Origin of the sequence: Streptomyces dangxiongensis, from assembly GCF_003675325.1 — a bacterium.
GTDB classification, from domain to species: domain Bacteria; phylum Actinomycetota; class Actinomycetes; order Streptomycetales; family Streptomycetaceae; genus Streptomyces; species Streptomyces dangxiongensis.
The window spans coordinates 283,807-340,508 of sequence record NZ_CP033073.1 but is presented as its reverse complement, the minus strand read 5'-3'; the positions used below and the strand labels follow the sequence as shown (position 1 = coordinate 340,508).

52 protein-coding genes and 4 pseudogenes (2 of these 56 only partly in view) are annotated in these 56,702 nt (G+C 73.6%); 29 read left to right on the top strand and 27 right to left on the bottom strand.

What is annotated here, in order from left to right; translation table 11 throughout:
* The 6 genes from D9753_RS01960 to D9753_RS01935 all read right to left on the bottom strand — a co-directional run.
* A protein-coding gene (locus tag D9753_RS01960) for an ornithine cyclodeaminase family protein (protein ID WP_121785431.1) crosses the window boundary here: on the bottom strand, positions 1-11 show its 5' end (the start). 1,072 nt of this gene lie to the left of the window's left edge; 11 of the gene's 1,083 nt are visible here — the first part of the coding sequence; its start codon is at positions 9-11; its stop codon lies beyond the left edge, outside the window.
* Between the two features lie 51 nt (positions 12-62).
* On the bottom strand, positions 63-1,817 hold the full coding sequence (locus D9753_RS01955; RefSeq protein ID WP_121785430.1) for an ABC transporter ATP-binding protein: 1,755 nt from the start codon (positions 1,815-1,817) through the stop codon (positions 63-65).
* 49 nt (positions 1,818-1,866) lie between these two features.
* Positions 1,867-3,561 carry an ABC transporter transmembrane domain-containing protein gene (locus tag D9753_RS01950; protein WP_240467999.1) on the bottom strand — a complete coding sequence of 565 codons (1,695 nt, stop codon included), beginning with the start codon at positions 3,559-3,561 and terminating at the stop codon, positions 1,867-1,869.
* A gap of 84 nt (positions 3,562-3,645) precedes the next feature.
* The gene (locus D9753_RS01945; RefSeq protein ID WP_163010590.1) at positions 3,646-4,416 is read right to left on the bottom strand and encodes a thioesterase II family protein; all 771 of its coding nucleotides are present in this window, start codon (positions 4,414-4,416) and stop codon (positions 3,646-3,648) included.
* On the bottom strand, positions 4,413-5,210 hold the full coding sequence (locus tag D9753_RS01940) for a thioesterase II family protein (protein ID WP_121785428.1): 798 nt from the start codon (positions 5,208-5,210) through the stop codon (positions 4,413-4,415). Before D9753_RS01940 ends, D9753_RS01945 begins: the two co-directional genes overlap by 4 nt.
* Before the next feature lie 21 nt (positions 5,211-5,231).
* Entirely contained in the window at positions 5,232-6,845 is a 1,614-nt protein-coding gene (locus D9753_RS01935) for an MBL fold metallo-hydrolase (RefSeq protein WP_240467998.1), read from the bottom strand.
* 537 nt (positions 6,846-7,382) lie between these two features.
* Between D9753_RS01935 and D9753_RS01930 the strand changes: the two genes are divergently transcribed.
* From D9753_RS01930 to D9753_RS01910, 5 genes are all read left to right on the top strand, one after another.
* The gene (locus D9753_RS01930) at positions 7,383-8,192 is read left to right on the top strand and encodes an SDR family NAD(P)-dependent oxidoreductase (protein WP_121785427.1); all 810 of its coding nucleotides are present in this window, start codon (positions 7,383-7,385) and stop codon (positions 8,190-8,192) included.
* A gap of 106 nt (positions 8,193-8,298) precedes the next feature.
* Entirely contained in the window at positions 8,299-8,772 is a 474-nt protein-coding gene (locus D9753_RS01925) for a GNAT family N-acetyltransferase (RefSeq protein WP_121785426.1), read from the top strand.
* 40 nt (positions 8,773-8,812) lie between these two features.
* The gene (locus D9753_RS01920; RefSeq protein WP_121785425.1) at positions 8,813-10,519 is read left to right on the top strand and encodes a carbamoyltransferase N-terminal domain-containing protein; all 1,707 of its coding nucleotides are present in this window, start codon (positions 8,813-8,815) and stop codon (positions 10,517-10,519) included.
* Positions 10,520-10,533: 14 nt separating this feature from the next.
* Entirely contained in the window at positions 10,534-11,328 is a 795-nt protein-coding gene (locus tag D9753_RS01915; protein WP_121785424.1) for an amino acid kinase family protein, read from the top strand.
* Between the two features lie 585 nt (positions 11,329-11,913).
* A complete protein-coding gene (locus D9753_RS01910; protein WP_121785423.1) occupies positions 11,914-13,989 on the top strand; it encodes a SpoIIE family protein phosphatase in 2,076 nt (691 codons plus the stop codon).
* A 51-nt stretch (positions 13,990-14,040) separates the two neighbouring features.
* Here D9753_RS01910 and D9753_RS01905 read toward each other — a convergent pair whose 3' ends face one another.
* Genes D9753_RS01905 through D9753_RS01890 form a run of 4 tightly spaced genes read right to left on the bottom strand, consistent with a single transcriptional unit; the run spans position 14,041 to position 19,116 of the window.
* Entirely contained in the window at positions 14,041-15,051 is a 1,011-nt protein-coding gene (locus D9753_RS01905) for a DUF5914 domain-containing protein (RefSeq protein WP_121785422.1), read from the bottom strand.
* Complete coding sequence (locus D9753_RS01900; protein ID WP_121785421.1) at positions 15,048-16,070, bottom strand: phytoene/squalene synthase family protein; 1,023 nt, start codon at positions 16,068-16,070, stop codon at positions 15,048-15,050. Before D9753_RS01900 ends, D9753_RS01905 begins: the two co-directional genes overlap by 4 nt.
* The gene (crtI, locus tag D9753_RS01895; RefSeq protein WP_121785420.1) at positions 16,067-17,608 is read right to left on the bottom strand and encodes a phytoene desaturase family protein; all 1,542 of its coding nucleotides are present in this window, start codon (positions 17,606-17,608) and stop codon (positions 16,067-16,069) included. Before crtI ends, D9753_RS01900 begins: the two co-directional genes overlap by 4 nt.
* Positions 17,605-19,116: a polyprenyl synthetase family protein gene (locus D9753_RS01890; RefSeq protein WP_163010589.1), complete on the bottom strand. Its 1,512-nt coding sequence runs from the start codon at positions 19,114-19,116 to the stop codon at positions 17,605-17,607. Before D9753_RS01890 ends, crtI begins: the two co-directional genes overlap by 4 nt.
* A 243-nt stretch (positions 19,117-19,359) precedes the next feature.
* On the opposite strand from D9753_RS01890, the pseudogene D9753_RS01885 reads away from it, so the two are divergent.
* The 8 genes and pseudogenes from D9753_RS01885 to D9753_RS01850 all read left to right on the top strand — a co-directional run bounded on the left by D9753_RS01885 (position 19,360) and on the right by D9753_RS01850 (position 28,180).
* Positions 19,360-20,548, top strand: a pseudogene (locus tag D9753_RS01885) (lycopene cyclase family protein).
* 108 nt (positions 20,549-20,656) lie between these two features.
* Complete coding sequence (locus tag D9753_RS01880) at positions 20,657-21,502, top strand: class I SAM-dependent methyltransferase (RefSeq protein WP_121785418.1); 846 nt, start codon at positions 20,657-20,659, stop codon at positions 21,500-21,502.
* A 68-nt stretch (positions 21,503-21,570) separates the two neighbouring features.
* Positions 21,571-23,205 carry an FAD-dependent oxidoreductase gene (locus D9753_RS01875; RefSeq protein ID WP_394346672.1) on the top strand — a complete coding sequence of 545 codons (1,635 nt, stop codon included), beginning with the start codon at positions 21,571-21,573 and terminating at the stop codon, positions 23,203-23,205.
* Between the two features lie 12 nt (positions 23,206-23,217).
* On the top strand, positions 23,218-23,577 hold the full coding sequence (locus tag D9753_RS01870; protein ID WP_205614028.1) for an STAS domain-containing protein: 360 nt from the start codon (positions 23,218-23,220) through the stop codon (positions 23,575-23,577).
* Between the two features lie 145 nt (positions 23,578-23,722).
* Positions 23,723-24,563: pseudogene (locus D9753_RS01865) on the top strand (RNA polymerase sigma factor SigF).
* Between the two features lie 24 nt (positions 24,564-24,587).
* On the top strand, positions 24,588-25,115 hold the full coding sequence (locus D9753_RS01860; RefSeq protein WP_394346671.1) for an ATP-binding protein: 528 nt from the start codon (positions 24,588-24,590) through the stop codon (positions 25,113-25,115).
* A 296-nt stretch (positions 25,116-25,411) separates the two neighbouring features.
* On the top strand, positions 25,412-27,094 hold the full coding sequence (locus tag D9753_RS01855) for a SpoIIE family protein phosphatase (RefSeq protein WP_394346670.1): 1,683 nt from the start codon (positions 25,412-25,414) through the stop codon (positions 27,092-27,094).
* Positions 27,091-28,180 (top strand): annotated as a pseudogene (locus D9753_RS01850) (cobalamin B12-binding domain-containing protein). Before D9753_RS01855 ends, D9753_RS01850 begins: the two are co-directional and overlap by 4 nt.
* A 571-nt stretch (positions 28,181-28,751) precedes the next feature.
* On the opposite strand, the gene D9753_RS01845 reads toward D9753_RS01850, so the two are convergent.
* A complete protein-coding gene (locus tag D9753_RS01845) occupies positions 28,752-29,237 on the bottom strand; it encodes a MarR family winged helix-turn-helix transcriptional regulator (RefSeq protein ID WP_240467997.1) in 486 nt (161 codons plus the stop codon).
* Positions 29,238-29,385: 148 nt separating this feature from the next.
* Here D9753_RS01845 and D9753_RS01840 point away from each other — a divergent pair, with 148 nt between their 5' ends.
* Positions 29,386-30,558: a PP2C family protein-serine/threonine phosphatase gene (locus D9753_RS01840; protein WP_121785414.1), complete on the top strand. Its 1,173-nt coding sequence runs from the start codon at positions 29,386-29,388 to the stop codon at positions 30,556-30,558.
* 154 nt (positions 30,559-30,712) lie between these two features.
* Here the strand turns inward: D9753_RS01840 and D9753_RS01835 are convergent, their stop codons facing one another.
* The 4 genes from D9753_RS01835 to D9753_RS36295 form a co-directional block, all read right to left on the bottom strand.
* Positions 30,713-31,225, bottom strand: coding sequence for a MarR family winged helix-turn-helix transcriptional regulator (locus D9753_RS01835; protein WP_121790836.1), 513 nt, complete (start codon positions 31,223-31,225; stop codon positions 30,713-30,715).
* A gap of 275 nt (positions 31,226-31,500) precedes the next feature.
* Positions 31,501-31,932 carry a PRC-barrel domain-containing protein gene (locus tag D9753_RS01830; RefSeq protein WP_121785413.1) on the bottom strand — a complete coding sequence of 144 codons (432 nt, stop codon included), beginning with the start codon at positions 31,930-31,932 and terminating at the stop codon, positions 31,501-31,503.
* A complete protein-coding gene (locus tag D9753_RS01825; protein ID WP_121785412.1) occupies positions 31,929-32,540 on the bottom strand; it encodes a PRC-barrel domain-containing protein in 612 nt (203 codons plus the stop codon). The genes D9753_RS01830 and D9753_RS01825 overlap by 4 nt, the downstream gene beginning before the upstream one ends.
* Positions 32,537-32,683 (bottom strand): hypothetical protein, encoded by a 147-nt coding sequence (locus tag D9753_RS36295; RefSeq protein ID WP_163010588.1) that lies wholly within the window; start codon positions 32,681-32,683, stop codon positions 32,537-32,539. The genes D9753_RS01825 and D9753_RS36295 overlap by 4 nt, the downstream gene beginning before the upstream one ends.
* 267 nt (positions 32,684-32,950) lie before the next feature.
* Here D9753_RS36295 and D9753_RS01820 point away from each other — a divergent pair, with 267 nt between their 5' ends.
* The 7 genes from D9753_RS01820 (at position 32,951) to D9753_RS01790 (ending at position 38,129) form a co-directional block, all read left to right on the top strand.
* Entirely contained in the window at positions 32,951-33,445 is a 495-nt protein-coding gene (locus D9753_RS01820; RefSeq protein WP_121785411.1) for an SRPBCC family protein, read from the top strand.
* Entirely contained in the window at positions 33,438-35,057 is a 1,620-nt protein-coding gene (locus tag D9753_RS01815) for a phytoene desaturase family protein (protein ID WP_121785410.1), read from the top strand. Before D9753_RS01820 ends, D9753_RS01815 begins: the two co-directional genes overlap by 8 nt.
* A gap of 83 nt (positions 35,058-35,140) precedes the next feature.
* Entirely contained in the window at positions 35,141-35,593 is a 453-nt protein-coding gene (locus tag D9753_RS01810; protein ID WP_121785409.1) for a hypothetical protein, read from the top strand.
* Between the two features lie 57 nt (positions 35,594-35,650).
* Positions 35,651-36,532: an SDR family oxidoreductase gene (locus tag D9753_RS01805; protein WP_121785408.1), complete on the top strand. Its 882-nt coding sequence runs from the start codon at positions 35,651-35,653 to the stop codon at positions 36,530-36,532.
* Positions 36,533-36,605: 73 nt separating this feature from the next.
* Positions 36,606-37,094: an MSMEG_6728 family protein gene (locus tag D9753_RS01800; RefSeq protein WP_121785407.1), complete on the top strand. Its 489-nt coding sequence runs from the start codon at positions 36,606-36,608 to the stop codon at positions 37,092-37,094.
* 78 nt (positions 37,095-37,172) lie between these two features.
* The gene (locus tag D9753_RS01795; RefSeq protein WP_163010587.1) at positions 37,173-37,523 is read left to right on the top strand and encodes an STAS domain-containing protein; all 351 of its coding nucleotides are present in this window, start codon (positions 37,173-37,175) and stop codon (positions 37,521-37,523) included.
* Positions 37,524-37,679: 156 nt separating this feature from the next.
* The gene (locus tag D9753_RS01790) at positions 37,680-38,129 is read left to right on the top strand and encodes a helix-turn-helix domain-containing protein (protein WP_163010586.1); all 450 of its coding nucleotides are present in this window, start codon (positions 37,680-37,682) and stop codon (positions 38,127-38,129) included.
* Between the two features lie 78 nt (positions 38,130-38,207).
* Here D9753_RS01790 and D9753_RS01785 read toward each other — a convergent pair whose 3' ends face one another.
* Positions 38,208-38,381, bottom strand: a complete 174-nt coding sequence (locus D9753_RS01785) for a CsbD family protein (protein ID WP_121785404.1) — start codon at positions 38,379-38,381, stop codon at positions 38,208-38,210.
* 138 nt (positions 38,382-38,519) lie between these two features.
* Between D9753_RS01785 and D9753_RS01780 the strand changes: the two genes are divergently transcribed.
* Complete coding sequence (locus D9753_RS01780; RefSeq protein ID WP_121785403.1) at positions 38,520-38,690, top strand: hydrophobic protein; 171 nt, start codon at positions 38,520-38,522, stop codon at positions 38,688-38,690.
* A 178-nt stretch (positions 38,691-38,868) separates the two neighbouring features.
* Here D9753_RS01780 and D9753_RS01775 read toward each other — a convergent pair.
* Positions 38,869-39,078, bottom strand: a pseudogene (locus D9753_RS01775) (DMT family transporter); the annotation flags it as partial.
* A gap of 221 nt (positions 39,079-39,299) precedes the next feature.
* On the opposite strand from D9753_RS01775, the gene D9753_RS01770 reads away from it, so the two are divergent.
* Complete coding sequence (locus D9753_RS01770; protein WP_121785402.1) at positions 39,300-39,719, top strand: CBS domain-containing protein; 420 nt, start codon at positions 39,300-39,302, stop codon at positions 39,717-39,719.
* 22 nt (positions 39,720-39,741) lie between these two features.
* On the opposite strand, the gene D9753_RS01765 is transcribed toward D9753_RS01770, so the two are convergent.
* The 5 genes from D9753_RS01765 to D9753_RS01745 form a co-directional block, all read right to left on the bottom strand.
* Entirely contained in the window at positions 39,742-40,017 is a 276-nt protein-coding gene (locus tag D9753_RS01765) for a DUF4190 domain-containing protein (protein ID WP_121785401.1), read from the bottom strand.
* Between the two features lie 2 nt (positions 40,018-40,019).
* Positions 40,020-40,184 (bottom strand): hypothetical protein, encoded by a 165-nt coding sequence (locus D9753_RS36290; RefSeq protein ID WP_163010585.1) that lies wholly within the window; start codon positions 40,182-40,184, stop codon positions 40,020-40,022.
* A 295-nt stretch (positions 40,185-40,479) separates the two neighbouring features.
* On the bottom strand, positions 40,480-40,761 hold the full coding sequence (locus D9753_RS01760) for a hypothetical protein (protein WP_121785400.1): 282 nt from the start codon (positions 40,759-40,761) through the stop codon (positions 40,480-40,482).
* 381 nt (positions 40,762-41,142) lie between these two features.
* A complete protein-coding gene (locus D9753_RS01750) occupies positions 41,143-41,751 on the bottom strand; it encodes a flavin reductase family protein (protein WP_121785398.1) in 609 nt (202 codons plus the stop codon).
* 250 nt (positions 41,752-42,001) lie between these two features.
* Entirely contained in the window at positions 42,002-42,652 is a 651-nt protein-coding gene (locus D9753_RS01745; RefSeq protein WP_121785397.1) for an FMN-dependent NADH-azoreductase, read from the bottom strand.
* Between the two features lie 151 nt (positions 42,653-42,803).
* Here D9753_RS01745 and D9753_RS01740 point away from each other — a divergent pair, with 151 nt between their 5' ends.
* Positions 42,804-43,193, top strand: a complete 390-nt coding sequence (locus D9753_RS01740; RefSeq protein WP_121785396.1) for a winged helix-turn-helix transcriptional regulator — start codon at positions 42,804-42,806, stop codon at positions 43,191-43,193.
* Between the two features lie 80 nt (positions 43,194-43,273).
* Here D9753_RS01740 and D9753_RS01735 read toward each other — a convergent pair whose 3' ends face one another.
* Entirely contained in the window at positions 43,274-44,752 is a 1,479-nt protein-coding gene (locus D9753_RS01735; protein WP_121790835.1) for a glutamate-cysteine ligase family protein, read from the bottom strand.
* A 542-nt stretch (positions 44,753-45,294) separates the two neighbouring features.
* Between D9753_RS01735 and D9753_RS01725 the strand changes: the two genes are divergently transcribed.
* Positions 45,295-46,746 (top strand): WGR domain-containing protein, encoded by a 1,452-nt coding sequence (locus D9753_RS01725; protein WP_121785394.1) that lies wholly within the window; start codon positions 45,295-45,297, stop codon positions 46,744-46,746.
* Positions 46,747-46,820: 74 nt separating this feature from the next.
* Here the strand turns inward: D9753_RS01725 and D9753_RS01720 are convergent, their stop codons facing one another.
* Both D9753_RS01720 and D9753_RS01715 read right to left on the bottom strand, forming a co-directional pair.
* Entirely contained in the window at positions 46,821-48,404 is a 1,584-nt protein-coding gene (locus D9753_RS01720) for a glycerol-3-phosphate dehydrogenase/oxidase (protein ID WP_121785393.1), read from the bottom strand.
* Entirely contained in the window at positions 48,401-49,000 is a 600-nt protein-coding gene (locus D9753_RS01715; protein WP_121785392.1) for a TetR/AcrR family transcriptional regulator, read from the bottom strand. Before D9753_RS01715 ends, D9753_RS01720 begins: the two co-directional genes overlap by 4 nt.
* 118 nt (positions 49,001-49,118) lie before the next feature.
* On the opposite strand from D9753_RS01715, the gene D9753_RS01710 reads away from it, so the two are divergent.
* On the top strand, positions 49,119-50,711 hold the full coding sequence (locus tag D9753_RS01710) for an FAD-binding oxidoreductase (RefSeq protein WP_121785391.1): 1,593 nt from the start codon (positions 49,119-49,121) through the stop codon (positions 50,709-50,711).
* Positions 50,712-50,749: 38 nt separating this feature from the next.
* Positions 50,750-51,631: a YegS/Rv2252/BmrU family lipid kinase gene (locus tag D9753_RS01705; protein WP_121785390.1), complete on the top strand. Its 882-nt coding sequence runs from the start codon at positions 50,750-50,752 to the stop codon at positions 51,629-51,631.
* 115 nt (positions 51,632-51,746) lie between these two features.
* Here D9753_RS01705 and D9753_RS01700 read toward each other — a convergent pair whose 3' ends face one another.
* The gene (locus D9753_RS01700; protein WP_240467996.1) at positions 51,747-52,124 is read right to left on the bottom strand and encodes an STAS domain-containing protein; all 378 of its coding nucleotides are present in this window, start codon (positions 52,122-52,124) and stop codon (positions 51,747-51,749) included.
* 200 nt (positions 52,125-52,324) lie between these two features.
* Here D9753_RS01700 and D9753_RS01695 point away from each other — a divergent pair, with 200 nt between their 5' ends.
* Positions 52,325-53,593 carry an LPXTG cell wall anchor domain-containing protein gene (locus tag D9753_RS01695; RefSeq protein WP_240467995.1) on the top strand — a complete coding sequence of 423 codons (1,269 nt, stop codon included), beginning with the start codon at positions 52,325-52,327 and terminating at the stop codon, positions 53,591-53,593.
* Positions 53,594-54,180: 587 nt separating this feature from the next.
* Positions 54,181-55,875 (top strand): LCP family protein, encoded by a 1,695-nt coding sequence (locus tag D9753_RS01690; RefSeq protein ID WP_240467994.1) that lies wholly within the window; start codon positions 54,181-54,183, stop codon positions 55,873-55,875.
* 81 nt (positions 55,876-55,956) lie between these two features.
* Here D9753_RS01690 and D9753_RS01685 read toward each other — a convergent pair whose 3' ends face one another.
* Positions 55,957-56,702: the 3' portion of a DUF1206 domain-containing protein gene (locus D9753_RS01685; RefSeq protein ID WP_394346669.1), read on the bottom strand. The gene runs 100 nt beyond the window's last position; 746 of the gene's 846 nt are visible here — the last part of the coding sequence; its start codon lies off the right edge, out of view; its stop codon occupies positions 55,957-55,959.

Below are 56,702 nucleotides of genomic sequence, written 5' to 3'. Positions count from 1 at the left end.
TCCGGTTTCACGTCACTCTCCTGATCCGGTTCGTGTTCCGCTGCCGGAGGGTCCGGGTGCGCTCAGGTACGGGGGGTGTCGGGGGTTCGGCCGTGCCAGGAGTCCCACAGGGCCGCGTAGGCCCCGCCGGCGGCGACCAGTTCGTCGTGGGCGCCCCGCTCCGTGACGCGGCCGTCCTCCATGACGAGGACGGTGTCGGCGTCGTGCGCGGTGTGCAGCCGGTGGGCGATGGCGATGACGGTACGGCCGCGCAGCACGGCCGCCAGGGAACGTTCCAGGTGTCTGGCCGCGCGCGGATCGAGCAGCGAGGTGGCCTCGTCCAGCACCAGCGTGTGCGGATCGGCGAGGACCAGCCGGGCGAGTGCGAGCTGCTGGGCCTGGGCGGGGGAGATCTCATGGCCGCCGGGGCCGATCCCGGTGTCGAGCCCCTCGGGCAGCCCGCGCACCCAGTCGCCGGCGTCGACCGCGTCCAGCGCGGCCGTCACCTGCTCGTCCGTGGCGTCCGGCACCGGCAGCGTGACGTTGTCGCGGACCGTCCCGAGGAACACGTGGTGCTCCTGGGTGACCAGCGCGACATGCCGCCGCAGCTCCTCCAGGGGGAGTTCGGTCACCGGCACGTCGCCGATGGTGACCGTCCCGCCGCGCGGCGGGTGGATGCCCGCGAGGATACGGCCGAGTGTCGACTTGCCCGCCCCGGAGGGGCCGACGACGGCGACCCGCTCACCGGGCCGCACCCGCAGGGTCACGTCGCGTACGACGTCGTGGCCCTCGCGGTAGGCGTAACTGACCTCGTGCGCCGCCAGGTGACGGCCCTGCGGACGGCGGCCGGTGCCGGTGTCCCCGGTCGCGGTGGTGCCCACCCCGACGAGGCGGGCCAGCGAGGCGTCGCCCACTTGCAGCTCGTCCAGCCAGCCGAGCAGTTCGTCCAGCGGATCGATCACCGCGCGGGTGTACAGCGTCGCCGCGGTGACCTCCCCGAGACTCACCCATCCGTGGATGTGGAAGAGACCGCCGCACAGCAGGGTGGCCGCCACCGGCAGGACGTAACCGAAGTCCATCAGCGGGAACCACACGCTGCGCAGGAAGAGCGTGCGGTGCTCGGCGGCTTCGGAGCGCAGGACGTCCTCGTCCGTACGGCGGATCCGCCGCTCGGCGAGGCCCAGCGCCTCCACCGTGCGGGCACCCGCCACGGTCTCGGCCAGCCCCTGCGTCAGGTCCGAGTAGCCGGCCGCCTCCGCCAGATACGCCGCCCGCGCACGCCTCAGGTACCAGCGCGTCGATCCCGCGATCAGGGGCACGGCCACCAGGCACGGCAGCGCCATGAGCGGGCTGGTCACCAGCAGCGCCACGAAGGTGAGCAGCACGGACAGGCCCGCGACGAGGATCGACGGGGCGCCCATGCGCACGGCTCTGGACAGCGAGTCCACGTCCCGGGTGCCGCGGGTGAGCAGGTCACCGGTGCCCGCCTTCTCCACGGCGGACAGGGGCAGCGCCAGCACCCGCTGGACGAAGCCCTCGCGGATGTCCGCCAGCACCTGCTCGCCGAGCCGGGCGCCGAGCAGCCGGGCCGTCCTCGTGAACACGCCCTGGAGCAGCAGCAGTCCGGCGATCACCGCGACGATGACGTCCACCCGGGTGGTGGAGACGTCCCGCTGCACCTGTTCCACGAGACGGCCGAGCAGCGCGGGGACGACCAGCCCGCACGCGGTGGCGAGGACGAACCAGGTCACCGTCCGGCCGAGCAGGCCGGCGCGGCCCCTGACCAGTTCTCGGACGTGACGGCGTACCGCCGGGGCGTCGGCGACCGGAAGACTCACTGCGCACTCCTTCGCGGGAAGCCGGACGAGCGGCGCGGGGCGCGGCCGGTCATGTGCCGTCCCGCAGGACGGTGGCGGCGTACTGGGGGTTGCGGGCCACGAGGTCGCGGTGCGCGCCGGTGCCGACCACCTTGCCGTCGACGACGAACGCCACCTCGTCGGCCTGGTCCAGGAGCAGCGGGCTGGAACTCATCACCACGGTGGTCCGCCCGGCGCGGGCCTGCCGAAGCCGCCGGGCGACGCCCGCCTCGGTGAGCGCGTCCACCGCGCTGGTCGGGTCGACCAGGATCAGCACGGGCGCCTCGGACGCGACGGCCCGGGCCAGCCGCAGCCGTTGCCGCTGTCCGCCCGAGAGGGTGCTCCCCTGCTCCGTGAGGACGCTGCCGAGGCCGTCGGGCAGCGCGTCCACGACGTCCTCGGCGCCGGCGGTGTGCAGCGCGGCGGCCAGTTCCTCGTCCGTGCGGCCCGCGGCGAGCTCGTCACGGAGCACTCCCGAGAAGAGCGTGTCGCTGTTGCGCACCACCAGGATGTGCCGGCGCACCTGTTCCACCGGCAGGGTGTCCAGCGGCACCCCGCCGTACGTCACCACGCCCTCGCGGTAGCGGCCGAGCCGCTCCGCGATCTCGGCGTTCTGCTCCGGGGTGGCGGACACGACGGCGGTGAGCCTGCCGTGGCGCGCCGTCAGCCCGGTGGCGGTGTCGAGGAGGTCGGGCGCGTCCGGCAGGCCGGCCGGTGCGGTGCCCGCGGTGGGGTCGGGTTCGACGGCGAGCACCCGGACCACGCGCCCGGCGGCCACGTTCGCGCCGACGATCACCTGCACGGCCGAGGTCACGGTCCGCATGGGCAGCACCAGGAACGCCGCGTAGCCGTAGGCGGCCACCAGGTCGCCGGGGGAGATGTCACCGGCGAGGGCGAGCCGGGCGCCGGCCCAGACCACGGCCACCACCAGCACGCCGGGCAGCAGGACCTCGGCGGCCGGGAGCACCGACTCCACCTCGGCGACCTCGACGCCGGCCTGCCGCAGCCGCTGGGAGTCCGTGCGGTAGCGCCCCCGGAAGGCCTGTTCGCCGCCGATGCCGCGCAGTACCCGCAGGCCCGTCACGATGTCCGAGGCCCGCCGGGTCAGTTCGCCCTCCAGCTCGCGGTACCGCCCGACGCGCCGGTGCAGGGGGCGCAGCAGCGGGCCCGTGCCGGCCAGGAGGACGGGCACCCCGAGCAGCACCAGCCGCCCCAGGGGCAGCGAGGTGGACAGCAGGACGACGGCCACCACGACGATCGTGACCGCGCTGCCGGCGCCGCGGGCCACCGCGCCGGGCAGCGCCCCGATCCGCGTGATGTCGGCGGTGCCGACGGTCACCATGTCGCCGTCGGCGACGCGGTCGCGCAGCCTGCCGCCCAGGGTGACCGCCTGCCGTACCACGAGACGGACCGTCAGGTAGTTCGCCTTCAGCCGCCCGACGGTGTCGCACCGGTGCCGCAGCACGCTGCCCGCGGTGGTCAGCAGAGCGAGCCCGAGGACCACCCCGGTCCAGGCGAGGAGGCCCCCGGTGTCCTTGTCGCTGATCGCGTCGACGGCCCCGCCGACGGCCAGCGGGGTGAGTCCCATGCCGGCCATCCACAGGCAGCCCCAGAACACCCCGAGCGTCGCCGTACCGGCCTGCCGGCGCAGCAGCCAGAGCAGATAGCTCCGGGGCGACCGGAGATCGGGTTCTCCGGTGTCGGGCAGTGGATCGTTCCTCGGCAACGCACTTCCTTCTGACGTGTCTCGGTGGATTCGGGGACCAGGGCGCGAGCCGGCCGGGTGGCCGGCGGGAGACGGGCCGCGGGGCTACTCGCTCACGCCCGCGAGGGCCCTCTCACCGAGGCGGCGGAGCGCGTCCACGACCTCGTCGGGACGGTCGAGGTGGTAGAGGTGCCCGCCGTCGAAGCGGCGCACGCCGGCCGGCGCGGCCGACCAGGCGCGCCACTGCCCGGCGTGCTCGTCCGTGACGCCGAGGTCGTCCCTGCCCCGCCAGGCGTGGACCGGGCAGGGCAGCACGGCGTCCGCGGCCGGCGGGCGGTAGTGGTCGCACAGGGTGAGGTCGGCGCGCAGGGGGCGGGCGACGATGGGGACCAGCTTCTCGCTGGCGGCCACGTAGTCCGGTACGGCACCGTGTTCGGCCAGCTCGGCCACCAGCTCGCCGTCGCTCATCGCCGCCGCCCCGGTCGGCGCCCCCTGGGCGTCCGGCGCACGGCAGGCGGAGGCCACGAGCCCGACGGGCCACGACCCGTACCCGGTACCGAGGGCACGCGCCAGCTCGTAGCCGAGCAGGGCGCCCATGCTGTGCCCGAACACGAGATAGGGCAGGTCGAGCCGGGCGGCCAGTACCGGGACCAGTTCCCGGACGACCTCCTCGGTACGCGTCGCCGGCTCCTCGCGCCACCGGTTCTCCCGCCCGGGTAGCTGTACGGCGACCACGGCGATCCCGGGGCCGGCCAGCTCCTGCCACTGACGGAACTGGAAGGCCCCAGAACCCGCGTGCGGCAGGCACACCAGGAGCAGCCGGGCCGTGGCCGGCGGCTGCCACTCGACGAGCCCGCGCCGGTCGCCCGCGCTCACCGGACCGCCCCGCGCCCGTCCAGGGCGTCGGTGAGGTCGTCCGCCAGGTCCCGGCAGACCAGCCGCAGTTGTTCCGCCGCGTAGAAGTGGCCGCTGGGGTAGCGGCGTACGGTGGCGGTCTCCCGCGTCTCGCCGGCCCAGGCCCTGAGCCCCGCCAGCGCGACCCGGTCGTCCCGCTCACCCGCGAAGACGGAGAGGGGACACGCCAGCCGGGGCGCAGGCCGCGGGACGTATCCCTCCAGCCAGGCGAGGTCGGCCCGCAGTACGGGGAGCAGGATCTCCAGGAGCTGCGGGTCGGCGAGCGCCTGGGCCGGTGATCCGCCCAGGCCCGACACCCAGGCGAGCAGCTCCGCCTCGGGCAGCCCGGACAGCGCGGGCCGGGGCCGCCCGGAGGCGGGGTGCTCCATCCCCGACACGGCCAGCAGCGCGGGGCCCGGCAGCCGGTCACCGGCGGACAGCGTGCGTGCCACCTCGAAGGCGAGGAGGGCGCCCATGCTGTGCCCGAACAGGGCGTAGGGCCGCGAGCCGTGCGCCGCGACATCGGCGCCGATGGCGTCGGCGATCAGGGCGGGGTCCACGCACGGCGGTTCGGTGATGCGGTGCTCGCGCCCCGGGAGCTGGACGGCCACCACCTCGATCCCGTCCGGCAGGGCCGCGGGCCAGGGCCGGTAGGCCGAGGCCGCGCCGCCGGCGTGCGGGAAGCAGTACAGGACGGCGGGTGCCTCGGGCCGTGGCCGGGGGCGCACCAGTTCCCGCGCGGGCAGCGGGCGTGCGGTGGGGGGAGAGGGCATCATCGCGGCGCGTTCCCGGCGGGCTCAGGAGCGCGGCTCAGCGGCCGGCCACATGCGTTCGGCCTGCCGGTACAGCAGCTCCGAGCCGACCGAGCGCCGTCGGCACAGTTCCTCCAGCAGGCCGCTCTGGCGCACCGGTTCGGAGTCGGCGTCGAACTCGGAGCCGGTGAGGTGCTTCAGCCAGGGTTCGAGGCCCATGGCGTACGCGTACACGTGCCGGGCGCCCACCTGCTGGGCCAGCCGGTCCGCCATGGCGGCGTCCGAGCCCTTCAGCCGCCGCGACTGGTTCTGTTCGCGCGTCAGCTTGGCCTCCATCAGCGGGCCGTAGAGCCAGCTCAGGGAGGCGCCGACGCACTCGAGCCCGACGAACAGCGCGTCGACCTCGCCGACGATGTCGCGCACCCGGTCGTAGAGGGCGGGCTCGATCGGCGTGATGTCGGTGGCGAACATGAAGGAACGGCCGAGCGCGCGGACCAGCGGCACCATCTTGGTGCGGATGTCGAGGTCGGCGTGCTCCCCGATGAAGGGCAGGCCCATGACGTCCAGTCCCTCGGCGGCCCGGTGGATGTCCAGCTCGCCCAGCTCCACCACCCGGCGGAAGCCCAGGGCCTCCAGCATCACCTTCAGGCTGGGGTCCTGGAGCGTGCCGCCGGAGGCGCGCGGGACCACGATCGTGCCGATGCGGGTGCGCAGTTGGAGGAGCGTCTCCAGCGAGAAGTGGTCCGAGTGGAAGTGGCTGATCACCACGGCGTCGATGTGGTGGGGCAGGTCCGCGAGGGCGAAGTGCTCGTGCCCGTCGTCGGAGTAGCCGACCAGCGGGTCGAGCAGGACGCAGCCCGCCGAGGTCTCCACCAGGACCGTCGCGTGCCCGAAGTAGCGCATGCGGACCTGGCCGTCGGGGACCGGGTCCGGGGTGCGGGGGGTCTCGTCGTGGAAGAGCGCGTCGAAGCCGGCCGTCGCGGCGGCGTCCAGGCCCAGCCGCTCGGCCAGTTCCCGGGTGTCCACGGGCTGGAGACGGGCGGCGAACACGTCGTCCCACACGGCGGCGGAGAACGGTACGCCGATGTCGAGGCGCTCGGGCGAGGGCAGCACGGGGCTGCCGTACACGAAGGGCTGGTCGCGCGGCGGGGCAGCGGTCAGCGACAGGGTCTGGCCGTGCTCCTCGAACGCGGGGGAGCGGTACAGCAGCGACTCGAAGAAGCGGAAGGAGGGGTGGTTGGCCGTGTCGTACACCAACTCCACGCAGCCGCGCAGCGATTCGGGGACCTCGGGGTACAGGGACTCCAGGGGGCCGCCGGTGGCCCGTTCGGCCAGCAGGGCCCGCAGGCGGTCGATGTCGTCCGCGAGGGTGAGTCGCGCCTGCGCGTCCCGCAGGGTGGCGTCGAGCAGTGCCTGCACGTCGGCGGTGCCCGCGCTGCCCGGGTTGAGGAACGGTCCGCCGTAACGGGCCGGGTCCGCCAGGGCGTTGCGGTGCAGCGCCGGGGACATGACGTAGTTGCGGAGGATGGGAAGCAGCCTCTCGCGCAGGTTCAGTGCTCCGGTGTGCGGTGCCAGGAGGTAGGGCCAGGCGTACCAGCGGTGCAGCAACGGCTGCGCGACGACGGAGGCACGAAGATGGCGTTTCTGGATGACGGGCACGCTGCGTTCCCTTGCGAGTCGAGGCCGGTGGTCAACGGGGGTCGGCTCTTGTGGTGTCTTCGAAATCCGGATCCGGCCCCGTGGTGAATGGGCGGCACAGGCCTGGGACGAGAGATTCGTACCGCGCCACCGAACAAATGGGCCGGCATACTCCCCCGTTCCCCCGCGAGGCTCTCGATCCGGGCGTTCGAGGCTGGATTTCCGCCCTTTATCGCCGCAGGATTTCGTGCTGTAGTGCTGAGGCTTAGCTTTCGACTGTAGTCATGATCCTCAAGGGCCTGCCACCGATTGCTCATGTGACGTGCGTCACATGGCGACGTCGTGTGTGTGCGTGATTGACTGGCAAGAAGTTACGGGTGGTCATGCGGTGAAGCTCTCTTCACTACTTCCTTTCCTGGAGAGCGCGTGACCCGAAATCCTCTTCTTGAGGCCGGCGCGCGGGGAACCCGCTGCATGACCGGTCATGAAGTGCACCTTGACACGGGGTGCAGGCCTACGTGAAACTCTGCGACCTGTTGCAGGGGGAACGAGAGGGATATGTCGGACGGTACGGAGCGTCGTGGCACTGCGTTGGTTTCTGGCGCCTCGTCCGGATTCGGTGCGCGCATCGCGCAGGTGTTGTCTGCGAGAGGATACGCAGTCATTGCCCTCGCCCGCCGCGCCGAACGGCTCAAAACGCTTGCCGAAGAGGATCCATATCGAGCCATTCTCCCTGTGGTCGCCGACGTGCGGGACCCGGACTCCCTGGCCAGAGCCCTCGCGGAGCTACCGGTCGAATACCGCGACATTTCGGTGCTTGTGAACAACGCGGGCCTGTCGAAGGGCTTCGGCCCGCTCCAAGAGGGCGGCTCGCCGGAGTGGCGTGAAATGATCGACACAAACGTCACAGGTGTGCTGAATCTGACCGAAATCGTGCTGCCCCGGCTCGTCGCGCGTGGCGACGGACACGTGGTCAACGTCGGATCGATCGCCGCCGAGTACCCCTACCTGGGCGGCAACGTCTACGCCGCCACGAAGGCGTTCGTCCACCAGCTCTCCCTCAACATGCGCGTCGACCTCCAGGGCACCGGGGTGCGGGTCAGTTGCGTCGCGCCCGGCATGGCGAGGACGGAGTTCGCCCAGGTCCGCTACGAGGGGGACGAGACGCGCGCGGCGGCCCTCTACGCCGGCGTCACCCCTCTCACGGCCGACGACGTGGCCCAGGGCATCGCCTGGTGCCTGGACCGGCCGCCGCACGTCAACGTCAACATGATCGAGCTGATGCCCGTCGACCAGCCCTTCGGACTGGGCTTCGCGGGAAACCGGAACGGCGGCCCGGGCGCCTGCGGCGAACCCGATGCTTCGTGATCCGCAGGCCGGTGACCGGCCCGGCCCCGGCGGAACCGGGGTCGACGCCCGGCCCCGGCCGGCCGGCCAGGAGGTCTCGGTACGGCGGGCGCATCCCGGGGACGCCGTGGAGCTGGCCCGGATCTCCGCGCCTTTCGCGGCCGCGGACCGGCTGCTCAGACGCTCGCCGGACACCTTCGCGCGGCACATCGACGAATTCCTTGTGGCGGTCCACGAAAAGACGGATCACGAAAAGGCGCTCCGCGAAACGGCGGCCCATGAAACGGTGGCGCACAGGACCACCCTCGCAGGCTGCATGGGACTGCTTCCGGTGCCGCACTGCCTGGTCATATACAACCTCTGCGTCTCGCCGGAGTTCCAGGGCAGAGGAATCGGCCGGGCCCTGCTGCGTCACGCCGCCCGGCGGGCGGCCGACAGCGGACGTGCCCGCATTCTCGCGGCCTCGAAACACGGGGGCGCCTGGTTCACGCGGCATGGCTTTCAGGAGATCGACCCGGACTCCGCCCCAGAAGAATGGCGGCGCCTGTCCCCCTCCGGCCGCAAGTCGTCTCTCTATTGTCTGCGACTCGATGACCGGTAACACTGGGGCCATTGCTTCAGGATGATCAGGGAGTGGAAAATTGATTATCTGCGGACTCAAGCTCACGCACGACGGAGCGGTGGCCCTGATCGACGACGATCGCCTCGTTTTCAGCGTCGAGATGGAAAAGATAGGAAACGGTCTGCGCTACAGCACCGTCTCCGACCTCAGTCAGATCCCCGGAATTCTCGCCGATTTCGGCTACAAGCCACGGGACGTCGATGAATGGGTCGTCGACGGCTGGGACGGCGACGTCTCGGGCGTGGTCTCCCTGCTGAGTTCCTCCGTCCCGGTGGAACTGGCCGTCGGACCCTACCGGGAATCGGCGGCCTGCCCCGACCTGGCCGCGCCGGGGGCATCCGGTGAGTTCCCGATGGACGGCCGCTCCTACCCGTACACGAGCTACGCGCACGCCGCCGGTCACCTGGCGAGCGCCTACTGCTCCAGCCCCTTCGCCCGGCGGGGCGAGCCGTCGTTCGTGCTCGTCTGGGACGGCGGACTCTTCCCGCGCCTGTACTGGGTCGACCCCGACACCGGCGTGGAGAACCTCGGCGAACTCTTCCCGCTGCTCGGCCACGCCTACGCCATCGCCGGCCACCACTTCGGCCCGTTCCGCCGCGAGGTCCAGTCACCGACGGTGGACGACCTCTCGGTGGCCGGCAAACTGATGGCGTACATCGCGCTCGGACAGTCGCACGAGGACGTACTGACCGCGCTGCGCGAGGAGTTCCACCGGGTCTTCGAGAGCGACCTGCCGGAGTCCGTGGAGTACCGCCGGGCGGTCGGCGGCTACGGCAGCCTCTTCGAACCGTCGGTGCCTCCCGTCCACACGTTCTTCCAGGCCGTACGCGACCGGGTGGAGCCCCAGGGCATCGCCGACGAGGACGTCCTCGCCAGCGTCCACACCTTCTTCCAGGAACTCCTCCTGGAACGCATCGCCCAGAAGGTCCGCGCGGCGCGCGGCACCGGGCCGTGGAACCTGTGCTTCGCCGGCGGCTGCGCCCTGAACATCAAGTGGAACAACGCGCTGCGCGCCCTCCCGGAGTTCGCCGACGTCTGGGTACCGCCGTTCCCCAACGACTCCGGCTCGGCGATCGGCGCCGCCGTGCTCGGCCGGGCCCGGCACGAGGGCCTGCGCCACGTCGACTGGCACGTACGGCTGGGCCCGGCCCTCCAGCCCAGCCCGCAGGCACCCGACGGCTGGACCGCGACGCCGTGCACCCCCGCCGAACTCGCACGGGAGATCCACGAGTCGGGCCGGCCCGTGGTCGTCCTCCAGGGGCGCGCCGAGCTGGGACCACGGGCCCTCGGGGGCCGCAGCATCCTGGCCGCGCCCACCCGGGCGGAGATGAAGGACGAACTGAACCGGGTCAAGGACCGCGAACCCTACCGCCCGGTCGCCCCGATCTGCCTCGTCGAGGAGGCCCCGGCCGTCTTCGCCCCCGGCACCCCCGACCCGTACATGCTGTTCGAGCACGAAGTGCGTCCCGAATGGCTCGACCGGGTCCCGGCGATCGTCCATCTCGACGGCACGGCACGGCTCCAGACCGTCTCCCGGGACGACGACCCCTTCCTGGCGGAGGTGCTGACCGCCTACCACCGGCTCAGCGGCGTCCCCGTCCTGTGCAACACCAGCGCCAACCTCAACGGACACGGCTTCTTCCCGGACGTCGCCTCCGCCATGGCCTGGGGCAGGGTGGACAGGATCTGGAGCGACGGGGTGCTCCACCACCGCAGGGGCGCCTGATCCGGCACCCGTCCGTGGCCGGCACGGCGGCCGGGGGTGCGGAACGCGAGGCGCTGCGCACCGTGGGGGCCCTCGTCGGCGTCCTGCCGGGGATCAGCTCCCTGTACGGCGGTGCCGTGGTCGTCGTCGCCGGGCGCGCCGTGCTCACCCCCGGCGCGCTCGGCGAGGCGTTCGCCCAGGACCTCGCGTTCCTTCGGTACAGCGGCGCCCGGCCGGTCGTCGTCCACGACGCCGGCGCCGAGCCGGTCCGGCGGGCCCCCGGCGAGGACGAGGGCACCGCCCTGCGCACGGTGGCCGCGGGCCTGGTGCAGCGTCGCCTCGTCGGCCTCGTCAACGCCCACGGCCCGCTGGCCGTCGGCATCACGGGCGAGGACGGCCACACGCTCACCCGCACGGCCTCGGGCGACCTCGTGGCCGACCCCGGCGTCCTGCGCACGCTGCTCGACGACGGGCGCGTCCCCGTGGTCGCCGCCGTCGCACACGGTGAGCACGGACCCCACCCCGCCGACGTGGTGACGGCGGCCCGCCTGCTCGCGACCCACCTGAGCGCCCGCCGACTCCTGCTGCCCTCGGACGCGGAGCCGGCCGGCCCGGCCGGGGCGACACTGCTCGACATGGCCGTACCCCACGTCCTGCTGCGGACCCTGTACGGCCTGGACACCCCGACGCCGGACGAGGTGGGCGGGGCCCACACCCACGCTCCCCGCTCCTCGGAGAACCCCACGGACCGGTGGGTGGCGGAGGAGGCCCGGGAGGGAGCGCCTACGGGCCCCGGCGTCCGGAAGCTGCCGCGGGTCGGCCGGCGGTAGCGAGGTGGGGCAGGGCGCGTCCGCGTAAGCGGCGCGAGTCCCGGGCGCCGGAACGTCCGCCGGCCGGGTGGCGGGGACACGCCGACAGGCGGGGGCCTGCCACCACCGGCGCCGGGCTGCCGAGCGGCCGTCGTCGGCGCCCTGTTGCCGAGCCGCCACCCTCGGCGCCCTGTTGCCGAGCTGCCATCTCCGGCGCCGTGCTGTCGAGCCGCCATCATCGGCGTCCCGCTGCCGAGGCATGGCTACCGGCGTCCCGCTGCCGAGCCGCGGCCGCGACCGCCTCTCGGCACGCCGTGCCCGTCTTCCCTGCCCTCCCCTTCCCGCGGGACACCCGGTGCTGGGGAGGGGTAGAAGTGGAGTGTCGGCCGGAACGGTGAGGTGAGCGCTCCATGGGTCGTGTGTCCGGTGTCCGGGACATGGGGGCCGGGGTAGGTCGCGGGACCCTTCCCGGCGCGTCCCCCCGGCCGCCCTAGGTCCCGTACCGCATCGTGGGTGCGGCTGCTGACCTGCGGGAAGTCCGTGTCACCCGACTGCGCGGTGCGGCGGGCACACCGGTGAGGCCGGCGGGCGGAAGGAGCGAGTGCGATGACAGGAGCGCGGCGGCGCCCACAGCGGGCGGACCGTCCGGAGGGCGGCGCGGTGGACCCGAGCGGGCTGATGGATCTGCTGGGCGTCGCCGCGGTGCTGCTGGAGGCCGACGGCAGGATCGACATGTGGAGCCCGCAGGCGGAGGAACTGTTCGGCTACACCCGCAGCGAGGCGGTCGGGCAGTACGCGGCGCTGCTGCTCCTCCATCCCGAGAACCAGGACGCGGCGGTCACCCTGTTCGCCGACGTGATGGCGACGGGCCGGGGCTGGGCGGGGGCGTTCCCCGTCCGCCACAAGGACGGCAGCTCCCGGATGGTCGAGTTCCGCAACATGCGGCTGACGGACAACCTCGGCGACCACTACGCCCTGGGACTGGCCACGGACCGCACCACCCTGCGGCAGGTGGAGCGCAACCTGGCCCTGTCCACCCGGCTGGTCACCCAGGCCCCGATCGGGCTGGCCGTGCTGGACAACGACCTGCGGTATCTGGCCGTCAACCCGGCCCTGGCGGCCATGCACGGCGTTTCCGAGGCCGGCCACATGGGCCGTGACTTCCGCGAGGTCCTGTCCGGCGCACCCTTCCTGGACGCGGAGGCCGTGATGCGGCAGGTCCTCGCCTCCGGCGCCCCCGTGGTGGACCGGCAGGTGGTGGGCCGTACCGCCGCCGACCCGGAGCGCGATCACGCCTGGGCGGTGTCGGTCTACCGGCTGGAGGACCACCACGGGCACGTACTGGGCATCGCCATCATGGTCGTCGACGTCACCGACCGCTACGAGGCGGCCCGCAAGGCCGACCAGGCCCAGCAGCGCCTGCGTCTCGTGGCCAACGGCTCGTCCCGGATCGGCACCACCCTGGAGGTGGAGCGGACCGCGCGGGAACTGGCCGACGTCGTCGTGCCGGACCTGGCCGACATGGTCGCGGTGGACCTCCTGGACTCCGTCCTGCAGACGGGCCGTCCGGACGTCGGGGAGGGCCCGGCGCTGTTCCGCGCCCTGGCGGTGAAGACGGCCTACCCCACCGCCGCCGCCGACGCCATCGTCCCGCCCGGCCGCCTCACCACGTACCACGCCGACCACCCGGCGGCCCACTGCATCCGCACCCGCCGCCCGCACCTGATCACCCATCTGGAGGATCACGCCCGTATCGCCTCCGACCCCGAGGCCGCCCACCTGCTGGCCCGGGCCGGTGTCCACTCCGACATGGCGGTCCCGCTCATCGCCCGCGGAGAGGTCATCGGGGTGATGGGCCTGGCCCGCGCCCGCAACCCGCAGCCGTTCGACGACGACGATCTGGCCCTCGCCTGCGAGCTGGCCTCCTCCGCCGCGCTGAGCATCGACAACGCCGTCCTGCACCAGCACATCCGCAGCGCCGCCGAGACCCTCCAGCGCAGCCTGCTGCCCAGGCTCTCGCCCCGCCATCCCGGTCTGGACGTCGCCGCCCGGTACCGGCCGGCGCAGGCCTTCAGCGAGGTCGGCGGCGACTGGTACGACGTGATCCCCCTCGACGGCGACCGCACCGCGCTCGCGGTGGGCGACGTCATGGGCAGCGGCATCCCGGCGGCCACCGCCATGGGCCGCCTGCGCACCGCCACCTCCACCCTCGCCGACCTCGACCTGGACCCGGCCCGGATCCTCACCCACCTCGACAAGATCACCCACGGTCTGGACCCGTACATCGCCACCTGCGTGTACGCGGTCTACGACCCCCACCGGGCCCTGCTGCACGTGGCCTCCGCCGGCCACCTGCCCCCCGTGCTGATGCGCGCCGGCAGACCGCCCGAACTCCTCGACCTGCCCACCGGCATCCCGCTGGGAGTAGGCGGCGTCCCCTTCGAGACGACCACGCTCGGCCTGGAACCCGGCGACCAGCTCGTCCTCTACACCGACGGGCTGGTCGAGACCCGCGACGACCCCATCGACGAACGGCTGGAGGACCTCCTGCGTCTCCTGGCACCGCGTGACCGCTCCACGGAGGTCACCTGCGACCGGCTCCTGCGGCAGTTGCGCCACCCCGCCGGCCATGACGACGTCGCCCTCCTCATCGCCCGCGCCCAGCCCCTGTCGGCCCGGTGACGGCCGCGACGCCGGACATCCGTCCGCGCCCGTACGTCACCCGGCCGGCCCTCAGCCGGGGAAGCGCCCCGTGGAGCGCAGCCGCCAGCGGCGCTCGGCGTAGGCGAGGTCGTCCCGCCACAGCCGCCCCGCCGCCGCCCGCACCAGCGGACGAAGGAGGGGGGCCGCACGGCGGGCGACGGCGAAGCCCGGCCGGTCCGAGGCGGCCATCACGGCCTCGACGACCGCCGTGCGCGGCCGGCCCCGCTCGTCGGGCCCGAGCGGCGTGGCATGGGTCTCGACCACGGACCCCCGCCCCTCACCCTCGGTGATGTGCATGACGACCGTACGCGGTTCGGGGGCCGTGAACACCGCCCGCACCGGTACGACCAGGCGTCCCGCCACCTTGAAGGAGACGTCGACGGTGAAGGCGTCGTCGGCGCCCGCGCCGTCGGGCGATCCGACCACCGTCAGATCCACGAACGAGTACGGGTGGAACCAAGCGCCGTGCCACGGGTCCAGCCGGTTGGCCATGACATCCTCGGTCTCGCACACACCCAGCCCGGTGTAGACGGCCGTCAGCGCACGCGCCCGCTCGGGCCTCGGCGCGACGACCGGCGCGTCCAGCGGCGCCTCACCGCCGGCCTCGTCCAGCCGCACCCACACCAGGACGCCGTCGTCGTGCACCGGCAGGGGGGACCAGCCCGCGGACGGGCCCCCGTCCAGGGCGAGCCCGTGCCAGTGGCAGACCAGGGTGCCGCAGCGCACGGGACTGTCCCGCAACGGTGCGCCGAGATGGGGGCAGATGCCGGGACCGCCCACGGGACGGCCGTCGGCGCCGCGCCAGACGACCACCTCCTGCCCCGCCACGGTCCGCGCGAGCGGCCGGTCGGCGCGCAGGGCGCGGGAGGCACCGACCACGTACCAGTTGCCGGACGGACGGGCCAGGGCCCGCTTCAGGGCCTGTGCGATCACCGCGGGCCTGGCCTCCCGCCAGGTGGGCCGCGGACGCTCCCACGGCACCGGGCGCCGCCGCAGCGACAACGGCAGCCGGCCGCGCCGGCCGGGCGGAACGGGGTTCACGCGACCCCCTTCGCGACCGGCGGGCACGAGGTGCCGCGCACGGCGGGGCTGAGCGGGCTCGGCGCCGCGGGACGCCCCGGCCGGCGCCGCGCCGCCAGCCGGGCGGCGAACACCCGGACCAGCCCGTCGGCGGCGACCGCGGCCCGGCGCCGCTGCCCGACCGCCGCACGGCGGTGCAGCACCGCGTACCCGTCCCGGGCGACCGCGTCCAGGATGCCGCCGTACAGGACGAACGCGGTACGGATGCACGGGCGGGACACCGGATCCAGCATCGCCAGGCCGGGCGCCGCCTCCCGGTAGACGCCGCGGGTCAGCGCCTCGAACTCACGCAGCGCGCCCGTGATGCGGCGGTCGTGCCGCCCGGTGTCCCGGCTCCACCGCAGCAGATCCCGGTCGACTCCGTGACCGGCGAGCAGATCGGCGGGCAGATAGACGCGCCCCCGGTCCAGGTCCTCTCCCACGTCGCGGAGGAAGTTGCTCAGTTGGAAGGCGACGCCCAGGGCGGCGGCGTACGGCGCGGCCTCCTCGCGCGCAACGACCGTCCCCAGCACCGGCAGCATCTGCAACCCGATCACCGCGGCCGAGCCGTGCGTGTAACCGCGCAGGTCGGCATAGGTGGCGTAGTCGGTCACCACCAGGTCCGCGCTCATCGCCGACATGAAGTCCCGGAAATGGGCGTGCTCGATGCCGTAGCGGCGTGCGGTGTCGGCGAGCGCCAGGACCACCGGCTCGCGGCCGTGTCCGTCGCGCAGCCCCCGGTCCAGGCTCCGCCGCAGCTCCCCCAGCACCTGGCCGCGCCGCTCGGTGTCCACACCGGGGTCGAGGGAGTCGACGATGTCGTCGGCCCAGCGGGCGAAGCCGTACAGGGCGTGCACGGCGGGCCGGCGCTCGACCGGCAGCAGCCGGGTGGCGAGGAAGTAGGTCTTGCCGTGCCGGGCGTTGAGCGCGCGGCAGTGGTGGTAGGCCGCGCGCAGCGCCGGATCGCCGATCCCCGCCGCGTCCAGTTCACGGTCCGTCATACGGTGCTTTCCTCCAGGGGCTGGGGCGGGGTGCGTGGCCGGGTGGGCGCGGGGCGCGGCAGGCCGGTGATCCGCGCGGCGGCGAGCTTCCCGGACACCAGTACGGTCGGCACGCCGACGCCCGGTGTCGTGCCGCAGCCGGCGAGGACGGCGTTCTCGGTGCCCCGCACCAGGTTGCGCGGGCGGAACGGTCCCGTCTGGGCGAAGGTGTGGGCGGCCGAGAAGGGCGTCCCGGCGGCGTGGCCCGCGGCTCGCCAGGTGGCCGGGGTGACGAGGCACTCCTCCTGGACGGCGGCCCCGATGCCGTCCAGGCCGCGCCGTTCCAGCTCCCGCAGCAGCGTCTGCCGGTAGCGGGGGCCGAGTTCGCCCCACGCGACGGCGTCCGGCCCGATGTCGGTGTTGGGGCAGGGCGCGAGGACGTAGTGCAGGTGCCGGCCCGGGGGAGCGAGTCCGGGATCGGTGGCGGTGGGCCGGGTGATGAGCAGGGAGGGATCGCTCATCAGCCGCCCGGTGCGGGTGAGTTCGTCGAACGTGGTGCGCCAGGCCGCGCCGAAGGAGATGGTGTGGTGGGCCAGTTGTGGCCAGGTGCGGTCCGTTCCCAGGTGGAGCACCACGGCGGACGGCGAGTGGCGCAGGCGCACCGGGCGGCGGGGGCGGCGGCCGAGGAGCCGGTAGGCGACCGGGAGGTCCGGGGTGAGGACCACGCTGTCGCAGGGGATGCGCTCCTGGCCGGTGACGACGGCGGTGACGCGCGCCCCCGAGCGTTCCAGCCGGAGCACCTCCTGCCCGTACCGCAGGTCGGCGCCCGCGTCGGCGGCGGCGTCCGCCATGGCCCGCGGCAGGGCGTGCATGCCGCCCCGGGGGAAGTACACGCCGGCGACGGTGTCCATGTAGGCGATGACGGCGTACGCGGCCAGGGCGCGGGCGGGCGGCACCCCCGCGTACAGGGCCTGGAAGGAGAACACCCGGCGCAGCCGCTCGTCGGTGAGGAAACGCCCGATCCGGGCATCCAGCCGGCCGAAGCCGCCGAGTGCGGCCAGCCGGGCCAGGTCGGGGGTCAGCAGGTTGAGCGGGGAGTCGAAGTTGGCGTCGATGAACCGGCGCATCTGCGCCCGGTACAGCTTCTCCAGCCAGTCGCGCAGCCGTCGGTAGCCCGCCGCCTCGCGGGCCCCGGCGAACCGTTCCACCTCCGCCGCCATCGCGTCGGCGCCGGTGTGCACGTCGAGGGTGGCGCCGTCCGCGAAGCGGGCCCGGTAGGCGGGGTGCAGGGGCACCAGGTCGACCCGCCGGTACAGGCTGTCACCGACGGCCGCGAAGGCCTCGTCGGCCAGGTCGGGCATGGTCAGCACGGTCGGGCCGGTGTCCATCCGGTAGCCGCCCAGGTCGAGACGTCCGGCCCGGCCGCCGGGCAGCGGGTCCCGCTCGACGACGGTGACGCGGCGTCCGGCGCCCAGCAGGTGCAGCGCGGCCGACAGCCCGGCCAGGCCGGCTCCCACGACCACGACGTGATCGCTGGGCCCGGGCAGCGTACGCGTCATCGTCCGCACTCCTTCGCACCCGAGCCGGCCAGCAACGCCGACACGGACACGCCCGCACCGTCCCCGGGTCGCGGACCGCAACCACCGGGCCGCACGGGCTCCGGCCCGCCGCCCGCGCATACCGGTCCGTCGCCCGCGGACGGCCGCGGTGGCCCGCCGTCCGCCGATACCGGCCCGCCGTCCGCCGATACCGGCCCGCCGTCCGCCGATACCGGCCCGCCGTCCCCGGAAGCCGACCCGCCGTCCGCACCCGGCGGCGGTGGCCCGCCGCCCGTCGGTCTCGGGCTGTCGGCCGCGGTGGCGAGCAGGTGGCGGAGCCGGGTGCCGGGCTCGTGTTCGAGGCGGGCATCGTCGAGGTGGTGCAGGCCCTGGGCGATCAGCCGGCCGATCCTCGCCTCGACCGTCGCCCGGGCGCCCGTGCCGGTGAGCACCTCCCGTACCCGGTCCAGATCAGGCCCCGCCAGGCCCGCGTCGCCCAGCGAGCGGCGCAGGACGCTCAGGGAGGAGTGGTCGCCGGTGGTCTCGGCGCGCACCCGGGCCAGAGCGACCAGATACGTCGGTTTGCCCTCGCGGATGTCACCGCCACAGGGTTTCCCGGTCCGCCGGGGGTCACCGAAGACGTCGTCCAGGTCGTCCCGTAGCTGGAACGCCATGCCGGCACAGCGGCCGGCCGAGCGCAGCGCGCGCGTCGTGGCGTCGTCCGCGTCCGCCAGCGCGGCGCCCAGGGCCAAGGGCCGTTCGACGGAGTACCGGGCGCTCTTGAGACAGGCCGCCCGCAGGGCCCGGGACAGGGAGTACGCGCCCGTGATCTGCCCCTGTACGTCGAGATACTGACCGGCCACCATCTCCGTGCGCATGTCGCTCCACAGGCGGCGCACGGCGGACGCCCGCACCGGGTCGAGCGGTGTCTCGGCCACCAGGTCGTCCGACCAGGCGAGCGCCAGATCGCCGGCCAGCAGCCCGGCCGCCTCCCCGAAGCGGCTGACGCGCCGGGGGGAGGCCGCCCCGGTGTACTGGGCGCTCAGCTCGGCGTGCAGCGCCGGCCGGCCGCGGCGACGGGCCGAGCCGTCCATCACGTCGTCGTGCACCAGGGCGCAGGTCTGCAGGAGTTCGAGCGCGGCGCCGATCCGCAGGGCCGCTCCCACCAGCGGCTCCCCGGCGCCGCCGCAGGCACGCAGCGACCACCACAGCAACTGGGAGCGGGCCCGTTTGCCCCCGGTCCGGGTGAACCGTACGACCCTCCCGGCCAGTTCCTCGGCGAACAGGACGTCCATGGCGCGGGCGCGGGCGACCCGGTCGGCCAGGAAGAGGTCCAGTACCCGGCCCACGGCGGCGGGCACGTCCGCGTCGACGACGCGCGCGTCCCCCGGGTCCGGCGGGATCGAGCCACGGGCCTCGCCGGTTGCGCCGTCCGGGCGCACCCGGACGGGGGAACCCGACAGCGGCACCGGGCGCGGGACGGGTGGCGGTGCGACCGCATGGTGTTCCTTCGCCTGTGTGGGGCGCATCCCGGTTCCTCTCGTCCTGATCACAGAGCAGTTCGTCACCACGTCTTCGGCGTGGGGGCCGGACGCGGATGCGGTACGGGCCGAGGCGTGACGGACCGCTTGTGACGATGCCTTCCACATCCCTCACGCACCGTGGCCGACGCGTGTCGCATACGAGTGACCCGCATCCGTTCGGGCACCTGGGCGGGAACAGGGGCAGGGTGCGCGACGCGTACCCGGACCCGCAGCACGGAAGGAGCCGTCGTGGTGGAGGCGGAGGTGGCCGTCGTCGGGGCGGGAGCCGCGGGCCTGTCCCTGGCCCACCGGCTGGCCGGACACGCGCCGGGACCGCGCACGCCGTCCGTCGTCCTGGTCGACGCGCCGCCCGGCCCGCTGCGCCCACCCCGCCGCACCTGGTGCTTCTGGGGGGCGGGCCGTGGCCGTTTCGACGCGGCGGTGACGGCGTCCTGGCAGCACCTGCGGGTACGGCCGCCGGCGGGACGCCCGCTCGAAGGGGACCTCGGGCCGCTGCGGTACAAGATGATCCGCTCCGACGACTTCGAGGAACTGGTCGGCAGGGACCTGGCGCGCAGCCCCCGCGTACGACGGCTGGAGGCAGCCGTCGAGACGGTGGAGGACGTGCCCGCCGGGGCCCGCGTCCGGCTCCGGAACACCGACGGCACACCACAGGTCCTCGACGCCCGCTGGGTGTTCGACTCCCGGCCGCTCGGCAGCCTGCCCGCCGCCCGCACCACCCTGCTCCAGCACTTCCACGGCTGGTTCGTCCGCACCGCCGCCCCGGTCTTCGACGCCGCCACCGCGGACCTGATGGACTTCCGCACCCCTCAGCCCGCCGACGGCCTGTCGTTCGGCTACGTACTGCCCACCGGACCGCACGAAGCCCTAGTGGAGTACACCGAGTTCTCACCGCGGCTCCTCACCGACAGCGGGTACGAGGCGGCGGTACGGCAGTACACGCACGACGTACTGCGGCTCGGCGACCTACAGGTCCTCGCCACCGAGACCGGGGTCATCCCGATGACGGATGCCCCGATGCCACGTCAGGTCGGCGCCTCGGTCTTCCGTATCGGCGCCGCCGGCGGCGCCACCCGCCCGGCCACCGGCTACACCTTCTCCGGCCTGCAACGCCAGACGCGGGCTGTCGCCGCGGCTCTGCGCCGCGGACGCCGGCCGGTGCCGCCCCCGGCCCACTCCGCCCGCTCGCGCGCCATGGACGCCGTACTGCTGCGCGCCCTGGCCAGCGGCCGGGTCGACGGACCCGCCCTGTTCTGCGGGCTGTTCCGCCACGTGCCCATGCCCACGCTCCTGCGGTTCCTCGACGGGCGCACCCACCTGCGCGAGGACCTGGCCATCGGCCTGCGCACCCCGATCGGTCCGATGCTGCGCTCGGCGTGCGAACTGCCGGGGCCTGCCCCGCCGCCCCTTCGACTGACCACCCACCCCGCCCCCCTCCACCCGGCCCGCTCGTTCCGCCGCCCCTCGGACCGACCCGCCCGTCCAGCCGCCCTGCCCGACCGACCCCGCCGCCCCTGGAGACCGCATGACCCTGCTGCGTGACGCGGACCTCGCCGCCGCGTTCGACCACGCCGCCCGCAGCTACGACACGCTGGTGGCCGCCAACCCCGGCTACCACGCCCACCTGAGGCGCTCGGTACGCCGTCTGGGCCTGCCCGGGCACGGCGCGGGCCTGCGCCTGCTGGACCTCGGCTGCGGCACCGGCGCCTCGACGGCCGCTCTCCGCTCCGTCCTGCCGGCCGCGCACATCACCGCCGTCGACGCCTCCGCCGGCATGCTGGGCCGGGCCGCCGCCAAGCCCTGGGCCGACGAGGTGACCTTCGTGCAGGCTCCGGCGGAAGGCCTGGCCTCGGCCGGGGTGAGCGGCCCCTTCGACGCGGTCTTCGCCGCCTACCTCTTCCGCAACGTGTCCGACCCCGACGCCGTCCTCGCCACCGCCCGCGACCTGCTCGCGCCCGGCGGCCGGCTCGGCGTGCACGAGTACACGCTGAGCGGCCGCCGCGCCGACCGCGCCGTGTGGACGCTGGTGTGCCGCGGCCTCGTCCAGCCCACGGCGTCCGCTCTCGGCGACGGCGAGTTGTACCGTCATCTGTGGCGCAGCGTCGTGGAGTTCGACACCGCCGAGCGCTTCGCGGGCCGCGTCCGCGCGGCCGGCTTCGAGCACGTCCGGGCCCTGCCCCTGCCGGGCTGGCAGACGGGCATCACCCACACCTTCGTCGCCCGCCGCCCGGAGTCCGCGCAGGGCCCGGAGTCCGCCCGCCGTCCGGGGTCCGTGCAAGGTCCGGAGTCCGCTCGCCGTCCGGAGGCCGCGCAAGGCCCGGAGAGCGCCCGCGCTCCGCAGACCGCCCGCCATCCGAAGACCACGCGATGACGCAAGACCACGCGATGACGCAAGACCACGCGATGACGCGAGACCATGCGATCACCGGAGAGTACGCAATGAGCGCAGACCGCGCGATGACCGGAGCCAGGAACCCGGACGGCGCCCGCCGCGGCCGGGACCGGCGGGCCCGGATGCTCCCGGCGGCCCCCGGGACGCGGCGCGTGGACGGCGCCCGGCCCACCACGGCCGTCATCGGCGGCGGCATCGCAGGTCTCGCCGCAGCCACGGCACTCGCCGAGCGCGGCGTCGGCGTGACGCTCTACGAGAGCCGGCCCTACCTCGGCGGGCGGGTCGGCGGGTGGCCCACCACGCTCCGGGACCGCACGCCGGTGACCATGAGCCGGGGCTTCCACGCCTTCTTCCGCCAGTACTACAACCTGCGCGGGTTGCTCCGCCGTACCGATCCTGGCCTGCGGCGGCTGACCGGTCTGCCGGACTACCCGCTGCTGCACGCCGGCGGGCTGCGGGACAGCTTCCGCCATGTCCCGCGCACCCCGCCGTGGAGCGCGCTCGGTTTCGTCGCGCTCAGCCCCTCCTTCGGCCTGCGGGACCTGGGCGCCATGGACCCGGTCGCGGCCCTGCCGCTGCTCGATGTGCGCGTCCCCGGCATCTACGGCCAACTAGACCGCACCAGCGCCCACGACTTCCTGCACGCCGTGCGCTTCCCCGAGAAGGCCCGGCACCTGGCGTTCGAGGTGTTCTCGCGGAGCTTCTTCGCCGACCCCCGGCAGCTCTCGGCGGCCGAGATGGCGCTGATGTTCCACATCTACTTCCTCGGCTCCGCCGAGGGCCTGCTGTTCGACGTGCCCCGCGCGCCCTTCCCCGCCGCCCTGTGGCACCCGCTGGCCCGCTACCTGGAGGGGCACGGCGCCGAGGTGCGTACCGGCTCGGCCGTCGAACACCTCGCACCGGGGCGGGACGGCGGCTTCCTGGTCACCACCGACCGCGACGACCGGTACCACGACAGCGCCGTCCTGGCCCTGGACAGCGCGGGCCTGCGCGCCCTCGTGGCCCGGTCGGACCGGCTGGGCGACGCGCATTGGCGCGAGCGGATCGCACGGCTGCGCAACGCCCCGCCGTTCCTGGTCACCCGGCTGTGGCTGGACCGGCCCGTGGCACCCGGCCGCCCGGGATTCCTGGGCACGAGCGGCTTCGCGACCCTGGACAACATCAGTGTGCTGGAGCGGTGGGAGGACGAGGCCGCCCGCTGGGCCGCGCGCACCGGGGGATCCGTGGTGGAACTGCACGCCTACGCGGTCCCGCCGCAGGCGTCCCGGGACGTGGAGGAGAAGCGCCTCATCGAGCAGATGCACCGCGTCCACCCCGAGACGCGTGCGGCCACGATCGTCGACGTGCGCCACGAGTGGCGCGAGGACTGCCCGCTGTTCCCGGTGGGCGGCTACCACGACCGTCCGACCGTCCGCACCCCGGACCCACGTCTGATGGTGGCGGGCGACCTGGTCCGCACCGACCTGCCCGTGGCGCTCATGGAACGCGCCGCGACGACCGGCTTCCTGGCCGCGAACGCGCTGCTGGAACGGTGGGGCGTGCGGGGCCAGACGCTGTGGACGGTGCCGGATCGCGGCCGGAGTGCCGTGCTGCGGAGCCTGGCCGGGTGGGCCGGGAACAGCGCACGTCACAAACGCGACCTCCGGCCGGGAGCGGGCTCGCCCCACCCGGCCGGAGAGTGACAGGATGACGGGATGCAGTGGGAGTCAGGGGCGGTCGTGCGGGTCACCCGCCACCGTCGTGTCTTCGAGGTCACGGTGCGCGGAGAGATGGACTACGACGAGTGCGACCTGCTCGGCGCCGCCTGGGACGAGGCCGACGACTGCGGCCTGCCGGCCACTGTGGTGGATCTCACCGGTCTGACCTTCGGCGACAGCCAGTTGCTCCGCTCCCTCCTCGACGCGCACCAGCGCCACCAGGCGGACGGCCGCGCGTTCGTCCTCCTGGGCCCGCTCCAGGCCGGCGTCGACCGCCTGCTCACCATCAGCGGCACCCGCGAGCACTTCACCGTCACCGACTCCCGTGAGGCGGCACTGCGCACCACGGACGGCTGACGGCCCGTCAGGTCCGCCTCCTGGAACCTGATCACCGCCGAAGACGCATGAGTGGCCTACGACCGGGTAGCCGGGCCCCATCAACACGTCGCCCGGACCGGGCGGCACAGGTACCCGGGAGGGGAACACCTTGACGGCAGTGAGCGTGGCGAAGACGGACAGGCGTGCGACGGCCCATGCGGTCGGGCTGCCGGAGGTCGCGGATCCCACGGCTGTGGCTCCTCGGGATGCGCGGGAGCTGTCGAAGGTGTTCTTCGATGAGCTGGCGGTGCTGGAGGAGGGTACGGCGGAGTTCCAGTACGCGCGGAACACGTTGATCGAGATGAACATGTCCTTGGTCCGGTTCGCTGCGGCGCGGTTCCGCAGTCGGGGGCCGGAGGAGATGGAGGACATCGTTCAGGTGGGGATGATCGGTCTGATCAAGGCGATCGACCGGTTCGAGTTGACGCGTGAGGTGGAGTTCACGTCGTTCGCGGTGCCGTACATCGTGGGGGAGATCAAGCGGTTCTTCCGGGACACGTCGTGGGCGGTGCATGTGCCGCGGCGTCTTCAGGAGGCGCGGGTGGTTGGCGCGGGCGACGGAGGAGTTGCGGAGCCGGCTGGGGCGGACGCCGACGGTGCGTGAGCTGTCGGAGTTGATGTGTCTGTCGGAGGAGGAGGTCGTTGAGGCGCGGCTGGCGGCCAACGGCTACAACTCGGCTTCGCTGGATGCGGCGATCGGTGGCAGTGAGGACGGTGAGAGTGCGCTGCAGGACTTCATCGGGACGGAGGACGCGGCGCTGGGGCTGGTGGAGGACTTCCATGCGCTGGCTCCGATGATCGCGGAGCTGGAGGAGCGGGATCGGGTGATCCTGCATCTGCGGTTCGTGGAGGAGTTGACCCAGGCGCAGATCGGTGAGCGTCTCGGTGTCTCCCAGATGCATGTCTCGCGGCTGCTGTCGCGCACCCTCAAGCGCCTGCGCGAGGGAATGCTCACGACCCGCTGAGTTCCCTTCGTCATAGTCAGGGGCATGGAGCCCGACAAGACGGGTATAGGCGGCCAAGTGAAGGTAGTGAAGGCGGCTTCCACGGTGTGCGGTCTCCGCGCCGACCGTGCACGGGACATGGCCCCCGAGTCGATACAGGCCGGCGCGGCGCTCGACGGAGGTGTCGGCTGCATCGCCGAGGCGCGGCGCCGGGCCGCCGCGTTCCTTACGCACGCGCAGCGGGACCGCGGCGTCCCGGTCTCCGCCCGCGCGTTCGACCTGACCCAGTTGGTCGTCAGCGAACTGGTCACCAACTCCTGCAAGTACGCGCAGGGACCGATCCTGATGGACCTGCGCATCACCGGCGCCCTGGTCGAGGTGTCCGTGTGGGACTCCGACCACGTGCTGCCGGTGGCCCGTGCGGCCGAGCCCGGCCGGGTCGGCCAGCACGGCCTGGAGATCGTCCTGGCCGTCGCCGAGGCCTTCGAGGCGCAGCGCGAGCCGGTGGGCAAGAGGATCACCGTCCGTCTCGCCCTCACGGACGGCGGGCCGGCCGGACACGCGGCCAGGTAGGGCTAGGCCGAGTCTCCTCGGCGGGGGCCGCGTGGCCGGTGCGGGCACGCGGCCCCGACCCGTACCCGGAGGCGGCCGGTCTCCGCTCGGCGTGCGGAATCCGCCTCTGCTGTGGTTCCGGACAGGAAGTCGCGCACTCTTTTCTCCCCGCCGTACGGCCGCTCCCAGCAGGGCTCCCGCCCCGGAGCGCCGCCTGAGACCGCGTGAAGCGGCTTGCGCCTGACACCAGGATGGGGAACTGTTGCCGTAAGGCATCTATTTCCCATGGCAGGAAGGTGGTGGGGCGCGCACGCTGCGTGCCCCTGCTTGTGTGCGCTTTCCGCGGCTTCTCAGCCGCCCCGCGCGACGCCGCCGCCAGTGTCGGTGCGACGTGGGGCGACGCCCCCTGCCCCGTCCTGGTCGTCGACCGGCACGGCGGCCTCGTGCAGCTCAACCGGGCCGCCCGGTCGCTGCTGCCGGACGCCTGCGACGGTGACCGGCTCCATGACATCGTGCCGGTCTGGCTGTCCGACGCCCACCGGCACATCGCCGGCGGGCAGCCCGATCGCCCCCGCGGCCCCGTGAGCGGTGCCATCGACGGACGCGTCTTCGAGGCGCATCCCTCGCCCGCCGCCGACGGGGACGTGGTGTGGTGGCTGGTCGACGACACCGAGCGCCGCCTGGCGGAACAGGCCCTGCGCAGCGCCCGGGAACGGTCCACCGTCCTGGCGGAGGTGTCGAGCAGGCTCCTGTCCACCCTGAACGTGCCGCGCTGCATGGAGGTGGTCGCCGACACGGCCGCCGAGTACCTCGCCGAGGCCGCCGTGCTCGTCGCCCCGCCGCAGGGACGGCGCCACCACCTGACGTACGCACGGCGCGGCGGGCCCGTCACCCGGATGACCCGGACCGTCGATGCGCACGGCGTACCCGGTCTCAGCGAGGCGCTCCAGGGCTTCCCGCCCGTTCCGGCGCGCTGGATCAACCCCGACGACATCCCGGACTGGCTGGTGCCCGAGGGCTTCCCGGGAGCGGTCGGCTCCGTCATCGTCGCCCCCCTGCCCGGCCACGGGGTACCCGCCGGAGCGCTGATCCTGCTGCGTTCCGGCACCGAGAAGTCCTTCTCCGACGGGGAGGAGGTCTTCGCCCGGCTGTTCGCCGCCCGGGCGGGCGCCGCCCTGTCCGCGGCCCGGCTGTACACCGAGCAGGCCGCCATCACGGCCACGTTGATGCAGGAACTGCTCCCGCCCGCCCTGGGCCGGGTCCACGGGGTGGAGTACGCCGCCGCCTACCGCCCGGCCAAGGACCACGAACGGGTCGGCGGGGACTTCTACGACTTCCACCCCGGCGCCGACTCCTCCCAGGAGAGCCTCGTCGTCCTCGGCGACGTCGCGGGCAAGGGCCTGGACGCGGCCGTGCTGACGGGCAAGATCCGCAACACCCTGCACGCGCTGCTGCCCCTCGCGGCCGACCACCACCGGGTGCTGAGCCTGCTCAACGGTGCCTTACTGACCTCGCACCACACCCGGTTCGTCACGCTCGTGCTGGGCTCGGTGTGCCGTCGGGGCGGCCGGACAGAGCTGCGGCTGACCGGCGCCGGACATCTTCCGCCGTTCGTCGTCCGCAACAACGGCCAGGTGGAGGAGGTCCGCACCCACGGCACCCTCGTCGGCGCGCTGCCCACGGTGACGGCCCGCACCGTCGAGACGACGCTCGCGCCGGGGGAGACCTGCCTGCTCTACACCGACGGCATCACCGAGGCCCGCGGCGGACCGGTGGGCGACGAGTTCTTCGGGGAGCACCGGCTCAGGCGGGCGCTGGGGGAGTGCGCGGGCATGCCGGCGGAAGCCGTCGTGGAACGCGTCCAGATGCTCGCCACCCAGTGGCTCGGCACCGGCCGGCACGACGACATGGCCGTCCTCGCCATCAGCGCGCCCAGGACCGGCCCCCTGTCGTTGGTCGACGGCACGGCCCGGCATCCGCGTCCCAGGAGGAGCAGGTGATCCACCCCGCAGGGGCGGACGAGTGCCGCGACCGGCTGTGGGAAGCCGTCACGGCCGGCGACGAGTACGACGCCGTGGACGTCGTCCGGGAGGCTCTGGCCGACGGACTCGGCGAAGAGGCGCTGCTGTTGGACGTGATCGCCCCGGTGCAGGCGAAGGTCGGCACCGAATGGGCCGCCGACCGCCTCACCGTCGCGCAGGAGCACGCCGCGACCGCCGTCAACGAACGGGTGGTCGCCGTCCTGGCCCACCCGCCGCGGACCGGGCGGACCGGCCGGACCTCGCGGGGCCGGGTGACCGTCGGCTGCGTGGACGGCGAGTGGCACGCCTTCCCGGCCCGGCTGGTGACGGAGGTGTTGCGCCTGCGCGGCTGGCAGGTGGACTACCTCGGCGCCCAGACGCCCACCCCCCACCTCATCGCCCATCTGCACCACACCGATCCGCAGGCCGTGCTGCTGTCCGGCTCGCTGCCCACCCACCTGCCCACCGCCCACACGGCCATCACCGCCTGCCAGGCCGTCGGCGTCCCGGTCATCGCCGGAGGCCGCGCCTTCGGCCCCGACGGCAGATACGCCAGGGCGCTGGGAGCCGACCGGTGGGCGGTGGACGCCCGCGGCGCGGCGGACGTACTGGCGGGCGGCCTGCCCCGGCCCGCCCCGACGGCGGTGCGGCAGGCGGTCGACGACCTGCCCCACCTGGCCGACCAGGAGTACACGATGGTCGTCCGCTCCCGCGGCCGGCTGGTGAAACAGACCCCTCATCGACCTGGAGGACCGTTTCCCCGCGGTGCGCGCCTACACCGACGTGCAGCGGGAGCGGACGGCGGAGGACGTCGCCCACGTCGTGGACTTCCTGGCCACCGCCCTCTACGTGGACGACCCCGAGGTGTTCACCGCGTTCCTGACGTGGACCGCCGACATCCTGCGGGCACGCGGGGTGCCCGCGCACTCCCTGCCGGCGGGGCTGGACGTCCTGGCCGGGCGGCTGCGCGACTTCCCCCGCACCCTGGGGCTGCTGCGCGAGGGGAGCCTCGCGCTACGCACCCCCTCCACCGACCCCGCTCCCGGATCCGACACGCGCGTATGACCGGGCCCGCCACCCACCGGATTCAGCCTGGAGATCACCGGCGAGCCGGCCGTGTGGAGCGTGCACATCGCGCGCGAGCTGGAGTACGACACCAGTGACGACCTGGTGGACGCGGTGGCCGGACATCTCCGGGGTCGCCCGCGGCCCAGCGCGACCCGGGCCGGCCTCCCCTGAACGGACCCCTTCCTCCCGGCGCCGCGACGGGCCCCGCGGCCGACGCCGGACGGTCCTGGCCGCCCCCGCCCTGAGAAATTTCCGGCGCCCCCTCCGCGGCGTTTCCGCTGCTCGAGCCCCGGTTGTCGGGCGCACTCGGGCCGTCCCGGCCGAGAAGTGCGCCACAGGCACCGCAGATCGTCCGGGGCTCGGGGTACACGGATGACAGGACGACTCCTGTACATCCGCCGAGGGGCTGTCCGGTCCATATAGTTGCCGTTTGACAACTATAGCTAGGAGGCAAGAAAGTAGCCGTGTCGTATGTACACGGGGAAGGATCTGGGATGCTCCGGTCATCGGAGGCCGCTCCGTGTGCGCGCCACCGTCCAGGACGAGCAGTGCCGGCCCGCCGGCCGGTTCAGGCGGTCCGGCTCCCGTGCCCCTGCGTGTCGTCGTGTATCTGCCCGGCGGCCACGGCACAGAACGCTTCCAGCCCCTCCGCGAGCGCGGTCCGCTCGGAGACCGGCATGAGGCCGAGGACCGCCCCGAGTTCCGCCTCCCGGCGGGACCGCAGATCGGCGAGGAAGGCGCGGCCCCGGCCGCTCAGGCGCAGTCGCACCTCGCGCCGGTCGGCCGGGCTGTTCTCACGCTCCACGAAGCCGACGGCCTGCAACCTGTCGAACAGCCGGCTGGTGGACGGCGGTGTCGAGGCCAGCGCCTCGGCGAGCGTGCGCATATTGATGCCGTCCTGGTGCTCGAGGATATGCAGCAGGCGTAGCTGGGACGCGGAGGCCGGCGCGGTCGACGCCCGGCCCCACAGGACTTCCAGCAGCTCCGCGGCCGTTGAGGTCACGCGTGCGATCTCGTCGGGCTCCGGTCGGCGGTGGAAGGAAGTCACATTCACACTCTCGCAGGCACTGGGGTGCCCGCCAGCGTACTAGGCGCGGGTGCCGGCGGCAGATGTCCGGCGCGACCGGCCCACGGTTCGGGAGAACTTCGCCTCCGCGGGAGGCTCACACTTTGTCCGGCGAAAGATTGGTTCACTCCTCATCGTGAAGAGATTCGTCGCCGCTGTACGCGCACTGCGGACAGCGGCCCCCCATGAGTTGCCCGACGCCGCCCGCCGCGTACTGGTCGAACAGTACGCGGCCGATGCCGTCGAACTGTTCATGGCCGACTACAGCCTGACCGTGCTGCAACCGGTGTCCGTGCTGCCGCACACCCTGGAACCGCTGTCGGTGCACAACAGCCCGGCGGGACGCGCGTTCGGCTCCCAGCAGTGCTACAGCGAGAACCTCAGGGACGGACGCGCGCGTCTGCACCTGCCGGTCAGCGTACGCGGCGACCGGATCGGCGTGCTGTCCGTGACCCTGGCCGACGCCGACCACGCGCATACCCATGAGGCCGAACTCTGCGAGATCGCCGAGGTGCTGGGGCGCGAGGTGCTCGTCGCCGAACGTGACACCGACCTGTACCTCCAGGCGCGGCGCAAGGACCGGCTGACCCTGGCCGCCGAGATGCAGTGGCAGCTCCTGCCCGGCCGTTCCTGCTCGCGTTCCGAGTACGACCTGGCCGCGCAGCTCGAGCCCGCCTACGCCATCTTCGGTGACAACTTCGACTGGTCGGCCACCGCCGACCACCTGATGCTGTACGTCACCAACGGCATGGGCGAGGGCATAGAGGCGTCGCTGCTGACGAACCTCGCCATCAACGCCCTGCGCAACGCCCGGCGCGCCGGCATCCCCCTCGCCGACCAGGCCGCCCTCGCCGACCAGGCCGTCTACGCCCACTACCGCGGACGTTGCTACCTGTCCGTTCTGCTCTTCGACTTCGACCTGACGACCGGTCGGGTGCGGGTGGTGGACGCCGGTTCCCCGCAGTTGCTGCGCCTGCGACGCGGTGTCGTGGAGCGTGTCGCCTTCGACGCGCAGCTTCCGCTGGGCATGTTCGAGGAGACCGACTACGTGGCGCAGGAGTTCACGGTCGAGCCCGGGGACCGGCTGCTGTTCGTCAGTGACGGTGTGCACGCGGTGGCCTCGCCCAAGGGGGAGGCCTACGGAGAGGCCGCTCTCGCCCGGGCGATCCAGTCCACCCGGCTGCTGCCCGCGGCCGAGGTGCCGCGCGCGCTCCTGCGTGAGCTGACCGGCCACCGGGGCGAGGCGATGCCGGACGACGACGCGCTGGTGGTCTGCCTGGACTGGCGTGGGAGGCCGGCCGACGGGTGAGCGTGACAGCCTGGCCGCCGGGGCGGTCCGCGCGTCCTCGGCGGCCCGGACCGGCTCCGGGCCGCTTGCCCGCCCGCCGATGAGGCCAGCCTGGACGTCGTGCGGGGCCGGCGGGGTCATCCGTGAGGTGCGGCAGCCCGGGCCTCGCCGCCCGTCATGGTTCGTGCGTGCCGGGATCGTCGCCCCGCGTGGGCCCGTGCCGCTGTGCCCGCAGGAACGCCCGCATGCCCTGGACCAGCGCGGCGCGCTCGGCGGTCCGCATCGCGTCGAGGGTGGTGGCGAGCGCCCGTGCGCGCTCCGCGGCCACCTCGGTGAGCAGGCGCCGGCCGTGGCCCGTGAGGTTGAGCTGCACTTCGCGCCGGCTGTGGGGATGCAGCACGCGCTCCAGCAGGCCGGCCGCCTCCAGACGGTCGCACAGCCGGCTGGCCGTGGGAAGCCCGATGTCCATGCGCTCCGCGAGCCCCGTCAGGTTCAGCCCCGGCGTGGCCTCGAGTATCCGCAGGCCTCGCAACTGGTGCGCCGACAACCGCAGGCTCGCCCGCTGCGCGGCGTCCGACCAGAGCTGGGACAGGCGCTCCACGGCATCGGCGATCTGCGACGCGGTGACTCGGGCGCTGTCCCCCTCCGCGCGTGCCTGGCCGTCTCCGGCATCACCGAGACGAGTCACGAACACATCACTCTCAGGAACCCCTGTACCGGACGGATACCTACCTCACGCACACGCTGTACCCGCCCATCCGCAGGGCAACCGGCGCCGGTCCGCTCCGGTCCGGGACGCGGGTGGCTCCTCCCGCCGGGCACCCGTGCTCGGGGGCGGCACGCCGCGGCCCGGAGCACGGCACAGGTGCCGGGCTCCGGGCCGTCTGCCCGGTGAGGGCTCCCGCACATGGAGCCGTCCGGGTGGTCCGCGTACGAGCGGGACCGCGTCGGGTCCCGTCGGTGTCAGACGCGGTCCGCGTGCACGACCACGGCATGCGAGCCGAGGCCGATCAGGCGCTCTCCGGGGATGTCGCCGAGCGCCGTGTACAGCGTGAGGATCTCACCGGTCACCGGATCGAAGGCGACGTCTCTGACGGTGCCGTGTTCGGTGCCGTGCTCGGTCAGGACCCGGCTGCCGACGGCCTCGCGGTGCTCGGGTGCGTCGTCCGGCCCGGACTGCGCGGTGACGCGCGAGCGTACGATCACGGCGTCGCGCCCGACGGCCTCCACCGCCCTCCAGTCGATGACCTCGGAGCCCTTCGACGCCCCGGACAGGCGCAGGCAGGCGACGCTCCGGGTCCGGGCGTCGATGGTCAGGCCGCTCACCGTGCCCAGGGTCACCGCCTCCTCGGCGGTGACCACCGAAAGACCCTTGGCCTGCGTGAAGAGTGTCATGCCGGGCCTCCTTCGGCTTCGGAGTGTGCGGGGGTGTCCGCGTGCGGCAGCCGCGCGCCCGCCCGGAAGGCCTCCACCTGGCCGCTGAAGCTGGGCAGGTCGGCCGCGGCGAAGTGGCTCGCCCGCGCCGGTACGACCATGGCCTCACCCGAGACGGCCAGGGTCTCCCCACGGGGGATGAAGACGTGACGCCGGTGGCTGTCGAAGTGGTCGTTCGCGGCGATCTCGAAGCCGACGACGCGCCCGCCGGTACCGCCCTCGACCACCACGTCGCGCACGGTGCCGATCGCGGTGCCCTGGTCGGTGAGCACCGGCGCCCCGATCACCTGGCCGCTTCCGGCCGCATGGGACCCGACGACCGCGTCCCGGTCCGCGAGAACGGCCTCGCTCGGGATCATCACCGCCGCGGGCCCCACGGCGTGCACCGCGGAGAAGGGCAGACTCCGCTTCAGCGGTCCGGCCAGCAGTCCCCGGCCACTGAGGGTGAAGCCGATGATCCGGCCCGCCCCGGCGTCGAAGACGGTGTCCTTGATCCGCGCGACCGCGTCGCCGCCCAGGGTCACCACCTCCCGCCCGGTCAGCTCGCGAGCGAGCATCAGCGTGTTCACCGCGGACCTCCTCGACCCGCCCGACGGCCTCCGCGCACCGCGATCACCGTTCCCGAACGGCGTCTGGCCTGCACCGCCAGCGTCGCCGCGGCGATCAGTCCGATCGCCACGATCACCAGGACCACCCAGGCCCACCACACCATCGCCGACCTCCTCAGGGACCGTGTCCCTCGTCGTACCGGGGTTCCCCTGTGCTCCCGCTTGCCCGCAGGGGGACCGCACACGCCTGCCCGGACGGGGGACGCGCTCCCACGGCCCACCGGGCACACGCCTTTCCGGGGCCACGGCCCTCCCGGGGGCACGGCTGCCCGCGCGGGAGCACACGGCACGCCGGCCGATCAGACGGTTGGGCCGCCCCTGCCGAGGGCACCCGGTGACGGCCGTCGGCAGTCCGCTATCCGGAGGCACCAATGGCAGTTCGTCATCGTCTGATCAAGGCCGACCCGGCCGCGGTGTGGGAAGTCCTCGCCGACGGCAACCGATACGCCGACTGGGTGGTGGGCACCGGCGACTCCTGGCCGAGAGAGGGACAGTGGCCGCAACTCGGCGCGTCCATCGAGTACGAGATCCGGCTGGGCCCGATGCGGCTCACCAACCGGACGATCGTACGGCACTGCGAGGAGGGCACCCGCCTGGAACTGGAGATCATGGCGGGATACCTCGGCACCGCCCGTTTCTCGATCGAGCTGCGGGAGTGGGGCGAGTACTGCCTGGTCATCGCGGACGAGCACCCCCTGCAGGGGGCCGGAGCCGTTCTGCACAACGTCGGCGTCGAGGCGCTGATCCAGATGCGCCACCGCTCCATGCTCGCCCGGCTCGCCCGGCTCTGCGAGGACGTCGCCCAGCGGCGCCCCGCGGCCTCCGCCCGGCAGGCCCGCACCGGGGAGGCACCCGGTCATGCCTGACGCCGTGGTGATCGGAGCGGGCCCCAACGGGCTCGTAGCCGCCAACGTGCTGGCGGACGCCGGGTGGAGCGTCCTGGTGATCGAGGAACAGCCGGAGCCGGGTGGCGCGGTCCGCCACGACCGGGGCGTCCATCCCGACTTCGTCAACGACCTCTTCAGCTCCTTCTACCCGCTGGCCGCCGCGTCCCCCGTCCTGTCCGCGCTGCACCTGGAGGAGCACGGGCTGCGCTGGAGCCACGCGCCGAGCGTGCTCGCCCACCCGCTGAGCGACGGCCGCTGCGCCGTCCTGGACCGGGACATCGAGACGACGGCCGCGGCCGCCGAGGCCTTCGCACCCGGCGACGGAGCGGCCTGGCGGCGCCTGTGCGTGCTGTGGGACACCCTGCGTCCGGACCTGCTGGACGCCCTGTTCACCCCGTTCCCGCCCGTCAGGTCCTCGGCCCGGCTGCTGTGGACGCTGCGTGCGGCCGGCGGTCTGCGCACGGCCCGGACCCTCGCCCTGCCGGTGCGCCGGATGGGGGAGGAGGAGTTCCGCGGCGAGGGCGGCCGGCTGCTGCTGGCCGGCAACGCCCTGCACGCCGACCTCGCCCCCGAGTCGACGGGCAGCGGCGGCTTCGGCTGGCTGATGTCCATGCTCGCGCAGTCGTACGGCTTCCCCGTGCCGGCCGGCGGCTCCGGCGCGCTCACCGAGGCGCTCGTGCGGCGGCTGCGCCGGCAGGGCGGAGAGATCCGCTGCGGGGAACGGGTGCAGAACATCGTCATCCGCGGTGGCCGGGCCGTGGGAGTGCGCACCAGCGCCGGTGCGGCGGTGCCCGCGCGCAGAGCCGTACTCGCCGACGTGGCCGTGCCCGCCCTCTACCGGGAACTCGTCGGCGCCGAGCACCTGCCCGCACAGTTGATGGCGGACCTGCTGCGCTTCCAGTGGGACTTCGCCACCTTCAAGGTGGACTGGGCGCTCGACGGCCCGGTGCCGTGGCGGGCCGAGCAGGCCACCCGGGCCGGGACCGTCCACCTGGCCGACGGCCTGGACGAGCTGACCCGCTTCGCCGCGCAGATCGCGCTGCGCCAGGTTCCCGACCGCCCCTTCGCTCTGTTCGGACAGATGACCACCGCGGACTCCTCCCGTTCCCCCGAGGGCACCGAGTCCGCCTGGGCCTACACCCACGTCCCGCACGAGGTCAAGGCGGACGCCGGCGACGAGGGCATCACCGGCGCCTGGGACAGGACCGACCAGGAGCGCATGGCCGACCGGGTGGAACGCCAGGTCGAGCGCTTCGCCCCCGGCTTCCGCTCCCGCATCCGCGCCCGGCGCGTCCTCGCGCCGCCCACCCTGGAGGCACTGGACGCCAACCTGCAAGACGGTGCCATCAACGGCGGCACGACCGCCCTCCACCAGCAGCTCGTCTTCCGCCCCGTCCCCGGAACGGGACGGCCGGAGACCCCCGTGCCGGGCCTGTACCTCGCCTCCGCGGGCGCCCATCCGGGCGGCGGCGTGCACGGCGCTCCCGGAGCCAACGCGGCCCGTGCGGCGCTGCGCTCCCGGCGGGCACCCGGCCTGGCCGGCGTCCAGCGCGTCCTCACCCGCCGTGACCGCACCGGACGCAAACGCTGACGGCCGATCGGTGGACGGCACATCCGGTCACCCGGGGAAACGGGAAGAGACCCGGACACGCCATCGCATCCCAGGGGAGCACCATGCACGACCACCAGGACGGACCCGACCGCCGGCACCGGCGTCCCGAGGGCGTCGACGACAAGACCGTCGAGGCCCTCGGAGCGCTGTCGAAGGCCCTGGAGACCACCGAACGCGCCCGCGGCCATCTGTACGGCTTCCACCAGCTCACCGGCGGGGCCGACCTGGAACTGGACCGGGCGGTGCGGTTGCTGCGCGAGGCGGGGCACCCCGAGTGGGCGGACAAGGTCGAGGCCGAGATCCTGGGCCGCAACGTCATCCCGGGCCACTGGACGTTCCAGATCGTCGAGGCCTACAACGACACGTACTACCGCCCGTTCCAGCAGTTGGAACGCAGTGCGGTGAGCGAACTCGCCCAGGGCCGGGACCACCTCTGCGAGGCGGAGATGAAGGAGGACCGCCGCACCAGCGGGCACCCCGACCACACGGCGCGCCCCCCGGCCGCCGGGGCCTGACCCGCATCCCGGCCGGAGCGCCGCACGGCGCCCCGGCCAGAGAGAAAGGCGAAGCCCGTGGGAAACAGTCCCCTGAGGGACCGGACTGTCGTGGTGACGGGCGCCGCACGGGGACTGGGCGCCGCGCTCGCCCACGAGGTCGCCCGGCGGGGCGCCCGGCCCGTCCTCCTCGGACACGAGAAGGACCTGCTGGACGACCTGGCCGGGCGCATGCCGACCCGGGCGCTCGCGATCGAGGCGGACGTGACCGACCTCCCGGCCCTGCGACGGGCCGCGCACGAGGTACGCCGGCGCCTCGGCACCCCGTCCGTCGTGATCGCCAACGCCGGCATCGCGGCGGGCGGCCTGTTCACCACCACGGACCCGGCCGAGTGGCGGCGGGTGATCGACGTCAACCTCACCGGGAGCGCCCAGACCGCCCGCGTCTTCCTTCCCGACCTCCGGGCCACGGCCGGCTACTACCTGCAGATCGCCTCCCTGGCGTCGCTCGGCGCCGCCCCGCTGATGAGCGCCTACTGCGCGTCCAAGGCGGGGGTGGAGGCCTTCGCGCACGCCCTGCGCGCCGAGGTCGCCGCCCACGGCGTCGCCGTGGGCATCGCCTACCTGAACTGGACCGACACCGACATGGTGCGCGACGCCGACCGGTACACGGTGCTGCGCGAGCTGCGCGGCCACATGCCGGGACCCGCCCGGCGGGTGTACGACGTCACGGAGGTCGCCGGCCGGATCGTCCACGGTCTGGAGCGCCGCCGTACCGCCGTGTACGCACCGCCCTGGCTCCGGCTCGTGCAGCCGGTGCGTGCCGTCCTGCCCCCGCTGGTCCTGCGCGCGGCCCGCCTCGGCCTGTCCCGCCTGGAAGCCGAGGATCCCCTGGAGCCGACGGGACTCCTCGGCGCCGGAGGGGACGCCGACCGAGCGGCGAGCGGACACGCCCCGTGAACCGCCGGGAAGCACCTGCGCGGCACACGGACCGAGCCGGCACCCCGCCCCCACCCACCTCAGGACGGCGTCCATGCAGACGTTTCTCCCCGATCCCGACTTCCGCTGCTCCGCCCTGCTCCTCGACCGCCGCCGCCTGGGCAAACAGCGGGTCGAGGCGCTCCAGGTGCTGCGCGGCCTGACCGTCCCCGGATACGGCTGGCGCCGGCACCCGGCCGTGCGCATGTGGAGCGGGTACGACGAGGCACTGGTCCGCTACGGCCTCGAGGTGTGCCGGGTCTGGCGGGAGCACGGACACCAGGACGGCTGTGCCGCCTCCCTGGTCGCCGGATACGCCGCGCACCGTCCGGGCGCGCCTGTGCGTGACCAGGCCGCCCTCGCCGAAGCGGGGGAACTGCCGCCGTGGCTCGGGGACGAGGCCTTCCATCTCAGCCACCGGTCCGCGCTCGTCCGCAAGGACCCGGAGACGTACGCACCTGCCTTTCCCGGAGTCCCCGGCGATCTGCCCTATGTGTGGCCGTCGTCCGACCGGGAGGGCCATGACCTGTCCCCGCGTCCCTGACACTGGTTGGGCGGCTGCATCGGGGGCAGGCGTTTTGCCGGGACGCGGTCTGCGGTCCGGGCGGTATGGGGAGGGCTGGTGTCCAACGTTCCTACGGTGGTGAAGACCCGTGCGGGCCACGCTCTGGTGGCCGTGTTCCACGGGGAGATGGATTACCTGACCGGGCCCATGTTCCGCACGGAGTTCCTGAGCCTGCTCGATTCCGGCGACCGGTTCGTCGTACTGGACGTCGCGGGGGTGCCGTTCTGCGATTCCGCGGGACTGAACGCGCTGCTGGCGGCCCATCGGCATGCGAAGGAGATCGGTGCCGAGCTGGTGCTGGCCGCGCTGCCCGAGCAACTGCGACAGCTACTGAGAATCACCGGCGTCGACGAGATCATCGACATCTACGACTCCGCCCAGGAGGCGGCGGCGGCCGCCGACGGCTGACCTCGTTCCGGCCTCCGTCACTCCGATGGCCGACCCGTGCCGCATTTCCTCGGCCCGCCGCCCCAGTTCAGCACCTTTTCGAACGCGTGGGCGGGCCTGATGCGCCATCAGACGGGTAAGCGCCTGTTCTCGACGGCATCAAGGAAGGGGCAAGCCATGTCAGTGGAACCCGAACCTGCCGGAGCGGAACTGGCGGCGGAACACGTCGCCGCATCGATGATCCAGTTGTGGCAGCGGGCTCATGAGGACGTGGCCCCGACGGTCGCCGAGGAGCAGATGCGCGGTCTGCTCGCCCTGGAGGGTGAGCAGGCCGGCCCGGAGAGGATCGCCAGGGACCTCGGCGTCAGCCTCGCCTCGGTGCGGCACCTGCTGGACCGGCTGGAGCGGCGCACGCTGGTGCGCCGGGTCCCGCCGGGGGAGTTCTGTCTCACCGGCGCCGGCAAGTGCGTACTGGAAGCGACGCGGCAACGCCGCCGACAGCTCCTGGAACAGGTCCTGGTGACGGCCGCGCCGCAGGACCGCCCGGTATTGCGGGACGCCTTCAACCAGCTTTACGGCCTGGTGAGTCCGCTGGCCCGGGTGCCGCGCAGCCGCTCACCTCTGTGAGGTGTCAGGTGGATATCGAAAAGGGCCTTCCCGGAGTCGATCCGGGAAGGCCCTTTTCGTATGACGCGGAGAAGCGCTTCAGTGCTTGAAAGCGTCCTTGGTCTTCTCCTTGGCCTCGCGGGCGTCCCCCTTGCTCTTTTCCGCCTGCCCCTCGGCGGCCATGCGGTCATTCCCGACGGCGCTGCCTACGGCTTCCTTGGTCTTGCCCTTGGCCTGCTCGGTCTTCGCCTTGGCCTTCTCGTCGGCAGTCATGGAACAGTGCCTCCTCGTAGCTTGTGTGCCGCTGTCGCGGTAACCCCCTCGTGCCCCGGCTTTCCCTTCACAAACAGGGGACCGGTGAAGAATGAAGGGAAGTCCGCAGGGCATCCGGAGGTCAGGAGGTTGATAAATATGGTTCCCCTGCTGCTCGTTCTGCTTCTCGCCCTGATCCTCTTCGGTGCCGGTTTCGCCATCAAGATTCTCTGGTGGATCGCCATCGCCGTCCTGGTGCTCTGGCTCCTCGGTTTCGTCATGCGCTCCACCAACTCCGGCGGTGGTCGAGGCCGTTGGTACCGATGGTGATCTGATCCGCACGCACGCACCCCGCGCAGGGCCCGGCCGGTACGACGGCCGGGCCCTGCGCGTGTCGCCGGTACCGGTCGCCCAGGCCCTTCTCGACGAAGCCGGGCTTTCCCGGCTCCGGCGGGATGAAGGAGCGGCCCCGGTGCACCTATGCGGTCTCGTCTACTACATCACCCAGGGCGCCGTACGGCTCTAGTACGGCGAGGCCGGCCACACAGCCGCCGACGCCCCACCAGCCCCACGGGGGCAGCCGCCGGTGCATCAGCGGGGCGGCGACGAGCAGCGCGAAGGGCAGTTCCAGGATGAACAGCGGCTGGACCAGCGCGAGCGGGCCGTTGATCAGGGCCAGGCTCTGGAACAGCGCGGCGCAGATCACGCCCGCCATGCCGCTCCCGCGACGGCGCACGCCGCGGCCAGTTCGATCACGACCGTCTCCTGCCCGCGGCAGACCTCCGGAGGGAGGACCGGGCCTTTCCAGCCTATGGACTTTGGGGTCCGAGCGCCGGGTGTGACCGCGGGCGGCAGGCGCCGTTCTCGCCCGGACGGGCTATACGCCCGTTTCCGGGGTATCTGCCGGGCAGAACCGGTCGGGTGGCGCTGGAGGAGTGCATGACGCAGGCGGTCCGCGAGATCATGACCAGCAATCCGGTCGCGGTGGCACCGGACACCCCGGTGTGCGAGGTCGCGGCCCGGATGCGGGACGAGGACATCGGCGCGGTCCTGGTCTGCGCCGGCCACCGGCTGCGCGGCCTGGTCACGGACCGGGACCTGACGGTGCGGATCCTCGCCGAGGGCGGGGACGTCACCGGGCGGACGGTCGCCGAGGCCTGCAGCAGCGAGTTGGTCACCGTGGCACCGGACGACGACGTGGACCGGGCCGTACGGCTGATGCGGGGCAAGGCGTTGCGCCGGCTGCCGGTCGTGGAGGACGGGCGCGTGGTCGGGATCGTCGGTCTGGGCGATGTGGCCGTGGAGTACGACCCCGAGTCCACGCTGGGGGTCATCAGCGCGGCCGGCCCCACCCGGTGAAACACCGGCGGGACCGGCGTGCTCAGCCGCCCCAGACCGACCAGGAGGCCGTGCCGTGCGCGGTGACGAGGACGGCGAGCACGACGAGGTCCGCGATGCCCAGCCCCAGGCCCAGGAGCGCCCGGAACCGGCGTGGGGTGTCCCGGCGCAGGGCCATGACGGCCAGCACGATGGCGACGGGGCCGAGGACGAGGTTGAGGACGAGCAGTCCGACGAGCCCGAGGACGAAGGAGGCCACGGCCATGCCCTCGGTGTCCCGCCGGCCCGTCCGGGGTGAGGGGGGCGCGGTCAGTCGCATCGTCACGCCCTCCTCGTCCGGTTGCGGCGCCGCCGCTCGCGTCCCGCGAAGACGACGAGCCAGAGGGCGATGAGCGAACCGACCGCCAGGGTGACGGGCCAGGGGAGATAGGCCGCCGACCCCACGACGATGCCCAACAGGAGCAGGGCGGCGATCAGGAAGAGCACGGCTGCCTCCCCGGGCCGGTGACGAGGGGCGCGGACTCCTGTCGGTGCACCGGCTTCTGCGGCCGTTTCTTCAACGCGTTCATGACATCGCCGGTTACCCGCGAGTGGCCGCCTCACGCAGCGGTCCGTCGTCCGGGCGCGCTCCTGACGGGGCGACAGCGCACGGGTGGCCGGATCGCATGCGTTCGCGGGGTGCGGGCCGCACGGGCTCAGTCCGTGCCGCCCGCCCGGCGCTCGGCCATGGCCGATCCGGCTGCCCGGTGCCCGCCCGGCGCTCCGATCCGCCCGCCGGCGTTCAGGTGGCGCGGGTGCCGCCGCCCCGGCGGATACGGCCCAGCAGATCCCGGTGGTAGGCCGCGATCCGGCCGCCCGGCACCGGTGCGGGGCTGCCGGCGAGGGTGTACCAGATGTCGCTGCCGGACTGCTGGACGGCGACGCGCACACTGTGGCCGTCGGAGCGGAGGATGGTCGCGACGGTGAGGTCGCCGGTGATGACGCCGACCTCGTCGGTCATCGCTCCGCCGGGACCGGCCGTGACCCGGTCGACGTAACTGTTGATCGTGGGAGGGTTGTTCATGAGGCGCAGGTTTCCATCAACGCGACCCGCGCGCCCGCACCGCGCAGGGGTCGCGCGCGTGTCTCCCCGTGTTGGGTGTGCGGCCGGTGCGCCGGCGGTGTCTCACCCGAACAGCGGGAACCGGTCCGCCGCCGGCGTCTCCAGGTACCGGCCGCGTAGCTGGCCGGAGTCGAGGGGGAGGGTGTGTGCAGGGCCACGAGAGCGCGCTGGGCGTCCTGGAGGCACTGGAAGACGAGGTCGCGCACCGCCCGGCCCGTGCAGCCGGTCGGCAGCCAGGACTCCTCGTCGCCGAGGCCCGCGACCACCGCCGAGACGGCTTCGTACGCCGCGCGCGGGACGAACGCCGGGCCGGTGCGCGAAACCCCGGGCGTCGGGGGCCGGTCAGTCGCGAGCCGTGTCCCGGTACGGCGCCCGGGCCAGCTCGTGGACCTCGCCGACCGTGCCCCACTCGTTGCCGCCCAGCCGGGACAGCGGGCGCAGCAGCTCGATGTCGGGGCGGCCGGCCACCAGCGCGTCCTCGTGGACGGCGGCGTGCACGACCCGGCCGAACACGACCGTCGAATCCCCCAGCCGCAGCGTCGAGTGCAGCGTGCACTCCAGGGCGACCGGGGAGGCGGCCACGCGCGGCGGCCGTACTCGCAGCGAGGGCTCCCGCTCGATGCCCACGGCATCGAACTCGCTCCGGTCCCGGGGGAAGTCGGTCGCCGTCGCGTTGATCTCGGCGAAGAGCGGCTCGGGCGCGAAGTTGACGACGAACTCGCCCGTCGCCTCCGCGTTGCGCAGGGAGTCCTTGCGGCCCACCGAGGTGAACTGGACGATGGGCGGGTCGGTGCAGGCGACGGTGAAGAACGAGTGCGGAGCCAGGTTCGCCGTCGCGCCGTCCGGCGTCAGCGTCGAGACCCACGCGATCGGCCGGGGCACGACGACGGCCGTGAGGAGACGGTAGAAGGATCCGGGATCCATGGCATCCGGTGAGTAGTCGACACGCATGACAGCACGCTAAGCGGTCACCCACGCGGGCCGCACCGCCACCCCCGCACATCGCGTACACACAGTGTGTGCGGTGCGCCCGGGTGCACCGGTCACACCCGCCCGGGGACCCCGGACCCCACCCGCGTCCCGTCCGCGCCCGCTCCGCACCCACCGGGCCCACGGTCCGCGCACGGAGTGACCCCGGACCGTCGTACGCCGGTCCGGGGCCGCTCGTCCGGTGCCGCCCGCTGGCCGGGCCGTCGGGCGATCAGGCCGCGAGGCGCTCCGCGAGCTGCTTGGCCCTGGTGGCGGCGGCCGCGAGGGCCTGGTCACGGGAGGCCTCGTACAGCGGGACCAGCTCGGCCATCGCCGGGTTCTGCGACGCCATGGTCAGCTCCGGCACGATGAACTCGAGGTCCAGGCCGAGGGCGTCGGCGAGGACGGCCTTGAGGTAGTTCTGCACGAACTCGTACGACTCGCGCGGGGTGCCCGGCGCGTAGGAGCCGCCCCGGCTGGCGACGACGGTCACCGGGGTGCCCTTGGCGGACGGGTTCGGGCCCCCGGTGCGGCCCATCAGGATGACGTTGTCGAGCCACGCCTTGAGGGTCGAGGGAATCGTGTAGTTGTACATGGGAGCGCCGATCAGTATGGCGTCGGCCTGCTCCAGCTCCTCGATCAGCTTGACGCGCTCGGCGAAGACGGCGGCCTGCTCCGGCGTGTGCGTGGCCGGGTCCGTGAAGCCGGCGAGGTGCGCCTCGGCGGTGATGTGCGCGACGGGCTGCGCCGCCAGGTCGCGGTAGATGACCGTGCCCTGCGGGTGCTCCTCCTCCCAGTGCTTGCGGAAGGCCTCCGTCACGACGCGGGAGGCCGACGCCTGGGTCGGGAAGACGGAGGAGTCGATGTGCAGCAGAGTGGCCATGGATGTCTCCAGTGAGCGAAGCGAGGCGGCAGTGGAACGAGGCAGGGCAACCCGACATGCAGCGCCGCGGCTGACCTTTCGTACTGGACTATTTCTAACACAGGGACTTACTTTTTCTCATCCCCCTACGGAGAAGTAGTACCCTGAGGTCATGGCGGACGAGAACCACGACAGTGCGGCCTGCAAGCGGGTGGACGACGGCATCACCCGCGTCTTCCAGTTGCTCGGCAAGCGCTGGAGCGGCCCGATCGTGGCCGTTCTGGTGGAACAGCCCGCGTACTTCAGCGACCTCCGGCGGGCCGTCCCCGGCATCAGCGAACGCATGCTGTCCGACCGGCTCGCCGAACTCGGCGCGGCCGGACTGGTCCTGCGCGAGGTCGACGAGGGCCCGCCGCTGCGGGTTTCCTACCGGCTGACGACGGCCGGCGCGGCCCTGGAACCCGCGCTCCGCGAGCTGGCGGAGTGGGCCAAGGTCCACCTGCCGGAGGCGTCGGCGTGCCCGGAGACCAGCCTGGAACCGCCGTCCCGGACACGGATCTAGGGCCCGGGTTCCTCGTCCGGATCAGGCCGGCTCCCGCAGACCGCGCCTCGCGGCAGGATCGGGCGGGCAGGCCCTGACCCTCAGTCGACCGGCCAGGTGTGCACCGGCGCGTTCAGATGCATGTAGTCCATGTAGAGCTGGGCCATCCGCCGCAGCGCCTCGTGCCGGCCGGCGCGCGTGGCGGTGTCGAGGCGGTGGAACATCTCCTTCTGCCAGACCGCCCCGTTCCGTGCCGTCACACAGCGCTGCTCGATGATCCCGAGCAGCGGCTCCCGCCACGCGTCGTCCATGCCGGAGCGCTCCAGCCCGCGGTGCGCGAGCGGCAGCAGCCGCCGCAGGACCAGCTCCGGCACCGGCACCTCGCCCATCCCGGGCCAGTACAGCAGGGCCTCGATGCCGTGCCGGGCGGCGGCGTGCAGATTGTCCTCGGCGGCCGAGAAGGACATCCGTGACCACACCGGCCGGTCCTCCTCCACCAGGGCCCGGGTGAGCCCGTAGTAGAAGGCGCCGTTGGCCAGGGTGTCGGCGACGGTCGGTCCGGCCGGCAGCACCCGGTTCTCCACCCGGATGTGCGGTACGCCGTGGGTGACGGCGTAGACCGGGCGGTTCCAGCGGTAGATGGTGCCGTTGTGCAGCGTGAGTTCGCCCAGCTCGGGGGTGTCACCGCGGTCCAGCGTCTCCGCCGGGTCCTGCTCGTCGCACAGCGGCAGGAGGGCCGGGAAGTAGCGCAGGTTCTCCTCGAACAGGTCGAAGACGCTGTTGATCCACCGTTCCCCGAACCACACCCGGGGCCGCACCCCCTGCACCCTGATCTCCTCCGGCCGGGTGTCGGTGGCCTGCTCGAACAGCGGGACACGGGTCTCGTGCCACAGCTCCTTGCCGAACAGGAACGGGGAGTTCGCGGCCAGCGCGACCTGGACCCCGGCGATCGCCTGGGCGGCGTTCCAGTAGGGGGCGAACTCCTCCGGGGAGACCTGGAGATGGAACTGCGTGCTGGTGCAGGCCGCCTCCGGGGTGATGGTGTCCGCGTACGTGCGCAGCCGGTCGACCCCGTCGATCTCGATGCGCAGGTCCTCGCCGCGGGCGGCGAAGACCTGGTCGTTGAGGAGCCGGTAGCGGGGGTTCTCCGACAGTGCCCCCTCACCGATGTCCTCCTGGCGCAGCGTGGGCAGGATCCCCACGGTGATCAGACGGGCGCCCACCGACCGGGCCCGCTCGTCGGCGTGGTTCAGCGCCGCCCTGATCTCCGACTCCCAGGCGTCGGGGCCGCCCGCGGTCAGCCGCCGCGGCGGGACGTTGATCTCCAGATTGAACCGGCCCAGCTCGGTGGACCAGGCGGGGTCGGAGATGGCATCCAGCACGTCGCTGTTGCGCATCACCGGCTCGGCGCCGTCGTCCACCAGGTTCAGCTCGATCTCCAGTCCGACCTGTGGCCGCTCCGACTCGAACCGCGCCTCGCGGAGCATCAGCGCGAGCGCGTCCAGGCAGGCGTGCATCTTGATCCGGTACCGGCGGCGGTCCTCGCGGGTGAACACGAGCGCCGGGACGTCACGCCCCATCGACCCTCCAGGGTCCCCTCGACGGACACCTCTCCACCCAGCGTCGCACCACCGCGCGACCCGCACCAAGCGGGTCGCCGCCGCGCACACGGCCGTCACCCCGGGCCGCCCGCCCCGGAGGGCCCCGCACCGGCGGCGACGCGCCGCTCCGCCGGGTTCCGTCTCACCCGGCCGGACCCCTCCGGATGGCCCGCGGACGCCCGGCGGCGCAGGGTCTGAACCAGGCCGGTCGGGTCGTTGGGCGGCCGGTCCGAGGCGGGGAACGGTGCATCCATGCGCTCGGGCCGTTCCCCGCCGCGCCGGGCCGCCTGGCTCTGGCCGGCGCGGGCCCGCGCGCTCCGGTGACGATGCCGTCCCTGCTGCGGCTGATAGGGACGCCGGTACGGACGTATCGACGCCGAGTGACACGTGACCCCGCCGGCAGGCGCAAGCTCCCACCCCTGAGCGCGGGCCGGGGTGATTGTCAGTGGGTCCCTCTACGGTGTGGAGCAGTGAGGACCTGCGGGAACGGCCGCCGGTCCGTCCTGGGGGAGGGGGCTGCCATGTCCACGGCGTGCACGGTGTCGACGACGTATCTGGAGCTGTCGCAGGAGGGCCAAGGTGCCCACAAGTTCTACGAGGTGACCGTCGACGGCCTGGTGGTGACCGTGCGGTACGGCCGGATAGGCGCTGCCGGGCAGACGCAGACGACGACGTTCACGACGGCGGAGAAGGCGCGGGCCGCCGCCGCGAGGAAGGTGGGGGAGAAGGTCCGCAAGGGGTACGCCCCGGCCGTCCCGGGACAGCGCGCCCCGCGCGCGGTGACCCGCCGTCAGGTCAGTTCGGCCCCGTCCACGGCGCGGGCGGTGGCACCGGTGCTGTGGCGCTTCCGCACCGGTTCCGCGGCGTTCGGCATCCATGTCGACGACGAGCGCTGCTGGGTGGGCAACCAGTCGGGTGACGTCTACACCCTGGACCACGAGGGCGCCGTCCTGGCCCGGTTCGGCCTGCCGGACGGCGTCAAGTGCCTGGTCGCCGACGACTTCTGGATCTACGCGGGCTGCGACGACGGCAAGGTGTACGACCTGTCCTCGAAACTGCCCTTCGCCGCCTACGACATCGCCGCCGATGTGGACATCTTCTGGCTGGACATCCACGAGGGCGTCCTGGACGTCTCGGACCGCGCGGGCCGGCTGACCGTCATCGACCACGAGGACGAACACCAGTGGTCCCGGCGCAGCCAGGGCGAGCACGCGTGGATGGTGAGGGCCGACGACCGGGCCGTCTACCACGGCCACCACCGGGGCGTCACCGCCTACGCGCCCGACGGCGGCGGCGAACTGTGGCACACCCCCACCCGGGGCGGCGTGCTCTTCGGCTGGCAGGAGGAGCACGCCGTGTACGCGGGCACCGCGCACCGGGTGGTGCAGCGGCTGTCCAAGGAGAGCGGTGCCATCGAGGCGACGTACGCGTGCGACAGCAGTGTGTACTCGTGCGCCACCTCACCCGGCGGCCGGTTCGTCTTCGCCGGTGACGCCGCGTCGTCCGTGTACTGCTTCGACCAGGACGGCAGGTGCCTGTGGAAGCTCGGCACGGGCAGCGGTTCGGCGCTGTCGATGCAGTACCACGACGAGCGCCTGTACCTGGTGACCACGGACGGATCGCTGGTCTGCGTGGACGCGAGCGAGGCGGCGGTCTCCGCGGCCCAGCGGGGCACGGTGCCGGTGGTGCGGGACGTCAAGCTGGCCGCCGCCCTGCCGACGTACGCGCCGGCCACGGCCGTGACGGCGGTGGCCACGGTCGCCCAGGCGCCGGCCGGAGCGGTGGTGGTCGAGTGCGTGCGGGAGGCCGGCCGGGTCCGGGTGCACGTGCTCTCCGACGGCTACGACGCCTCCTGGAACGTCCAGTTCCCCCGCGCGATACGGGAACCCGGCGCGCGGTACGTCGTCGACGCCCTGCACCCCGCGGCGGGTGGCTTCTACCGGGTCCGGGGCGACATCCGGCGCCTGCTCTGACAGCACGTCGTACCAGGTCCGCGTGCGGCGCGGACGGCGGCGGTACCGCCGTCCGGCCGGTGGCGCCTGCCGGGTCAGGGGCGCGTGGCCGCCGTCCGGTCCAGGACCTCCCGTGCGACGGGGAGCACGGCGGCGCGGTCCGCGGGGACCAGGCCGATGCGGGTGCGGCGGTCCAGCAGGTCGGACTCGTCGAGGGCGCCCTCGTGCTCGACCGCCCAGCGCAGTTCCGCCCGGGTCACGGGGTGGCCGGGCAGGGCCGGCTCGGCCAGGGCGGGGTCCCCGGCGGCGAGGGCGTGGACGGCCGCGGCCTCGGTGCCGTAGCGGCGGACCAGGTGCGGGGGCGCGGACAGGGCACGCAACCGGCCGGGGGAGGCGGCGCCGACCAGCGGCAGCGCGGCGGTGGGGGAGGGGCCCGTGCGCAGCCCGCGCGCGCCGGCCGCGGCGTCCACCGCGTCCTGCGCCATCCGCCGGTAGGTGGTGAGCTTGCCGCCGACCACCGTGGTGACACCGTCCGGCGAGGTCAGTACGGCGTGCCGGCGCGAGATGTCGGAGGTGCGGGCCGGTGCGCCGTCCCGGCCGTCGATTCCGGAGGTGTCCAGCAGCGGGCGCAGTCCGGCGAACGCGCCGACGACCTCGTCCCGGGCCACCGGGGTGTCCAGGACGGAGCCGAGCACGTCCAGGAGGAAGCCGATGTCGGTCTCGGGGACCTCCGGCACGTCCGGGATGCCGCCCTCGACCGGCTCGTCGGTGAGGCCGACGTAGACCCGGCCGTCCCCCTGGGGCAGGACCAGCACGAAGCGGTTGGTCTCCCCGGGGATCGGGACGTGCAGGCCGGCCGGCAGGGCACCGAGCCGTTCCGAGCGCAGGACCAGGTGGGTGCCGCGGGAGGGCCGAATGCGGATGCCGTCGGCGAGGGCGCCCGCCCACACCCCGGTGGCGTTGATCACGGCGCGGGCCCTGATCTCGCCCTCCTCGCCGGTGAGTTCGTCCCGGATCCGGGCACCCGTCCCGGTCAGCTCCAGGGCCCGCACCCGGGTCAGCACCCGGGCGCCGTGTGCGGCGGCCGTGCGGGCCAGGGCGGTCACCAGGCGGGCGTCGTCGGTCACCCTGCCGTCCCAGGACAGCAGCCCGCCGCGCAGCCCGGCCGCTCGGACCGAGGGCGCCAGGTGCCGGGCCTCCGTCGCCGACAGCCGGCGGGGCGCGGGCAGCACCCGCCGTGGGGTCCGGGCGGCCAGCCGCAGCACGTCCCCGGCCCGGAACCCGGCCCACGCCAGCGAGGCCTGGGCCCGGGACACCAGCGGGGTGAGCGGCAGTACGAACGGCTGGGCGGCCACCAGGTGCGGGGCGGTACGGGTCATCAGGATGCCGCGTTCGACCGCGCTCTCGTGAGCGACGTCGAACTGGGCGGAGGCGAGATAGCGCAGCCCGCCGTGGATGAGCTTGGAACTCCAGCGGGACGTGCCGAACGCCAGGTCGTGGGCGTCCACCGCGACGACGTCCAGTCCGCGGGCCGCCGCGTCCAGGGCGGCTCCGGCCCCGGTGGCGCCGAGCCCGACGACCAGGACGTCGGCCGTCCGGCCGTCCGCGGCCTCGGCCAGTTCCCGGCCGCGCCGGTGTGCGCTCAGGGACGAGCCGGGCGCGGCCTCGGTGTGGCTCATGGCGTCAGGGTCCTCTCCAGGAGGGTGCGCAACTCGTCGAGGAACGCGCCGGAGTCCAGCTCCGGGTCGTCCTCGTCGGTCATCGTGCGCAGGGACAGGGTGAAGGACTGCACGGTCAGCAGCAGGGCGCGGGCCTGCCGTTCGGTGTGGCCGGGCCGGACGGACCCGTCCGCGTGCCCCTCGCGCAGGGCGTCGGTCAGCAGCGCGAGCAGGGCCTCCTGGCTGGCGCCGCGCCGGTCGAGCACGTAGGGGAGGAGCAGTTCGGGGTCGACGTCGATGATCTTGCGGAACAGGGGGTGCGCCCGGAACGCCTCGACGCCGCTCACCAGTCCGTCCACGATCCGGGCGCGGGTGGCGGTGCCGGGAGAGGGCTCCGGTATGGCCCGGCCGGCCACGTCGACCCACTCGCGGGTCATCAGGTCGCCCACCAGGGTCCGCAGGTCGGGCCAGCGTCGGTAGAGGGTCATCCGGGAGACACCGGCGCGCCGGGCGACGTCGGCGAGGGTGGTGCGCCGTACCCCGACGGCCAGCACACAGTCGCGCACGGCGTCGAGGACGTGGTCGCTGTCGGAACCGTTGTGACGAATAGGCGTCATGTGTCACAGTGTAACGCCCTGGGGGCCGGACGGAAGCGGCCCGCGCCCCCGGGACGGCAGCCCAGCCCGCGCACCGCGCACACCACCGCGCACACCGACCTGTGAGGACGACCGTTCAATGGACATGCTGTGGAACGGCTGGGGCGACCCGGCCAAGGCGGCACCACTGCCCGAGACGGTGACCGGCCTGCTGCGCGACCTGCTCGGCGTCACGCCCCGCACGGCACCCGCGCCCGCCCTCACGGACGTCCGCCCGCCCGCCCCGACGGCCCGCCCCGCCGCGCTGCGGGCACTCGCCGAGGCCGCCGGCGGTGAGGAGCACGTGCGCACCGACGCCGAGACCCGCGTCCGCCACACCCGCGGCAAGTCCACCCCCGACCTGCTGCGCATCCGCGCCGGCGACTTCTCCGACGTCCCGCAGGCCGTCGTCCTGCCGGGCAGCCACGACGAGGTCCTCGCCGTGCTGCGCGCCTGCACCGCACACGGCCTGGCCGTCGTCCCCTTCGGCGGCGGCACCTCGGTCGTCGGCGGACTCGCCCCCCAGCGCAGCGCGTTCGTCGCCCTGGACCTGCGCCGCCTGAACCGCCTGCTCGACCTGGACCCCGTCTCGCGCACCGCCGTCCTCCAGCCCGGCCTGCGCGGCCCCGAGGCCGAGGCGCTGCTCGCCGAACAGGGCTTCACCCTCGGCCACTTCCCGCAGTCCTTCGAATGGGCCACCATCGGCGGGTTCGCCGCCGCCCGCTCCAGCGGTCAGGCCTCCGCCGGCTACGGCCGCTTCGACGAGATGGTCCTCGGCCTGACCCTGGCCACCCCCGAGGGCACCCTCGAGACCGGCCGCGCCCCCCGCTCCGCCGCCGGGCCCGACCTGCGCCAGCTCATCCTCGGCTCCGAGGGCGCCTTCGGCGTCATCACCTCCGTCGTCGTACGGATCCGCCCGCTGCCGCGGACCCGGGTGTACGAGGGCTGGCGGTTCCGCTCGTTCGAGGAGGGCGCCACGGCGCTGCGCCGGCTCGCCCAGGACGGGCCCCGCCCGACCGTGCTGCGCCTGTCCGACGAGACCGAGACGCTCATCGGCCTCGCCCAGCCCGACGCGATCGGCGCGGGGGCGGGGCAGAGCGACGCCGGATGCCTCGCGATCGCCGGGTACGAGGGGACGGCCGAGGAGACCGCGCGGCGCCGGGAGCGGGCGGCGGCCGTCCTGACGGACTGCGGCGGCACCCCCGCCGGCACCGAACCCGGCGAACGCTGGGCACACGGCCGCTACTCCGCGCCCTACCTGCGTGACGCCCTGCTCGACGCCGGCGCCTTCGCCGAGACGCTGGAGACCGCGGCGTTCTGGTCCCGCATCCCCCGCCTGTACACGGCCGTCCGCACCGCCCTCACCGACACCCTCACCCTGGCGGGCACCCCGCCCCTGGTGATGTGCCACATCTCCCACGTGTACGAGAACGGCGCCTCGCTGTACTTCACCGTCGTCAGCGCCCAGGGCGAGGACCCGGTGGCGCACTGGACGCCCGCCAAGCACGCCGCCAACGAGGCCGTCCTGGCCGCCGGGGGCACCATCTCCCACCACCACGGGGTCGGCACCGACCACCGCGACTGGTACGTCCGCGAGGCCGGCCCGCTCGGCGTCTCCGCCCTGCGCGCCGTCAAACACCGCCTCGACCCCGACGGGCTCCTCAACCCGGGTGTCCTGCTGCCCACCGACTGACCCCACCGATCCGACCGCCTGCCTCGAAAGGCACACCGATGCGACAGTTCACCGCCGTCGTCAATCCCACCGCCGGCGGCTCCACCGGGGCGGCGACCCTGCTCCAGCTCGCCCGGCTGCTCCGCGAGGCCGGCGCCGGGCTGGAGACCCAGTACAGCCACAGCCTCGCCCACGCCCAGGACATCGCCCGCACCGCCGGCGAGCGGGGCCGCGTCGTCCTCGCGGTCGGCGGCGACGGCATCGCCGGCGGCATCGGCGGCGCGCTCAGCGGCACCGGCACCGTACTGGGACTCGTCCCCGCCGGACGCGGCAACGACTTCGCCCGCGCGCTGCACCTGCCCGCCGACCCGGCCGCACTCGCCGGCGTCCTGCTGCACGCCGAACCCCGGCCCGTCGACACCATCGAGGTGGAGTCGGCCGTCCACCCGCGCACCGTCGTGCTGGGCAGCGTGTACGCCGGGGTCGACGCCGAAGCCAACCGGCACGCGAACAACGCCCGGCTGCTGCGCGGCGCCGCCTCCTACTACGCCGGGGGCCTGCGTGCCGTCACCACCTGGCGGCCGGCCGGGTTCCGCGTCACCGTCGACGGCACCGAGCACGTCCACAGCGGGTACACCGTCGTCGCCGCCAACTCCGCCTACTACGGTTCCGGCCGGCTCATCGCGCCGGACGCACGGGTCGACGACGGTCTGCTCGACATCGTGATGATCCGAGACGCGCCGCGCCGGCTCTTCTTCACGCTCATGAACGAACTCAGGTCCGGCGCCCACGTGAACCGCCCCGAAGTGCGCGTCGTGCGCGGCCGGGAACTGCGCATCGAGGCCGACCGGCCCGTCCCCTACGGCGCCGACGGCGAGGTCGAGGCCACCCTCCCGGTGACAGTGCGGGTCCGCCCCGCCGACCTGCGGGTGCTGTACTGACCGCTCGCACCGCCGGTCCGGGGCCCGGGTCCGAGCCGCCACCGTAACGAACGGAGCCCGGGCGGGCGGCGCGGCCGGCGCGTGCGGTTCCCCCGGCGACCGGGTGCGAAGCCGCTCAGTCCCGCAGGGCGTCGCTGACGCTCGGGTAGCAGGGGATGAGGGTGGTCAGGCCCACGATCTCCAGGGTGCGCAGGACGGTTCGACGGACGCAGGCCAGGCGCAGCCAGCCGACCGGTCCATGGGCCTGGTGCGCGGCTATGAGGACGTTGATACCGCTGGAGTCCATGAACGCCACGCCGCTGAGGTCCGCGACGGTACGCGCCTTGTCGGCGAGGTCGTCGGGGGTCAGGGCCTGGCGGAGCGTGCCTGAGGTGTGATGGTCGACCTCGCCGCTCACCGTGACCACGGTGACACCGTCGACGGTGGCCCGATCGACCGACAGCGGGCCCGCTTCCGTCTCTTCGTTCGTGTGTGCCACGTGTTCTTCGTCCACGCTCGCCGATCCTTGCCCAGAGCTTTCTCCCCGGGAGGCTGCCCCGGATCGGGCAGAGGATGCAGGCGGACCCCCGACCGTCCGGCACGGATGTACCGGGTCCCCTACAACCTCCGGCGTCCCTGGTGTGTCCAGTACACGACGACCGGGCCGGCCTGGCCCGGTCACCGCCTCTTTCCGCCCCGACGAGGAGTCTCACCGTGCGCTCACCCCTCCGCCCCGCGGCAGCGGCGATGGCCGCCGCGATCGGCATCGGCGTCCCCGCCCTCGCCGTCCCCCTGGCGCACGCCGACGACCTCGCCCCCGACCTGGTGGTCTCCGCGCTGCCGGCCGCCTCTCCCAAGCCCGGTGACGTCTACGACCAGAGTGTCACCATCACCAACAGGGGCACGGCCCCGGCGGACGGCGTCACCTTCCGGGTCCGGCTGACCCGCGGACTCGACTTCCCGCAGCACGCCGACGGCTGCACCTACTCGACCGTCGCCGACCACGTCCGGCAGGCGCTGTGCGAGCTGGACACCGTCGTCCGGCCCGGCGCCACCCTCACCACGCCCGTGCGGTTCAAGGCCCTGCCCGAGGCCCTGATGGAGTCCGTCGAGTACGGCACCAGCCCCACCGGCGCGGCTCCGGGTGAGGGCTTCGACGACAGTTACCACCGGCTGGCCCTGACCGCGGACAGCACGGCCGACCTGGTGGCGGAGGGAGACGAGGCGGAGGGCGCTCCCGGCAGCCGGGTCACCGTCACCGCCACCCTGCGCAACAACGGCCCCGGCTGGATCCTGAACCAGGAGAGCGATGACCAGCCGGCCCTGATGGTGCGGATCCCGCCGGGCACCGTGGCCCGGGAAGTACCCGAGGACTGCGCGCCGTTCGGGATCGACGGCCCGACCGGACCCTCGGAGCCGGGCCGTCCCAAGTACGTCTGCTGGCCCGTCGACCACACCCTCGTCGTCGGCCAGTCCCTCCGTTACACCTTCGTCCTGGAGATCGGGAAGACGGCACAGGACACCCAGGGAGAGGTGACGGCCACCTCGGTGTACGGCATCCACCCGGCGTTCGACAAGAACCCCGCGAACGACACCGCCCTCCTCTCCGTCGACGTGCCCGGCGGCGGCGGGCCGGGCACGAACACCTCGGGCGGCACCACGACCGGCGGCACCACCACCGGTGCCACCACGACCGGCGGCACCACGTCCGGCGGGGACACGGGCAGCGGCGGTGCCGGCACGGAGGGCCGGGGCAACGACCCGCACGGCCAGTCGACCGGCACCACCGGCACCACCGGCACGTCCGGCAGCTCGGGCACCTACGGATCGGCGTCGACGACCTCCGGTACGGGCACCGGGACCGGCGGCACCCTGGCGGCGACGGGCAGCGACGGCATGCCGCTGCTGGCCGCCGCAGCGGTGGGCGCGACGGCCCTCGGCGGCCTGGTACTGGTGGCCGTACGCCGCCGGAACACCAAGTGACACGGCCGCGCACCTCCGTCGAGCGCGCGTAGGGCCGCTCCCCGCACCCGGCATGCGATCTCGACAACCGGTACCGCATGGCGGAATATGGCTACCGCACAACGGAAAGGGGGGGCGGGTGTGCGGCGGTCCGGCGGTCTCCGGTGGTGGCGGACCGGCACCCCGGCGCCAACCGCCTCCGGACCGGGCGGGGCGTCGTGTGCCGGGACGGTGAGCCGCCGGGCTCGTGCCGTCGTGGGCTCGGCGCGCGGTTCCCGCCGCCCCTCAGGGAGTCGAACGTGCCGTTGGTCGCGCTGCGCCGGGGTGGGTGCGGGCAGTTGTCGGCCGCGGGGCGCCGGGGGCCGAGCGCGCCCCGGCCGCCGACACGGCCGACCATCCCGCCCGCCGCGGCGGGCGGCGGTGTCATGAGATGCCTCACCTGTGAATCGCGTGTGGATCTGTGCGGTTCCGGCCGCGGCTTTGTTAGATTGCGCAACTACGCGACCGAGAGGGCACAGCGCCTCTCGCCTGCCCGTACACCGCCGCACCCGCCGGCCGTCCCTGCGACGGCCCGGCCCGGCGGGCCCGACCGTTCAGGGGAGTGGAAAATGAGCGACCCGTGGGACGGGCCGGCCGGCCAGGCCACGCGCCGCCGTGGCGACAGGGTGCCCGGGCAGCGCACGGCCATACCCGACGCGGCGCGACTGCCGGGCGGCCGGGCCGCCGCTCGACCGGCCCCCGGCACGCGCGAGAGCTCCCGCCGCGCCCGCCCGGTGCGCCGCGGCCGACGGGTGCTGAAGATCCTCGGGGTCTGCCTGTCCACCCTCATCCTGATCACCGCCGGCGCCGGCTGGTGGTTCTACCAGCACCTGAACGGCAACATCCACAGCATCGCGCTGGACGGCAAGGGCGGCGCGGAGCAGGCCGACGCCTTCGGCCGCACCCCGATCAACATCCTCGTCATGGGCTCCGACGGCCGCACCAGCGCGACCGACTGCTCACTGGGCGGCGGCTGCTCGAAGACCGGAGTGCAGACCGGCAGCAACGCCGACGTGCAGATGGTGCTGCACATATCGGCCGACCGATCCAACGCCACCGTGATGAGCATCCCCCGGGACACCATGACCAGGGTCCCGGCCTGCAAGAACAGCGAGACCGGCAAGTCCACCGCCGGGTACTACGGACAGGTCAACAGCGCGCTCCAGTACGGCCCCGCCTGCCAGGTGGCCACCGTCCACCGGCTCACCGGCATCCCCGTCGACCACTTCGTCAAGCTCGACTTCTCCGGCGTGGTGAAGATGTCCGACGCGGTCGGCGGTGTCTCCGTGTGCGTCAACGCCGACGTCTACGACACGTACTCGCACCTGAAACTCTCCGAGGGCACCCACACCCTCAAGGGCGTCGCGGCCCTGGAGTTCGTCCGCTCCCGGCACGGCTTCGGGGACGGCAGCGACCTCGGCCGTACGATCTCCCAGCACATCTTCCTCAGCTCGATGATCCGCAAGTTCAAGAGCGCGGGCACGCTCACCGACCCCGGCGCGGTGTACGGGCTCGCCGACGCCGCCACCAAGGCGCTGACCGTGGACGACGGCCTGGGCTCCATGAAGAAGCTGATCGCGCTCGCGGGCGACGTCAACAAGGTCCCGGCCAAGCGGATCACCTTCGCCACGATGCAGACGGCACCCGACCCGGGCGACGACAACCGTGTGGTGGTCGGGCCGGGCGCGAAGACGCTGTTCTCCACCATCGCCCACGACCGGCCCCTCAGCACCGGCTCCGGTGGTAAGTCAGCGGTGGCCTCCGCGACCGCCAAGGCCGGCCCCTCCGCCGTACCCGCGTCCGAGATCGCCGTGACGGTGGAGAACGGCACCCGCGTCACCGGCCGCGCCTCCGCCGTGGCGGACGCCCTCGCCGGGCAGGGCTTCGGCTCCGGTACGACCACGGGCAACGCCCCGAGCCCCGCCACGACCACCACCCTCGCCTACGGCACCGGCCGGAAGGCCGCCGCGCAGACCGTCGCCAAGGCACTCGGCCTGCCCGCCTCCCACCTCAGGCAGGGCACCGGCAGCGGTCTGACCCTGGTGGTGGGCGGCGACTGGACCAGCGGCGACGACTACCCCGGCGGCTCCTCCGCGCCCACCGACACCGGCACCGCCGTCTCCCACGCCCACGCCTCCACCGCCGACCAGGCCAAGACCTGCGCCAAGGTGAGCCCCTACAAGACGGTCACCCTGCACGGCGTCTCCATGACACCGTCCCAGGCGTACGCGGCGGCCCGGAACAAACCCGACTCCGACGGCTGAGCGGCACGCGCGGACGCGTCGCGGTCGTGGAGGGTTCGTTCCGGGCCGGGGGAACCGCCGGGCCGGGCACGGCCCGGCGGGTCAGATCCTGCGCCAGCGGGCCATGAACCAGGAGAAGACGCCGAAGGCGGCCAGGCCGAGCGCGATCAGGGCGAGGAGCCAGGGCCCGGCCGGCAGATCCCGGAACGAGCGCAGGGTGTCGTCCATACCCTTGGCCTTGCCCGGCTGGTGCTGGACGGCCGCGACGATGGCGAACACCCCGGCGACGCCGAAGACGATGCCGCGCGCCGCGCCGCCCGTGACCCCCAGCACGTCGGTCACCCGCTCGGTCCGCGGCGACATCTCCCCGGTCCGCAGATGCTTGCGGAACTTCTTCTGCACCGCCCGGACCGCGATCCACAGGCCGGCGATCACCACGCCGGCACCCGCGATCCCGACGAGCCACTCACCGGCCGGCCACTTCAGCACCATCGCGGTGACGTCGTCGGTGTGCTGGTCGGAGGAGCCGCTGCCGCTGCCCTTGTCGCCGGCCGCGTAGGACAGCACGGAGTAGGACACGAAGGCGTAGAACACGAACCGGCCCGCGGACGACGCACGCTTGGACAGCTTGGTGCCGTCCGGGCCCGCCGCGCCGACCACCGCCTCCGACAGCCGCCACAGGGCCATGCCGGCGAGCGCGATCCCCACGATCCACAGCATCGCCGAGCCGAGCGGCTTGTCCGCCAGCTCCGTGAGGGCGCCGCCGCGGTCGGCCTGTTTCCCGCCGTCCTCACCGCCGAAGGCGATCTGCAGCGCGATGACGCCCACCAGAACGTAGATCAGCCCAC

Coding starts and splice junctions, on each gene's coding strand:
- D9753_RS01940 (WP_121785428.1), bottom strand. CDS start 5,210: ATGATGCCCTCTCCCCCCACCGCACGCCCGCTGCCCGCGCGGGAACTG.
- D9753_RS01930 (WP_121785427.1), top strand. CDS start 7,383: ATGTCGGACGGTACGGAGCGTCGTGGCACTGCGTTGGTTTCTGGCGCC.
- D9753_RS01910 (WP_121785423.1), top strand. CDS start 11,914: ATGACAGGAGCGCGGCGGCGCCCACAGCGGGCGGACCGTCCGGAGGGC.
- D9753_RS01900 (WP_121785421.1), bottom strand. CDS start 16,070: ATGACGGACCGTGAACTGGACGCGGCGGGGATCGGCGATCCGGCGCTG.
- crtI (WP_121785420.1), bottom strand. CDS start 17,608: ATGACGCGTACGCTGCCCGGGCCCAGCGATCACGTCGTGGTCGTGGGA.
- D9753_RS01890 (WP_163010589.1), bottom strand. CDS start 19,116: ATGCGCCCCACACAGGCGAAGGAACACCATGCGGTCGCACCGCCACCC.
- D9753_RS01880 (WP_121785418.1), top strand. CDS start 20,657: ATGACCCTGCTGCGTGACGCGGACCTCGCCGCCGCGTTCGACCACGCC.
- D9753_RS01875 (WP_394346672.1), top strand. CDS start 21,571: ATGAGCGCAGACCGCGCGATGACCGGAGCCAGGAACCCGGACGGCGCC.
- D9753_RS01870 (WP_205614028.1), top strand. CDS start 23,218: ATGCAGTGGGAGTCAGGGGCGGTCGTGCGGGTCACCCGCCACCGTCGT.
- D9753_RS01860 (WP_394346671.1), top strand. CDS start 24,588: ATGGAGCCCGACAAGACGGGTATAGGCGGCCAAGTGAAGGTAGTGAAG.
- D9753_RS01830 (WP_121785413.1), bottom strand. CDS start 31,932: ATGACACTCTTCACGCAGGCCAAGGGTCTTTCGGTGGTCACCGCCGAG.
- D9753_RS36295 (WP_163010588.1), bottom strand. CDS start 32,683: ATGGTGTGGTGGGCCTGGGTGGTCCTGGTGATCGTGGCGATCGGACTG.
- D9753_RS01820 (WP_121785411.1), top strand. CDS start 32,951: ATGGCAGTTCGTCATCGTCTGATCAAGGCCGACCCGGCCGCGGTGTGG.
- D9753_RS01815 (WP_121785410.1), top strand. CDS start 33,438: ATGCCTGACGCCGTGGTGATCGGAGCGGGCCCCAACGGGCTCGTAGCC.
- D9753_RS01810 (WP_121785409.1), top strand. CDS start 35,141: ATGCACGACCACCAGGACGGACCCGACCGCCGGCACCGGCGTCCCGAG.
- D9753_RS01800 (WP_121785407.1), top strand. CDS start 36,606: ATGCAGACGTTTCTCCCCGATCCCGACTTCCGCTGCTCCGCCCTGCTC.
- D9753_RS01790 (WP_163010586.1), top strand. CDS start 37,680: ATGTCAGTGGAACCCGAACCTGCCGGAGCGGAACTGGCGGCGGAACAC.
- D9753_RS01785 (WP_121785404.1), bottom strand. CDS start 38,381: ATGACTGCCGACGAGAAGGCCAAGGCGAAGACCGAGCAGGCCAAGGGC.
- D9753_RS01780 (WP_121785403.1), top strand. CDS start 38,520: ATGGTTCCCCTGCTGCTCGTTCTGCTTCTCGCCCTGATCCTCTTCGGT.
- D9753_RS01770 (WP_121785402.1), top strand. CDS start 39,300: ATGACGCAGGCGGTCCGCGAGATCATGACCAGCAATCCGGTCGCGGTG.
- D9753_RS01765 (WP_121785401.1), bottom strand. CDS start 40,017: ATGCGACTGACCGCGCCCCCCTCACCCCGGACGGGCCGGCGGGACACC.
- D9753_RS01760 (WP_121785400.1), bottom strand. CDS start 40,761: ATGAACAACCCTCCCACGATCAACAGTTACGTCGACCGGGTCACGGCC.
- D9753_RS01750 (WP_121785398.1), bottom strand. CDS start 41,751: ATGCGTGTCGACTACTCACCGGATGCCATGGATCCCGGATCCTTCTAC.
- D9753_RS01745 (WP_121785397.1), bottom strand. CDS start 42,652: ATGGCCACTCTGCTGCACATCGACTCCTCCGTCTTCCCGACCCAGGCG.
- D9753_RS01740 (WP_121785396.1), top strand. CDS start 42,804: ATGGCGGACGAGAACCACGACAGTGCGGCCTGCAAGCGGGTGGACGAC.
- D9753_RS01735 (WP_121790835.1), bottom strand. CDS start 44,752: ATGGGGCGTGACGTCCCGGCGCTCGTGTTCACCCGCGAGGACCGCCGC.
- D9753_RS01725 (WP_121785394.1), top strand. CDS start 45,295: ATGTCCACGGCGTGCACGGTGTCGACGACGTATCTGGAGCTGTCGCAG.
- D9753_RS01720 (WP_121785393.1), bottom strand. CDS start 48,404: ATGAGCCACACCGAGGCCGCGCCCGGCTCGTCCCTGAGCGCACACCGG.
- D9753_RS01715 (WP_121785392.1), bottom strand. CDS start 49,000: ATGACGCCTATTCGTCACAACGGTTCCGACAGCGACCACGTCCTCGAC.
- D9753_RS01710 (WP_121785391.1), top strand. CDS start 49,119: ATGGACATGCTGTGGAACGGCTGGGGCGACCCGGCCAAGGCGGCACCA.
- D9753_RS01705 (WP_121785390.1), top strand. CDS start 50,750: ATGCGACAGTTCACCGCCGTCGTCAATCCCACCGCCGGCGGCTCCACC.
- D9753_RS01690 (WP_240467994.1), top strand. CDS start 54,181: ATGAGCGACCCGTGGGACGGGCCGGCCGGCCAGGCCACGCGCCGCCGT.